Raw genomic sequence first — 57,671 nt, 5'->3', positions numbered from 1 at the left:
TCCTTCGCCAGAGGACGAAGGCCCACCGAGGCGCTCTCCGAGGCGAGAATCAGGTTGGGCCCCACGTAGATGAAGTTCGACATGAAGCCGCTCTCCCCTTTCGGTTCGAAGGGGATGACGCGGCGGCCCCGCTGGGCGAAGTAGCCGTCAAAGGGCTCCCAGTGCGGCGCCACGCCCTGTGCGAACACCTGGATGGGCGTGTGGCGGAGAAAGGCCCGCGCCACCACCGCCCGCGGCCCAAGCACGTTGAAGGCAAGGTCCAGGTGGATGATGCCCAGGCTCTCCGGGATGCGGACGACGGCGGCCTCGCGGAAGCCCGAACGCCACGCCAGCTCCAGGAAGGACTGAAGCGCCCGCGCGTCACTGCGCAGCCCCACGTTGACCAGCAACCGCTCCGCGTCGAGCACGAACACGTCCCCGAACTCGATGCGCGCGGACGTCGCGGCCTCGTCGCTCGACAGCTCCGGCTGGAGCTGCGACAGCGCGCGGTGCGCCACGTCGAACTCCGCCAGCCGCACGGGAAAAGCCGCCGTGCCCGTCACCAACTGACGCCCGAGCACCGCCGCGGTATCGCGGACGAACACCCGGTTCACCGTGGTGTCGCTCACCGCGCGCTCGCGCTCTGGTAGCAACTCCCACAGGTCAATCGTCTGGCAACCGAGGCGCGTCAGCGTGTCCCGCAGCCGGCCAAAGGCGTCCTCCGCCTCGCTGCGCGTGACAGGCCGCATGAAGCCGACCGCCGCCGCCTCCTCCGCGCTGGTGACGTCCAGCGCCGCGGGCCGGAACACCGCCACGCAATCCAACTGGCCTGATTCGGACCAGCACTCGAACTCGCTGAACGCCATCTGCAAGCACCTGTCGTCACAGCGGTGAGTCAGCCCTGACTCCTGGCGCCAAGACTCCACCTGGAAAGCGCCAACCCCTGCCGGAGCGCTGGCACCAGAAATTTACCTCGGAACCCCGTCAAGACTAGTCGGATTCAAAACGTTTTCATAATAATCCAGATCTGCAGGATTACACTTTAGGTCCGTGATTTTCCATGAAGTCATTCTTCGGTGTCTCACAGGCCCCTGTGGATTCCCCTCTGGTCTCCGGTGTGTCCGGAGACCGCACGCGCGATGAAATCGCGGCGTGGCTTCGGGCCTACGTCGCCGAGTCCGCCGAGCTCACGCCCGAAGAAGTCGACCCCCAGGAACCCTTCGTTCGCTACGGGCTGACGTCGAAGGACGCGGTGTTCTTGTCGGGCGAGTTGGCGGACTGGCTGGGCCGCGACGTGTCGCCCACCATCCTGTGGGAGCACCCCACCATCGACGCGCTCAGCCAGGCGCTCGGCCGTGGCAATGAGCCCGTGGCGCATGCGCCCGCGACGCCCGTCACCGAGGCCGCGCAGGACGACGCCATCGCGGTGGTGTCGCTGGGGTGTCGCTTCCCGGGAGCCCCGACGCCAGAGGCACTCTGGGCGCTGCTCCAGCGCGGCGGAGATGCCATCACCGAAGTCCCCGCGGACCGTTGGGACGCGGCGAGCCTCTACGCTTCGGACGCGTCCACACCCGCGACGATGAACACGCGATGGGGCGGCTTCCTCGAAGACGTCGGCGCGTTCGACCCGCTCTTCTTCGGCATCTCGCCTCGCGAAGCCGTGCGGATGGATCCGCAGCAGCGTCTGCTCCTGGAAGTCGCGTGGGAGGCGCTGGAGCGCGCGGGACAGGCACCGCAGGGACTCCAGGGCAGTCGCACGGGCGTCTTCGTCGGCATCAGCACCAGCGACTACGCGCAGCGACAGTTCGGCGACCGAGCCTTGTTGGATGCGTACGCGGGCACTGGCAACGCGCACAGCATCGCGGCCAACCGGCTGTCGTACGTGTTGGGCTTGCGCGGTCCGAGCATGGCCGTGGACACAGCGTGCTCGTCGTCGCTCGTCGCGGTGCACCTGGCCTGTCAGAGCCTCCGCGGCCGCGAGTGCGACCTGGCGATGGCGGGCGGCGTCAACCTCATCCTGTCACCCGAGCTCACCATCGCCTTCTCGCAGGCGGGGATGATGGCGGCGGACGGACGCTGCAAGACGTTCGACGCGTCGGCCGATGGTTACGTGCGCTCCGAGGGCTGCGGCATCGTCGTCCTTCAGCGCCTGTCGGACGCGCTGGCCTCGGGCGCGCCCATCCTGGCCATCATCCGCGGCTCGGCCGTGAATCATGACGGGCTCAGCAACGGGCTCACCGCGCCCAGCGGCGCCGCGCAGCAGGACGTCATCCAGCAAGCCCTCCGTCAGGCCCGCCTGTCGCCAGAACAGATTGGCTACATCGAAGCCCACGGCACGGGGACGCCGCTGGGCGACCCGATTGAACTGGCGGCCCTGAGCGCCGTGCTGTCTCCGGGGAGGACGGCGGAGCAGCGCTGCTTCATCGGCTCAGTGAAGAGCAACATCGGCCACCTGGAAGCGGCGGCCGGCATCGCGGGGCTGATGAAGACGGTGCTGGCCCTGGGTCACGGCGAGATTCCGCCGCAGGTCCACCTGCGCGAACTCAACCCGCACATCACCTTGGATGCGACCCGATTTCCGATTCCCAAGCGCCCCGAGCCGTGGCCCCAAGCGTCCGGCGCGCGCATCGCGGGAGTCAGCGCCTTCGGCTTCGGTGGAACCAACGCCCACGTCATCCTGAGTGAGCCTCCGCCGCGCCCCGCGGATGCACCTCGCGTCCCCGAGCGTGACAGCCACGTCCTGACGCTTTCGGCTCGAAGCGATACGGCCCTGCGGAACATGGCCCGGCAGTACCAGGAGCACCTGCTACGGCCGAACGCCCCCACGCTGGCGGACGTCTGCTTCACCGCGAACACCGGCCGCAATGCGTGGCCGCATCGGCTCGCGCTCACCGCGAACTCCCATGCGGAGCTGGCGTCGCGGCTCGAGTCCTTCGCCCAAGGACACGCCGTGCCCGGGCTGCATCAGGGCGAGGTGCAGCGTGGCGCCACGCCTCGAATCGTCTTCCTGTATCCCGGCCAGGGCACCCAGTACCCCGGCATGGGACGGCAGTTGTTCGACAGCGCGCCCGTCTTCCGTGAGGCCCTGGAGCGCTGCGACGCGCTCCTCCGTCCGCACCTGGATGTCCCGCTGATATCAGTTCTGTTTCCGACGACGGACGCCACGGCGCAGCTCATCCACCAGACGCGCTACACCCAGCCAGCGTTGTTCGCGCTGGGCCATGCCCTGACGGAGTTGTGGCGTTCGTGGGGCGTAGTGCCCGACGCCGTCTTGGGCCACAGCGTGGGCGAATTCACGGCCGCGCACGCGGCGGGCGCGCTCGGGCTGGAGGAGGCGCTGGCCCTGCTGGCCACCCGCAGCCGGCTCATCCAGGCGCTGCCCCAGAACGGCGCCATGGCCGCGGTCCTGGCGGATGAAGTCACGGTGCGCACGGCGCTGGAGGGCGAGCCCCTGGTGGACGTCGCCGCCGTCAATGGGCCGAGGCACGTAGTCATCTCCGGTGAGCGTGAAGCGGTCCAGCGCATCACCGCGGCGCTACAGGCGCAAGGTGTCGATTCGCGACCGCTCACCGTCTCCCACGCGTTCCACTCGCCGCTACTGGAGCCGATGCTCGAGGGCTTCGAGCAGGTAGCTCGCGTCCTGCCCGCCCACGCGCCGCGGCTCCCGCTCATCTCGAACGTCACGGGCGAGCGCTTGTCCCAGGCCCCAGACGCCGCCTACTGGCGACGGCACGCGCGCGCTCCCGTCCAGTTCTTCAAGGGCCTCCAGACGCTGACGCAGGCGGGCCCCGCGCTGTTCATCGAGATGGGCCCGCACGACACGCTGCTCGGCATGGCGAAGCGCTGCGTTCCCGAGAGCGCGAGCCTGTGGCTCCCCAGCCTGCGGCGCCAGCAGGCTGCCTGGCAGACGCTGCTCGACAGCCTCGGTGCGCTGTACACGCGCGGCGTCGCCGTCGCATGGAGCGCAGTGGACGCGAACCACCCGCGACGGCGTGTCCCGCTGCCCACCTATCCCTTCGAGCGCCAGAGGTACTTGCTGGACTCCGCGCGCCCCTCCCCTTCCCCCAGCCCGACGATGATGACCCAGACCACTGCCGCAGCGCCCGTCGTGTCACGCAAGGAGCGCATCCTCACGGAGCTCCGCGCGGTCGTCGCCTTGCTGCTCCAGGCCCCTCCCGAGAAGCTCGACCCGCGCATGTCCTTCCTGGAGATGGGCGCCGACTCCCTCGTGTTGCTGGACGCCATCCGCAACGTGGAGAAGCGCTTCGGCGTGAAGCTGGCCATCCGTCAGCTCTTCGAGGAACTGACGACGTTGGATGCACTGGCGAGCCACCTCGACCAGACGCTGCCCGCGAGCTTCGCCCTGACCTCCGCGCCAGCCGCGACGAGCGCTCCCGCGCCGCTCCCCATGAGCGCGCCTCCCGCCGCCGCGAACATGCCCTCCGCGCCGCCGGGAAGCGCCGTCGAGCAGCTCATCCAACAGCAGTTGCAGCTCATGGCGCAGCAGCTCGCGCTCCTGGGCGGACGTCCCGCAGCGCCGCTGCAGCTTCCCGTCGCGGCGCAGGAAGCCCCTGCCCCCAAGGCCGTGCCCGCGAACACCGCGAAGGCGGGAGGCGCGTCACCCTTTGGCGCGGGGCCCAAGTCCGGCACGCCCGAGCGTGAGCTCCCCGCGGTACAGCAGCGTCACCTGGACGCGCTCATCGCGAAGTACACCGCGCGCACGAAGCGCTCGAAGGAGGCAGCCGTCCGCTACCGCTCGAAGTGGAGCGACGTGCGGTGGCTGATGAACTTCCGCGCCGAGCTGAAGGAGGTGTGCTACCCCATCGTCAGCGTGCGGTCGAAGGGCTCGAGGGTCTGGGACGCGGACGGCAACGAGTACATCGACTTCTCCATGGGCTTCGGGGTGCACCTGTTCGGTCACAACCCGCCCTTCATCCTGGAGGCGCTGCAACAGCGCCTGGCGGAGGGCATGGAGTTGGGCCCCCAGTCGGACCTGGGCGGGCAAGCCGCGGAGCTGCTCTGCGAGCTGACCGGGATGAAGCGCGTCACCTTCTGCAACTCCGGCACGGAGGCGGTGATGACGGCGCTCCGGCTGGCGCGCGCCGCGACGGGCCGCACGAAAATCGTGATGTTCACCGGCTCCTACCACGGCCACTCCGACGGCACGTTGGTGGTGGGGCGCATGGTCAACGGCGAGCCGCAGTCGCTGCCCATGGCGGCGGGCGTGTCTCCCAAGGTCGTCGAAGACGTCCTCGTGCTGCCCTACGGCGAGGACCGCACGCTGGAGCTCATCCGCGAGCACCTTCACGAGCTGGCGGGCGTCCTCGTCGAACCCGTGCAAAGCCGCCGTCCCAATCTCCAGCCACGGGCCTTCCTCCAGGCGTTGCGGACGATGACGCGTGAAGCAGGCGTGCCCCTCATCTTCGACGAGGTCATCACCGGCTTCCGGCTCCATCCGGGTGGCGCCCAGGCGTGGTACGGCATCGAGGCGGACCTGGTCACCTACGGCAAGGTGCTCGGTGGCGGCATGGCCATTGGCGCCGTCGCGGACCGCGGCGGCTTCGTGGACCGCATCGACGGAGGCGACTGGAACTACGGTGACGCGTCCTACCCCGCTGTCGAGACGACCTTCTCCGCGGGCACGTTCTGCAAGCACCCGCTGACCATGGCGACCACGGTGGCCACGCTGAGCCACCTCAAGGCCCAGGGACCGGCGCTCCAGGAGAATCTGAGCCGCCGCGCCGCGGGGCTGGTCGCTCGTCTCAATGACATCTTCCAGCGCGAGCAGGCGCCCATCGAGGCGGTCCACGGCGGCTCGGTGCTGCGCTTCTCCGCCGCAGGCAACACCAGCTACCTGTACCAGTCGCTGGAGATGGACCTGTTCTTCTGCCACCTCATCCAGCGCGGCATCTACATCTGGGAGGGGCGCACGTGCATGCTCTCCACCGCGCACTCGGATGAGGACCTCGACACCATCGTTCGCGCCGTCACGGAGACGGTGGCGGACATGCGCGCGGGCGGATTCTGGCCACGCACCACACCGCCCGAGCCCACCCGCGTGGAAGCGCGCACGCTGCCGATGACCGAGGCGCAGCGGCAACTGTGGGTGCTCGCCCAGATGAACGCTGGCGGCTCCATCTCCTACAACCTGTCGATGAGCCTGCGGCTCGAAGGCGTGCTCCAGCCCGAGGTGCTCCAACGCGCCATCCAGCACGTCGTCGACCGGCATGAAGCCCTGCGCATCCACGTCCACGAGTCCGGCGAGCAGCAGACCGCGGCCGCTTCACTGGCGCTTTCCCTGACGTTGCACGACCTCTCCACCCTGCCCGCGCCGGAGCAGGCCGAGCGCCTCTCCGCCTGGTACGAGCAGGAGAGCAACGCGCCGTTCGACTTGCACCGCGGCGCGCCCTTCCGCGTCAACCTGCTGAAGCTGGGCGCGCGGGAGCACGTCTTGGTCCTCACCGCGCACCACGTCGCGGTGGACGGCTGGTCGCTGGGTGTCATCGTCCGCGAGATTGCCGCGCGCTACACCGAGCTCCGGGGAGGCAAGAGCACTCCGCCTCCACCCTCGATGCAGTGGGGCGAGTACGTGCAGTGGCTCCAGCAGCAGGCCGGAACCAAGGAGCAGATGGCCCACGAGCGCTTCTGGCTGAGCCGGCGCGTGGAGACGCTGCCCGCGCTGGAGTTGCCCATCGACCATGGCCGCCCCGCGCACCGCAGCTATCGGGGCGCCCGGCAGACGCTGCGACTGGACCGCGCCACCACCCAGGCCCTGCGGGAGGCGGCGGCGCAGCAGCAGTCCACGCTCTTCATGCTGCTGCTCTCCGTCTACACCACCTTCCTCCACCGCCTGACGGGCCAGGATGACGTCCTGGTGGGCATCCCCACCGCGGGCCGGGGAATGGAGGGCAGCGAGGGGCTGGTGGGCTACTGCTCGCACCTGCTGCCCATCGCCAGCCACGTTCAGGGCGAGCAGACGTTCTCCGAATACGCCCAGGGCCTCAAGCAAGTGCTCTGGGAGGCATATGAGCACCAGGACTATCCCTTCGCCCTGCTCATCCAGCGCCTGGGGCTGCCGCGCAGCACGAGCCACACCCCGCTCGTCAGCGTCACGTTCAACCTGGAGCGCCCCCTGGGGAACCTCCAGATGGACGGCCTTCGGACGCACTTCGTCCCGCAGCCCGTGCGCTACGCCGCCTTCGACCTGAGCCTGAACGTCATCGACGCCGAGGACGGACTCGTCCTCGACTTCGACTACAACACCGACCTGTTCGAAGCGGCGACGCTGGCCCGCTGGGCTCAGGGCTTCCGCACGCTGTTGTCAGGCACGCTCGAGCAGCCGGAAGCGCGCGTCGCCGACCTGCCGATGCTCACCCCAGCCGAGCGCCGCAAGGTCCTGGTGGCGTGGAACCAGAACCAGGTGGGCTACCGTGAGGACCTCCTCACCCACCAGTTCATCGAACAGCAGGCCGCCGCGAGGCCCGGCGTGCACGCGGTGGAGCTGGACGGCCAGTGCATCAGCTACGCCGACTTCAACCGGCGCGCGAACCAGCTCGCGCACCACCTGCGCGGCCTGGGTGTCGGCCCCGGCGTGCTGGTGGGTGCCTTCATCGACCGCTCGCCGGAGATGCTGGTGACGTTGCTGGCCATCCTCAAGGCCGGTGGCGCCTACGTGCCGCTGGACCCCGCGCACCCGGTGGAGCGGCTGCGCTTCCTGCTGGACGACGCGCGCGCGGCCGTGCTGGTGACGAAGCAGTCCCTCGCGGAGCGGCTGCCCGCACACACCGCCAAGGTCGTCCACCTGGACACCGACGCCGCCACGCTGGCAGCGCGTCCCACGGAGAACCCGCTCAACACCGCGACGGCCACGTCCCCCGCCTACATCATCTACACGTCCGGCTCCACGGGTGAGCCCAAGGGCGTCGTCATCAGCCATGGCCAGATGGCGGTGCACTTCCAGGACATGCAGCTCCACTTCGAGCTGACCGAGCGCGACCGCGTGTTGCAATTCGCCTCGTTCAACTTCGACGCGTCCCTGGAGCAGATTCTCCCGACGTTCATGACGGGCGCCACGCTGGTCCTGCGCGGCAACCAGGTCTGGACGCCCGAGGAGCTGGCCCGCCGCGTCGTCGAACAGCGGCTGTCGGTGATGAACTTCCCCACGGCGTACTGGCAGCAGCTCACGCAGAGCTGGGCCGAATCGCCGCCAACCATCGGTGCCCATGACTTGCGGCTGGTCATCATCGGCGGCGACACCGTGCTGCCCAAGGTGCTGGAGCTGTGGCAGCACGGCCCGCTTGGCAACGTGCGCACGCTCAATGCCTATGGCCCCACTGAGACGCTCATCACCGCGACCACCTTCGACATCCCCAAGGGCTGGAGCGCCACGCGCGTCCCCATCGGCCGGCCGCTGTCGAACCGCCCCTGCTACGTGCTGGATCGGCATGGCGCGCCCGTGCCCATCGGCGTGGCGGGCGAGCTGCACATCGGCGGACCACTGGTCGCGGCGGGTTACCTCAACCGTCCAGAGCTCACCGCGCAGCGCTTCGTGCCGGACCCGTTCAGCGACGACCCGGCGGCGCGCCTCTACCGAACCGGAGACCTGGTCCGCTACCGGCCTGACGGCACGCTCGAGTTCCTGGGTCGCAGCGACCACCAGGTGAAGGTGCGCGGCTTCCGAATCGAGCTGGGAGAAATCGAGTCCGCGCTGAGCGCGCACGAGCACGTCCAGGAAGTGGTCGTCACGGTCCGCGAGGAGCCGGGCGCGCTGGCCGGACATGACAAGCGACTGGTGGCCTACGTGGTGCCGTCCGCGCAGGGAAGCGTGACACCCGCCACGCTCCGCCAGTTCCTGCTGGAGAAGCTGCCGGACTACATGGTCCCCGCCTTCTTCGTCCTCATGGAGGCCATGCCTCTGACGGCCAGCGGGAAGCTGGACCGCAAGGCGCTGCCCGCGCCGGACCCGGAGGCCAGCGCGCCCACGCGTCCCTTCGTCGCACCGCGCACGCCCACCGAGCAGACGCTGGCGGAGGTATGGATGAAGGCCCTGCGTCTGCCTCGCGTGGGCATCCACGACGACTTCTTCGAGCTGGGCGGTGACTCGCTGCTGGCCACGCAGGTGGCCTCTCGACTGCGGGATGCGCTCAAGGTGGAGCTGCCCCTGGAGCGGCTCTTCAAGCAGACGACCATCGCCGGGCTCGCGGAGCACGTGGACACCGTCCTGTGGGCGGCGCGTGCGGCCGAGGACACCAGCGTCAGCGGCGCGAGCCGTGAAGAGGGGGAGCTGTGAACACGATCGACGGACTGTTGACCCGGCTGCGCCAACACGACGTGCGGCTGTGGATGGAAGGCGAGCGCCTGCGCTTCAACGCGCCTCCGGGCGTGATGACACCCGACCTGCTCGGAGAGATGAAGTCCCGCAAGGAGGAGCTGGTCTCCTTCCTCCAACAGGTGGGCCAGTCACTCCAGGGCGCCGCGGACCTCATCCCCGCTGGCCCTCGCGATGGAGCGCTGCCGCTGTCATCCGGCCAGCAGCGCCTGTGGTTCCTGGAGCAGTTCCAGGGGCCCAGCGGCGCGTACAACATGCCCGCGGCGCTGCGACTCGAAGGCGCCCTGGACATCGCCGCGCTTCAGCGGAGCCTGGATGAAATCGTCCGCCGTCACGAGGTGCTGCGCACGAGCTACGGGCAGCACCAGGGCCAGCCCTTCCAGCGCGTCTTGCCGCCCGCGTCCGTGACGATGCCCGAAGTGGACCTCCAGCCCCTCCCCGCCGAAGCACGACAGGCCGAGGTCCGGCGGCGTGCGACGGAGGAGGCGGGGCGCCCCTTCGACCTGTCGCGAGACCTGCCACTGCGGCTGTCCCTGCTGCGGTTGGACCCACGCGAGCACGTGCTGCTGCTCACGCTCCATCACGTCGCCTGCGACGGCTGGTCCCTGGGCGTCCTCATCCGCGAACTGGCGGCGCTCTACCGCGCGTTCAGCACGGGCGAACCCTCTCCGCTTCCCGAACCCACGCTTCAGTACGGTGACTTCGCGCGCTGGCAGCAGGAGCGAGCCACCCGTGGCGACCTCCAGCCACACCTCTCCTGGTGGCGCGACCACCTGGCCGGCGCCCCTGCGCTGCTGGAGCTGCCCACCGACCGGCCGCGCCCCGCGACTCAGCGCTTCCACGGTGCGACCCATCGCTTCACCGTGCCAGCGGAGCTGACTGCCCGGCTCAAGCAGCGGAGCCGCGAGTCAGAGGCCACGCTGTTCATGACGCTGCTGTCCGCGTTCGGCGTGCTCCTGTCCCGAAGCAGCCGGCAGGAGGACCTCGTCATCGGCACGCCCATCGCCAACAGGGTGCCCCAGACGGAGCCCCTCATCGGCCTCTTCGTCAACTCACTGCCGCTGCGGCTCCAGGTGGACGGCGCGCGTCCGTTCTCCGAGCTGCTGGCCCGCGTGCGCCAGGACACGCTGAGCGCCTACGCGCATCAGAAGCTGCCCTTCGAGCAGTTGGTCGAGGCACTCCAGCCCGCGCGCGACCCGAGTTACTCCCCGCTGTTCCAGGTGCTGTTCACGCTCCAGAACACGCCGTCCGAGGTCCTCTCGCTGTCCAGCCTCACGCTGGAGCAGTTGGAGTTCGAGAGCGGCACCACGCAGTTCGACCTCTCCCTGTCGATGGCGGAGACGGCGCAGGGGCTGGCGAGCGAACTGAACTACAACACCGACCTGTTCGATGCGGCCACCGTCGAGCGGATGTCCGGCCACCTCCTCACGCTGCTCGCGGCCATCGCGGAGAACCCCACCCGGTCCGTGAACGACCTGCCCCTGCTGACCGGGCCCGAGCGCCTGCGACTGCTGCGGGAGTGGAACGACACCGCGCTCGACCTGCCCCTGCCCAACAGCCTCCACGGCCTCTTCGAACGGCAGGCCGCGCGCCGTCCGGACGCCACCGCCGTGCGCTTCGAGTCGCGCGCCCTGACCTACCGGGAGCTGGATGAGCAGGCGAACCGGCTGGCGAATCACCTGCGCCAGCTCGGCGTGGAGCCGGGGCACCGCGTGGGCATCTTCCTGGAGCGCTCGGTGGAGCTGCTCGTGGGTTTGCTCGGCATCCTGAAGGCGGGCGCGGCGTATGTGCCGCTGGACCCGCTGTATCCGCCGGACCGGCTGGCGCACATCCTGGATGACAGCGGCGTCTCACTGCTGCTGACGGAGCCGGAGCTGGCCGCGCAGGTCCCCACCTATCCCGGCAAGCGCATGGTGCTTGCCGAGGCCTCCTGCGCCCCCACGACGCCGCCCCAGGTGACGCTCGCGGGCACGGACCTGGCCTACGTGCTCTACACGTCCGGCTCCACGGGCCGCCCGAAGGGCGTGGCAGTGCCGCACGCCGCGGTCGTCAACTTCATGGCGTCCATGCAACGGGCGCCTGGGATGACCGACCAGGACACGCTGTTCGCCGTGACGACGGTGGCCTTCGACATCTCCGTGCTGGAGCTCTTCCTGCCCCTGAGCGTGGGCGGCAACGTCGTCATCGCCAGTAGCGAGACGGCCGTGGATGGCACCCGCCTGATGCGGGCCTTGGTGGACAGTGGCGCCACGGTGATGCAGGCAACCCCGTCCACGTGGCGGATGCTGCTGACGCTGGGGTGGAAAGGCAGCCCCACGCTGAAGCTCCTCTGCGGCGGAGAGGCGATTCCCTCCGAACTCGTCGAGCCACTGTGCTCGCGCGGCGCGTCCCTGTGGAACATGTACGGCCCCACGGAGACGACCATCTGGTCCACCACCACGCGCCTGGAGCCGGGATGCCGCATCACCCTGGGCCGTCCCATTGGCAACACGCAGGTGTACGTGCTGGACGCCGCCATGCAGCCGGTACCCATGGGCGTGACGGGCGCGCTGTTCATCGGCGGACACGGCGTGGCGCAGGGCTACCTCCACCGTCCGGACCTGACGGCGGAGCGCTTCGTACCGGATCCCTTCGGACAGATGCCGGGCGGCCGGCTCTACGCCACGGGTGACCTGGTGCGCGCGCTGCCAGATGGCACGCTGGAGTACCTGGGTCGCGGCGATGGACAGGTGAAGCTGCGCGGCTATCGCATCGAGCTGGGAGAGATTGAAGCCCGGCTGGCCCAGGTGCCTGGCGTCCTGGAAGCCGCTGTGAAGCTGTGGGACGTGTCAGGCCACGCGGAGCTGGTCGCCTATGTGCGCTCCTGCGCCGAGCCCGCTCCCGATGCGCTGACGATCCGCCAGCACCTGGCCTCTCACCTGCCAGCGTACATGCTGCCGAGCCACTTCGTAACGATGGAGTCCTTCCCCCGGACGGCCAACGGCAAGCTGGACCGCAAAGCGCTTCCCGCGCCGTCGGCGAACCAGCGCGCCTCGGCGGCCTACGAGGCGCCGCGCACGCCCATGGAAGTCCAGCTCGCGGCCATCTGGCGCGACGTCCTCGCGGTGGAGCAGGTCGGCGCGCGCGACAACTTCTTCGACCTGGGCGGCCAGTCGATGAAGGCCGTCCAGGTGATGGCGCGCATCCAGGAGTCCTGCATGGTGGACGTGTCACTCCGCGTCCTCTTCGAGCACCCCACGCTCGGCGCCTTGGCGAAGCACCTGGAGACACTCCAGCAGCCCGGTGCGCCCGCCGCGCCTCCTCCCCTGGTGGCCCGGCCCCGACAGGCCCGCCGCGTCCAGGCCGCGACGCGCGCCGAGCTGAACCTCCCTGACTCGACTTCTTCGAAGAAGGAGTAGCGCCCCGGGTCCACGCCACAACTGGCGTGGCCCGCTCCGCTGCTGCCCCGTTCCTCGCCCTCAAATCTTCGCCAGCCGGTTCTCACCCAGACATGACCGCTGAATCCTTCGTCTTCCCCGTCTCCTTCGCGCAGCAGCGGCTGTGGTTCCTCCATCTGATGCAGCCGGAGAACCCGAGCTACCACATCGCTGGTGCGGTCCGGCTCGGCGGCACGCTCGACACGGCCGCGCTCCAGCGCGCCTTCGACGTCCTGGTGGAACGGCACGAATCGCTCCGCACCACCTTCGCGCAGGAAGAGGGCCAGCCAGTCCAGGTCGTCGCGCCCGAAGGCACCGCGTCCTTCGCCGTCACCGACCTGTCGTCACTGCCGCGGGACGGGCGCGAGGCGGAAGCACGGCGGCTCGCCACCGAGGAGATTCGCCGGCCCTTCGACCTGATGAAAGGCCCGCTGCTGCGCACCCGGTTGCTGCGGCTGGCGGACACTGACCACGTCCTGGTGTTGACGATGCACCACATCATCTCGGACGGGGCGTCGCTGGGTATCCTCATCCACGAGATGACGCAGCTCTACGGCGCGTTCATCGCCCAGCGAGAGCCGGAGCTGCCCGAGCTGCCCATCCAGTACGCGGACTACGCGGAGTGGCAACGCGAGTGGATGGCGACGGAAGGCGCGCTCGACGCGCATGTGGCGTACTGGAAGCAGCAGCTCGCGGGCGCGCCCGTGTTGCAGCTCCCCACGGACCGTCCGCGCCCCGCCGTCCAGACGCAGCGCGGGGACGCCCTGCCCCTGCACCTGCCGACCGCGCTGGTCCAGGCGCTCCAGCAGGTGGGCCAGCGTGAGAGCGCCACCCTCTTCATGACGGTGCTGGCCGCGTTCCAGGCCCTGCTGTCGCGCTACACGCACCAGACGGACATCCTGGTCGGCGCGCCGCAGAACAGCCGCAACCGCGTCCAGACGGAGAGCCTCATCGGTTTCTTCGTCAACACGCTGGTGCTGCGCGCGGACCTGTCCGGCAACCCGTCCTTCCGCGAGCTGCTCCAGCGCGTGCGGGAGGCGACGCTGGGCGCCTATGCGCACCAGGACATCCCGTTCGAGAAGCTGGTGGAGGCGGTGCAGCCCGCCCGCAACCTGGCCTACACGCCGCTGTTCCAGGCCGCGTTCAACTTCCAGGGCATGGCGGGCCAGGTGCTGGCCCTGCCCGGCGTCACCATCCAGCAGTTGGACCTGCAACCGGGGACGTCGAAGTTCGACGTGACGCTGGACCTCCAGGAGACCGCGGACGGCCTGCGCGGCTTCGTCGAGTACAACAGTGACCTCTTCGACCGCGCGACCATGGAGCGCTTCGCGGGGCACCTCCAGACGCTGCTCGCGGGCGTCGCGGCCAACGCGGAGCTGCGCCTGGACGCGCTGCCGTTGCTCACGTCGCCCGAGCGGCACCAGCTCCTCGATGTCTGGCCCGCACTGAAGTCCTTCCCGGGCACGGACACCCTGCATGGCCGCTTCGAGGCCCAGGTGCGCCAGCGCCCCGACGCCATCGCCGTGGTCGCCGATGGAGAGCGACTCACCTACGCGGAGCTGGACCAGCGGGCCAACCAGCTAGCCCATGCGCTGCTCGCGCGCGGCGTCCAGCCCGAGGGCCTGGTGGGCCTCCGCGTGGAGCGCTCCCTGGCCACGGTGGTGGGCATCCTCGGCATCCTCAAGGCGGGAGCCGCCTATGTGCCGCTCGACCCGACCTATCCCGCGGACCGTCTGGCCTTCATGGTGTCGGACAGTCGGATGTCGCTGGTGGTGACGCAGCGGCCTCTCATCGACCGCCTGCCTACCGAGGGCGCGGCGCTGCTCATCCTGGATGAAGCCACCAAGGAACTGGCGCGGCAGCCCACCCACGCGCCCGGACTCATGACGACGCGGGAGCAGCTTGCGTACGTCATCTACACCTCGGGCTCCACCGGCCTGCCCAAGGGCTCCCTGCTCCCGCACGGCAACGTGATGCGCCTGTTCGAGGCGACGGAGCACTGGTTCCACTTCAACGAGAACGACGCGTGGACGCTGTTCCACTCATACGCGTTCGACTTCTCCGTCTGGGAGCTCTGGGGCGCCCTGCTCTACGGCGGCCGGGTGGTGGTGGTTCCCTACCTCGTCTCGCGCTCGCCGGATGCCTTCTTCCGCTTGCTGAGCGATGAGCGCATCACAGTGCTGAACCAGACGCCCGCGGCATTCCGTCAGCTCATCCAGGCCGAGGAGCGCCTGGGCGCGGAAGCTCCGCCCCTGTCGCTGCGCTACGTCGTCTTCGGCGGCGAGGCCCTGGAGCCGGCCACGCTGGTGCCCTGGTTCCGCAAGCACGGAGACACCCAGCCGCGGCTCATCAACATGTACGGCATCACCGAGACGACGGTGCACGTCACCTACCGTCCCATGGATGCCGCCGAAGCGGAGCGCACGCAGCAGAGCCCCATTGGCGTCGCGATTCCCGACCTCCAGCTCTACGTGCTGGACGCGCGGCTGGAGCCAGCGCCCATTGGCGTGGCGGGTGAGATCTTCGTCGGTGGCGCGGGCCTCGCGCGTGGCTATCTGGGCCGGCCGCAGCTCACGGCGGAGCGCTTCGTCCCCCACCCATTCAGCCGCGAGCCCGGAGCCCGGCTCTATCGCACGGGCGACCTGGCTCGCTTCACCGCGGACGGGCAGCTCGAGTACCTGGGCCGCATCGACCACCAGGTGAAGATCCGCGGCTTCCGCATCGAGCTGGGCGAAATCCAGACGGTGCTCAGCCTGCACCCGGCGGTGCGTGAGGCACTGGTGCTCGTGCGTGAGAGCTCGCCCGGGAACAAGTCCCTGGTGGCCTATGTCGCGTCATCCGAACAGCCGCCGCCCAGCGTCAACGACCTGCGCCAGCATCTGCTCGGCAAGCTGCCGGACTACATGGTCCCCAGCGCCTTCGTGATGATGGAGCGCTTCCCGCTCACGGCGAACGGCAAGGTGGACCGCAAGGCCCTGCCGGAGCCCGAGGGCGCCCGCGCGGACCTGGCCGACCAGTACGTCGCGCCCCGGACGAAGGCTGAGGAAGCCCTCTGCGCCATCTGGGCGCAGGTGCTGGAAGTCCCGCGCGTGGGCATCCATGACAACTTCTTCGCGCTGGGAGGCGACTCCATCCTGAGCATTCAGGTGCTCACGCTGGCGCAGAAGCAGGACATCCGCTTCTCGTTGCAGCAGCTCTTCCAGCACCAGACGGTGGCGGAGCTGGCGGAGGCCGCCGGGAAGGCGGAGCCCGCGCGTGAGGTCTTCCCGCGCACCGAGCCCTTCAGCCTCATCTCCGCCGAGGACCGGGCGAAGGTGCCCGAAAGCGTGGAGGACGCCTACCCCCTGGCCCGCATCCAGGCCGGGATGCTCTTCCACATGGAGCTGGCGCCCACCTCGAACATCTACCACAACACCGACAGCTTCCATCTGCGCCTGAAGGCACCGTTCGATGCCGCGCGCTTCGTGGAAGCCGTGCAGGTGGTGACAGCACGACAGCCCGTGCTGCGCACGGCGTTCGACATGACGTCGTACAGCGAGCCGCTGCAACTGGTGCACCGCGAGGCCCAGCTCTCCGTCGAGGTCACCGACGTCCGCCACCTGTCCACCGAGGCGCAGGAAGCCGAGGTCCGCAAGCTGTTGGAGGACGAGAAGCAACAACACTTCGACCTCGCGTGCCCTCCGCTGCTGCGCTTCTTCATCCACATCCGTGGTGACCGGGACTTCCAGTTCACGCTCACGGAGTGCCACGCCATCATCGACGGCTGGAGCCTCCACTCCACGCTGGTGGAGATGTTCAACCACTACTACGCGCTGGTGAACCACCAGGAGCCGCCGCGCTTCGAGCCGCTGAGCATCACCTACCGCGACTTCGTGGCCATGGAGCGGCAGGCCCTCGCATCCGAGGAGCACCAACGCTACTGGCGCGAGCTGCTGGAGGACGGACAGGTCATGCGCGTGCCGCGCTGGCGCCGTCCACTGGCGGAGGGTGAGCCGCGCATCGCCACCGTGAAGGTCCCCATCTCTCCAGAGGTGGGCGAAGGGCTGAACGCCCTGACGCGGACCGCGGGCGTGCCCTTCAAGAGCATCCTGCTCGCGTCGCACCTCAAGGTGATGAGCGTGCTGAGCGGCCAGGAGGACGTCATCACCGGCACGGGCGTCAACAGCCGCCCCGAGGAAGGCGATGGCTCGAAGCTGCGCGGCATCTTCCTCAACACAGTGCCCTTCCGCCTGAAGCTGGCCCCGGGCAGTTGGCTGTCGCTGGTCCGCGCCGCCTTCGACGCGGAGCGCGCGCTCTACCCGTACCGCCGTTACCCCATGGCGGAGATTCAGCGGCAGTGGGGCCGCGAGACGCTCTACGAAGTCATGTTCAACTACATGCACTTCCACGTCCTCCACGACATCGCGGGCACGCTCGCGGAGCTGGAGGCGCTTAGCACCCTCCGCTCCGAGGGCACCAACGTCACCCTCGCCGTCCACTTCCAGACCGAGCCCCACACGCAGGAGCTCACGCTGGAGCTGGACTACAACGCCGTCGAGTTGGACCACGCCCAGGTGGAGCAGATTGGCGCGTGCTTCGCGCGCGTCCTCCACGCGCTGGCCTTCGAGTCCGAGGCCCCGCACCACACCTCCAGCCCGCTGCCCGCCGACGTGCAGCGCCGGATGCTGGTGGAGTGGAACGACACCGCCGCCGCGCTGCCCACGGAGCCCACGTTCCTCTCCCACTTCGAGGCTCGCACCGCCGCCTCGCCGGATGCGCTCGCCGTGGTCGATGGCGAACGGACGCTGACGTACCGGGAGCTGGACACGCGCGCCAACCAGCTCGCGCATCATCTGCTGTCGCTGGGCGCGGGCCCGGAGCGCGTGGTGGCGCTCGGCCTGGACCGCTCCGTCGAGCTGGTCACCAGCCTGCTGGCAACGCTCAAGGCCGGCGCGGCCTACCTGCCGCTGGACCCGAGCTACCCCGCCGAGCGCCTGGCCTACATGCTGTCCGATTCGCGCGCCGTGGTGCTGCTCACCACTAAGACGCAAGTGGCCACGTTCACGGGCGCCAGCGTTCCTCGGCTCCTGGTGGAGCAGGAAGCGGCCCGGCTGGCGACGTTGCCGACGGAGGCACCGGCTTCGACCGCCTCTGGGGACTCCCTGGCGTACGTCATCTACACGTCGGGCTCCACGGGTCTGCCCAAGGGCACGCTGCTCACACAGCGAGGGCTGCTCAACTACCTGACGTGGGCCCAGGACGCCTACGCGGTGAAGCCGGGCCAGGGCTCGCTGGTCCACACGTCCATCGCGTTCGACGCCACCATCACCAGCCTTCTCACGCCGCTGCTCGCGGGAGGAACCGTTCACCTGGTACCGTCGGGGCGGGAGGTGGAAGCGCTCGCGCTCGCGCTCCAGCAGCCGCGAGGGCATGACCTGGTCAAGCTCACCCCGGCGCACCTCCAGGTGCTGTCCGGGCTGATGACGCCGGAGGCACTGTCGAAGTTGACTGGCACCTTCGTCGTGGGCGGCGAGGCCTTGCCGCCCTCCACCGTCGCCTTCTGGCGGCAGCACGCGCCCCAGGTCCGGATCATCAATGAGTACGGCCCCACGGAGACGGTGGTCGGCTGCTCCACCCATGACGTCAGCACGGGTGAATTGCCCGACGGCATCGTCCCCATCGGCCGGCCCATCGCCAACACGGCGCTCTACGTGCTGGACGCGCGTATGCAGCCAGTGCCCGTGGGTGTCTCGGGCGAGCTCTACATCGGAGGCACCGGCGTGGCGCGCGGCTACCTGGGCCGCCCCGCCCTCACGGCCGAGCGCTTCGTGCCGGACCCGTTCGGTCAGAGTCCGGGACAGCGCCTCTACCGCACGGGGGACCAGGCCCGCTTCCTGCCGGACGGCACGCTGGAGTTCCTCGGGCGTCGCGATGGACAGGTGAAGCTGCGCGGCTATCGCATCGAGCTGGGCGAAATCGAAGCCACCCTCCGCCAGCACGCGTCCGTGCGGGACGCGGTGGTCATCGTGCGCGAAGACGTCCCTGGGGACCAGCGGCTGGCCGCCTACGTCATCCCGCACGCAGACACGGCAGCGGATACGGCCGGCGTGCGCACCTTCCTTCAGCAGCGGCTCCCCGAGCACATGGTGCCCGCCGCCCTGGTCACGCTGGAGGCCATGCCGCTCACGGCCAATGGCAAGGTGGACCGCAAGGCCCTGCCTGTACCCGACGGCATGCTCGCCTCCGAGTCCCGCGCGGCGCCGCGAAACGGCACCGAGGAGTTGATGGCCAGCATCTGGTCGGACGTGCTGCGCACGAACCATGCGGGCATCCACGACCACTTCTTCGACCTGGGCGGCCACTCGCTGCTGGCCACGCGCGTGGTGTCGCGGATTCGCGAGGCCTTCGGCGTGGAGCTACCCATCGCCGCGCTCTTCGAGGCGCCCACCATCGCCACGCTGTCGGAGCGCGTCCAGGTGCTCCAGGCCCAGCAGGCCGGTGAAACCCCGCCCCCGCCGCTCCAGCCCTCCTCCCGTGACGGCGAGCTGCCGCTGTCCTTCGCACAGCAGCGGCTCTGGTTCCTGTACCAGATGGAGCCGGACAGCCCCTTCTACAACATGCCCGCCGTCATCCGGCTGACGGGAGCGTTGGACCCCGACACCGTGCAGCGCTGCCTGGAGGCGCTCATCCGCCGCCACGAGTCGCTGCGCACGACGTTCCGGATGAATGGCCAGACGCCTGTCCAGGTCATCCACCCGCCCGCGGCACCGAAGGTGGAGACCGTCGACCTGCGTAGCCTCCCGGCCGAGCGCCGTGAAGTCGAAGCGCGCCGCCTGTCCGACGAAGAGGCCCGCCGACCCTTCGACCTGACTCGTGGCCCGCTCTGCCGGATGGGGCTCATCCAGTTGGATGACCAGGAACACCTGCTGCTGCTGACCCTGCACCACATCATCGCCGACGGCTGGTCGCTGTCCGTGCTCGTCCGCGAGGTCGCCGAGCTCTACGGCGCCCTGTCCGCGGGCCAGCCGCCGCCGCTGGCCGCCCTGCCGGTCCAGTATGCGGACTACGCGCGGTGGCAGCGGGAGTGGCTGTCGGGTCCGGTGCTGGAACGGCAGCTCGACTACTGGAAGCAGCGGCTCGCCGGGGCTCCGCCCAACCTGGACCTCCCCACGGACCGTCCACGGCCGCCCGTGCAGAGCTTCCGCGGCGCCACGCACCAGGGCGTGCTGCTGCCCGTGGACGCGGCCAAGGCATTGCTGGCGCTCTGCCGGAAGGAGAGCGTCACCCCGTTCATGGCGGTGATGGCGGCCTTCCAGGCGCTGATGCACCGGTACACAGGCGAGACGGACATCGTCGTCGGCACGGACATCGCCAACCGCAACCGCTCCGGTACCGAAGGGCTCATCGGCTTCTTCGTCAACCAGCTCGTCATGCGCGGCGACCTGAGCGGGGACCCCAGCTTCCGAACCCTGCTGGCGCAGACGCGGCGGGTGGCGCTCGATGCCTACGCCCACCAGGACCTCCCCTTCGAGGAACTGGTGAAGGCGATCAACCCGGAGCGCGACCTCAGTTACTCGCCGCTGTTCCAGGTGAAGCTCATCCTCCAGAACGCACCCTCCTCCGACCTCCACCTGGATGGGCTGACGCTGCGCGAGGAGACCAGCACCACCGGCGCCGCCAAGTTTGACATGACGTGGGTGGCCACGGAGACCGAGCAGGGCCTGGAGTGTCTGTGCGAGTACAGCACAGACCTGTTCGACGCGGCCACCATCGACCGGATGATGGGCAACCTGCGAGAGCTGCTCCTGGGCGCCCTGGCCGTGCCAGACAAGCGCGTCTCCCGCCTCCCGCTGCTGTCCCAGGCGGAGCGGCAGCAATCGCTGCTGGCGTGGAACGACACCGCCACGCCCCGAAGCCCGGGCCTCTGCGCGCATCACCTCTTCGAGCAACAAGCGGCGCGGACGCCAGACGCGGTGGCGGTGTCCTTCGAGGGACAGCAACTCACCTACCGCGAACTGGACGCGCGCGCGAACCAGCTCGCCTGGCATTTGAAGCTGTCCGGCGTGGGCCCCGAGGTCCGCGTGGGCCTGTGCGTGGACCGCTCGCTGGAGCTGGTGGTGGGCATCCTGGGCATCCTCAAGGCCGGCGGCGCGTGGCTGCCGCTGGACCCGTCGTATCCGGTGGAGCGGCTGACGCTGATGATGCGCGACGCGGCCATCCCGGTGCTCGTCACGCAGGAGCACCTGGCGGATGAGCTTCCCGCGCTCGGGCTGCTGGTCTGCCTGGACACGGACTGGCCGCTCATCGCCAGCCAGCCGCAGACGCCGCCCTCGCTGGAGATGTCCGAGGACAACCTCGCGTACATCATCTTCACGTCGGGCTCGACGGGCCGGCCCAAGGGCACGCTGCTGACACACCGGGGCCTGTGCAACACGGCGCTCGCCGCAATCCAGGCCCACCGCGTCCACGAGAAGAGCCGGGTGCTTCAGTTCGCCGCCTTCGGTTTCGACGCGTCGGTGTGCGAAGTGTTCTCCACGCTGCTCGCGGGCGCGCAACTCTGCCTCGCTCCCCGGGACGCCATCATGCCCGGCGTGCCGCTCCAGGGCCTGCTCGCCGCGCAGGAGATAACAGGCGTCACGCTGACGCCGTCGGTGCTGGCGCAGTTGGAGCCGGAGATGTTGCCGAAGCTGGAGTCCGTCGTCTCCGCGGGCGAGGCCTGCCCGCCGGAGCTGGCGCGCCGGTGGCTGAAGTCCCGCCGCTTCATCAACGCGTACGGCCCCACCGAGGCGACCATCTGCGCATCGGTGGACGAGGCCGTGGACCCCGATCGGCTGGGCATCGGCCGTGCGTGGGCCAACGTCCGGCTCTACGTGCTGGATGGCCAGATGCAGCCGGTGCCCGTGGGCGTTCCGGGTGAGCTGTTCATCGGTGGCGCGGGCGTCGCCCGCGGATACCTGGGCCGGCCGGACCTGAGCGCCGAGCGCTTCGTGCCGGACCCGTTCGCGGTGGAGCCCGGAGGACGGCTGTACCGGACGGGAGACCGGGTGCGCTGGCTGGCCGAAGGGCGACTGGAGTTCCTGGGCCGCCTGGACCACCAGGTGAAGCTGCGTGGCTTCCGCATCGAGCTGGGCGAAATCGAAGCGGCGCTGGCCGAGCACCCAGAGGTGCAGGACGCGGCGGTGCTGGTGCGGGAGGAGGCACCGGGCCGCAAGCAACTGGTGGCCTACGTCGTCGCTGACGATGTGGAGCAGCCGCCCGAACAGGACGCCCTGCGCCGGGCCCTGGAGTCACGCCTGCCCGAGTACATGGTGCCGTCCGCCTTCATCCTGCTGAAGGCCATGCCGCTGACGCCCAGCGGCAAGGTGGACCGCAAGGCCCTGCCCTCGCTGGCGCAGGAGCAGGTGAAGCGCGAGCACGTCCACGTCGCGCCCCGCAACCCGGTGGAGCAGACGCTGGCGGACATCTGGGCGACGGTGCTGTCCCGCGAGCGCGTCAGCATCCACGACAACTTCTTCGAGCTGGGTGGCGACTCCATCATCAGCATCCAGGTCATCGCGCGGGCGCTGGAGGCCGGGCTTCACATCAGCCCCCGTCAGTTCTTCCAGTACCAGACCATCGCCGCCTTGGCCCCGCACGTGGGTCAGGCCCAGGTCGTGGAGAGCGAGCAGGGACCGGTGACGGGCCCCGTCCCACTCACGCCCATCCAGCACTGGTTCTTCGAGTGGCAGCTCCCGCACCTCCATCACTACAACCAGTCGCTGCTACTGGGGCTGCGTCAGCCCGTCGCCTCGTCCGTTCTCCAGGACGCGCTGCGGGCCCTGGTCGCGCACCATGACGCGCTCCGCCTGCGCTTCGAACGGACCATCGACGGCTGGCGTCAGGAGAGCCTGGGGCTCGACAGCACCGTGACGCTGCGGGAGGTGGACCTGTCCGGACTGGACGAGGCCGCGCAGCGCGCCGCATTGGAGGAAGAAGGCCTGCGTGCCCAGGCGGGCTTCCTGCTGGAGGAGGCTCCGCTGGTGGCGGCCGTGCGCTTCCACCTGGGTCCGCAGCGAGGTGACCGGTTGCTGCTCGGCATCCACCACCTCGCGGTGGATGCCGTGTCCTGGCGCGTCCTGCTCATGGACCTGGAGACGGCGTGCCAGCAACTCAGCCAGGGGCAGCCGGTGGCGCTGCCTCCGAAGACGACGTCCTTCCAGGCCTGGGCTCGCCGCTTGGAGTCCTTCGCGGCCAGCACGGAGCTGGAGCACGAGGCCGACTACTGGCTGAGCCAGGGTGAAGACACGGCACCGCTCCCCGTGGACACCCCGGACGGCGACAACACCCTGGCGTCCGCAAGCACGTTGACGGTGGCGTTGGACGCCGAGGAGACCCGGCTCCTGCTTCAGGAGGTGCCGACGGCCTGGCGTGCCCGCATCGACGAGGTGCTGCTGACGGCGCTCGCGCAGGCGCTCTCCACCTGGACTGGACAGCGCCGTCTGCGCGTCCAACTGGAAGGCCACGGCCGCGAGGACCTGTTCGACGGCGTGGACCTGAGCCGTACCGTGGGCTGGTTCACCAGCGCCTACCCGGTGACGCTGGAGCTGCCCCGGGACGGCAGCGTGGGTGACGAACTCCGCGCCGTGCGTGATTCCCTGCGGCAGGTGCCACGCAAGGGCCTGGGCTACGGACTAGTGCGTTACCTGCGCCAGGACGAGCGAGGCACCCGGCTCCGTGCGCAGCCGGAAGCGCCGGTGGCCTTCAACTACCTGGGCCAGCTCGACTCCGCCCTGCCCACCTCGTCGCTGCTGGCGCCCGCGGACGAGCCCTTCGGCGCGCAGCAGGGGGCGCTCGGCCAGCGGCGGCAGGTGCTGGAGGTGAATGCACACGTCCTGGGCGGCAGGCTGGAGGTGTCCTTCACCTACAGCGAGGCGCTGCACCAGCGCACCACCGTGGGCGCACTGGCGCAGGGCTACGTCCACGCACTCCGGGCCCTGGTGGACCAGCGGCGCGGCGAGGACGCGGCGCGGTTCTCCCCCGTGGATTTCCCGCTGGCGAAGGTGACGCAGGCCACGCTGAACGGCCTGATGCAGTCACACCCGCAGATGGAGGACCTCTACCCGCTGTCGCCCATGCAGCAGGGCATGCTCTTCCACGCCATGCTCGACCCGGACTCGGGGATGTACTTCGAGCGCGCGGCGTGGACGCTGGACGCGGACCTCCACCGCGAGGCGCTGCGCGAGGCCTGGCAGCAGGTGATGGCGCGCTACCCCATCCTCCGCACCAGCTTCGTGGGTGAGGAACTGGAAGCGCCGCTCCAACTCGTGAACCGCAAGTCCGTGCTGCCGTGGGACGAGCAGGACTGGAGCCACCTGTCCGAGCCGGAGCAGCAGACCCGGCTGTCGGCCTGGATGGACGCGGACCGGGCGCGAGGCTTCAACTTGAAGCAGGCGCCGCTGATGCGCGTGGGCGTCCTGCGCCTGGGTGTTCGGACGTGGCGCGTGGTGTGGAGCTTCCACCACTTGCTGCTCGATGGTTGGAGCGTGGGCCGCGTCCTCAACGAGATGCTGGCCATCTACGACGCGCAGCTCCGTCAGCAGCCGGTGCGTCTGGAACAGCCGCCGGTGTTCCGCGACTACATCTCCTGGCTCCAGAGCCGGGAGATTTCGCAGGCGGAGGCATGGTGGAAGCAGGCCCTGCGAGGCTTCGGCGAGCCCACTCCTCTCCCCGGCGAAACGGGAGGCCAGGCGCGCGCCGCCGCGCAGGTCATGGGCGAGCGCAAGGTCCACCTGTCCGCAGAGGTGACGGAGCAGCTCCGCGCCTTCTCGCGGCGGCACCAGGTGACGCTCAGCACGCTGGTCCAGGCGGCCTGGGCCCTGGTGCTCGGACGTCACGCGGGCCAGGACGACGTCGTCTTTGGTGTCACCGTCGCGGGCCGACCGCCGGAGCTGCCGGGCGTGGAACAGATGGTGGGCCTGTTCATCAACACGCTGCCGGCCCGCGTGTCGCTGCCGGCCCAGAGCAAGGTGGTGGACTGGCTGAAGACGCTCCAGGCGTGGCAGGTGGAGCGGGCTCCGTTCGAGTACGCGCCGCTGGTGAAGGTCCAGGGCTGGAGCCCCGTGCCGCGTGGCACCCCGCTCTTCGAGAGCCTCGTCGTCTTCGAGAACTACCCCGTGGAGGACTCGGTGCGGCAGGGCGCGGGCGCGCTGGAGGTGCGCGACGTCACCGCCCAGGAGCGCACCAACTATCCGCTGACGCTCTCCGCGCATGCGGACAAGCAGCTGATGCTGAACCTGGACTTCGAGTCTCCTCGCCTCGGCGTGGACGCCATGGAGCGGCTGCTGGAGCAGCTCCAGACGGTCCTGGTGGGCATCCTCGACGCGGAGGACAAGCACCTGTGGGAGCTGTCGCTGCTCACGCAGGAGGACCGTCGCGAGGTGCTGTTCGACTGGAACGACACGCACGTGCCTGGACTGGGCGCGTGCCTCCACGAGCTCTTCGAGGCACAGGCCCAGCGGACGCCGGATGCGGTCGCCGTGGTCGCGCCGGAGGCGGGCTCGCTCACGTACGGGCAGCTCGACGCGAAGGCGAATCAGCTCGCGCACCACCTGCGCGCCCGGGGCATTGGCCCCGAGGTGTTGGTGGGCGTGTGCCTGGAGCGGACGCCGGAGCTGCTGGTGGCGCTGCTGGGCATCCTCAAGGCGGGCGGCGCCTACGTCCCGCTCGATCCCACCTACCCGGCCGAGCGACTGGCGCGCATGGCCTCCGAGGCCCGGCTCTCCCTGCTGCTCACCCAGCAGTCCCTGGTGGAGACCTTCGCCAACCCGGAGGTGTCGCTCTACCTGCTGGACACGGAGGCACCAGCCCGCGCCGCGCTGTCCACCCAGGCCCCCACGCGGCTCACCACGCTGGACGGTCTGGCGTACGTCGTCTTCACCTCCGGCTCCACGGGCACACCCAAGGGCGTGATGATCTCCCACCGGAGCTGGACCAACGCGTACCTCGGCTGGGAGCGGAGCTACGGGCTACGGGAGCACTGCCGCAGCCACCTGCAGATGGCCAGCTTCTCCTTCGACGTGTTCGCGGGAGACCTGTCCCGAGCGCTGTGCTCGGGCGGCAAGCTGGTGCTCTGCCCGCGTGAGTGGCTGCTCGAACCGCCCCGCCTGCTCGCGCTGATGAAGGAGCAGGCCGTGGACTGCGCCGAGTTCGTCCCCGCCGTACTGCGCGGGCTGCTCCAGCACCTGGAGGAGACGGGACAGACACTGGACTTCATGCGCGTGCTCGTGGCCGGCTCCGACGCCTGGTACGTGAACGAGTACCACCGGCTCCAGGCCGTCATCGGCGACGACACGCGGCTCATCAACTCGTATGGCGTCAGCGAGGCGACCATCGACAGCACGTGGTTCGAAAGCGGCGACCTGGGCCCCGGCGACACGCAGCTGCTCCCCATTGGCCGTCCCTTCGCCAACAACCGCCTCTACGTGCTGGATGCACACCAGCAGCCGGTGCCCGCCGGCATCGCGGGCGAGCTCTTCATCGGCGGTGAGGGCGTGGCGCGCGGCTACTGCCACCGCCCCGACCTGACCGCGGAGCGCTTCGTCCCCGACCCGTTCGCCACCGAGCCGGGGGCGCGGCTCTACCGAACGGGAGACCGGGCGCGGTACCTGCTAGGAGGCGACCTGGAGTTCCTCGGCCGGGCCGACACGCAGGTGAAGCTGCGCGGCTTCCGCGTCGAGCTGGGCGAAATCGAGTCCGCGCTCGGCAAGCACCCGTCCGTCCAGGGCGCGGTGGTGCTGCTGCGCGAGGACCCGGGGGCACCCCGCCGCCTCGTCGCCTACGTGGTGGGCTCGGACATCCGCGACACGGCGGTGCTCCGCGACCACCTGAGGGAGAGACTTCCCGACTACATGGTGCCTGCGGTCTTCGTGCGCCTGGAGTCCATCCCCCTGAGTCCGAACGGCAAGGTGGACCGCAAGGCCTTCCCTGCCCCGGACGCAACTCAGCGCATGGGCGAGCAGCAGCTCGTCGAACCGCGCTCGGAGACGGAGGCGAGCCTGCTCACGCTCTGGAAGGACGTGCTGGGCCAGACGTCGCTGGGCGTCACGGACGACTTCTTCGACGTGGGCGGGCACTCGCTGCTGGCCACGCAGATCATCTCGCGCGCCAACGCGATGTTCCAGGTGACGCTGCCCCTGCGCGCCCTCTTCGAGCACCCCACCATCGGGGGGATGGCTGAGCAGGTGGTGCTCGCGCAGTTGGAAGGCGTGGACGAAGCCGCGCTGGCCTCCGCCATGGAGGAAGTCGGCGACCTTTCGGACGCGGACCTTGAGAAGCTCCTGGAGGGGACGAATGAGTGACCTGCTCAAGAAGCTCGCGGGCCTCTCCCCCGAGAAGCGCGAGGCGGTGCTCAAGAAGCTGCGACAGCAGAACGTGGTCGCCGCGCCGAAGGAAGAGGCACGTACGCCCGGCATCCCGCGCGTCTCACGGGAGCAACCGCTGCCGCTCTCCTTCCCGCAGCGCCGGCTCTGGTTCCTGGACCAGTTCGAGCCCGGGACGCCCGCGTACAACATCCCAGAGTTCGTGCGCCTCACCGGGCCGCTCCACGTCCCCTCCCTCGAGCGTGCGCTGAACGAGGTCATCCGGCGCCACGAGGTGCTGCGCACGACCTTCGTCGCGAAGGATGGCGAACCCCACCAGCGCATCCTCCCGGAGCTGACGCTGTCGCTGGGCGTGCTGGACCTGAGCTACCTGCCAGGCACCCAGCGCGATCGCCTGTGCGAAGAGCTGGCGCTTCAGCTCGCGGGCACGTCCTTCGACCTCGCGGCGGGGCCGCTGCTCCACGCGAGGCTGGTGCGCATGGGCGACGAGGACCACGTCCTCCTGCTCGTCGTGCACCACATCGTGTCGGACGGCTGGTCCACCGGCATCTTCGTCCAGGAGCTGACGGCGCTTTATGCCGCCTTCTCCCAGGACAAGCCGTCACCGCTGCCGGAGCTCCCTCTCCAGTACGCGGACTTCGCGGCGTGGCAGCAGCAATGGATGCAGGGCGACGTGCTGGCGTCGCAGCTCGACTACTGGCGCCAACAGCTCGAAGGGAGCGAGAGCGCGCTCAAGCTGCCCACCGACAGACCGCGCCCGCGCGTGCGCACCTACGCGGGTGGCAAGCGGAGCTTCCAGGTCGCCCCGGCCGTAGCCCAGCAGCTGAAGACGCTGGGGACTCAGGAGAAGGCGTCGCTCTACATGGTGCTGCTGGCGGCGCTCCAGACGCTGCTCCACCGCTACACGCGCGAGCCGCGCATCAGCGTCGGCACGTACATCGCGAACCGGAACCGGACGGAAGTGGAGCCGCTCATCGGCTTCTTCCTCAACACGCTCGTCATGCGCACGGGGCTCGAAGGCAATCCCACCTTCCGGGAGCTGCTGCGGCGCGTGGTGGACGTGACGCTGGGGGCTTACGGGCACCAGGACATCCCCTTCGAGAAGCTGCTGGAGGAGCTGGCGCCGTCGCGCGACACCAGCCACTCTCCCTTCTTCCAGGTGATGCTGGTGCTCCAGAACACCCCCACGCCTCCAGCCGAGCTGGGTGCGCTGCGGATGGAGTCCTTCAGCGTCTCGGGTGAAGCCTTCGCGCAGTTCGACCTGACGCTGTGGTTCTCCGAGGAGGCCGGTGGCCTGCAAGGCATCTGGGAGTACAACCGGGACCTCTTCGACGCCTCCACCGTCGAACGGATGGTCGCCCACTTCCAGACGCTGCTCGCGGGCATCGCCGCGAACCCGGCACAGCGGCTCATCGAGCTTCCGGTGCTTCCGGCGAATGAGCGTCAGCGCATCCTGCATGACTGGAACCAGGCCCGGCTCGACGTGCCGCCGGGCACGTGCATCCATCACTTCATCGAGGCGCACGCGGCGCGCACACCCGACGCCATCGCCGTCACCGACCCCGAACGCCGGCTCACCTACGCACAGCTGAACACGAAGGCCAACCAACTGGCGCACCACTTGCGCTCCGTGGGCGTGGGGCCCGAGCGAATCACCGGCGTCTTCCTGGACCGCTCCGTGGACATGGTGGTCGCGGTGCTCGCCGTGCTCAAGGCGGGCGGCGCCTACGTGCCGCTGGACCCGTCGTATCCACCGGAGCGCACGGCGCTGATGCTCGCGGACAGCCGGCCCGCGGTGCTCGTCACCCGCCAGGGGCTCGCGTCCCTCCTTTCCGCGCCACTGCCCCCCGTGGTGGCCATCGACACGGACGCGGACGCCATCGCCGCGATGCCCACGACGACGCCCGAGGGCGGCGCGAGCCCGGAGCACCTCGCCTACGTCGTCTACACGTCAGGCTCCACGGGCCGCCCCAAGGGGGTGATGATCTCGCACCGGAGCTTCGCCAACGCATACCTCGCCTGGGAACGGGACTACCGGCTGTCCGAGTCGCGCGCCCACCTCCAGATGGCGAGCTTCTCCTTCGACGTGTTCTCCGGCGACCTCGCCCGTGCGCTCGGTGCGGGGAAGACGCTGGTGCTTTGCCCGCGTGAATGGCTGCTCGAGCCCGAAAAGCTCTACGGCTTGATGCAGCGAGAGCAGGTGGACAGCGGCGAGTTCGTCCCCGCCGTGGTCCGACTGCTGATGGGGTACCTCCAGGAGCACAATCTCAGGCTGGACTTCATGCGCCTGCTCATCGTCGGCTCGGACACCTGGGACATGCGCGAGTATCACCAGCTCCGTGGCCTGTGCGGGCCGGACACGCGGCTGGTGAGCTCCTACGGCCTGAGTGAAGCCACCATCGACAGCACGTACTTCGAACAGCCCGAGCCCACGCCCAGCGAGCAGATCGTCCCCATTGGCCGGCCCTTCGCCAACACGCAGATGTACCTGCTGGACAGCGCGATGCAGCCGGTGCCCATCGGCATCTCGGGAGAACTCTTCGTGGGCGGTGACGGGCTCGCGCGTGGCTACTGGGGCCAGTCGAACCTGACCGCCGAGCGCTTCGTGCCCAACCCCTTCAGCGCCACACCGGGCGCCCGCCTGTACCGCACGGGCGACCTGGCCCGCTACACGGAGGATGGCACCCTCGCCTTCATCGGCCGCAACGACACGCAGGTGAAGATTCGCGGCCACCGCATCGAGCTGGATGAAATCAAGGCGAAGCTGCTGGAGCACTCCGCGGTCCAGGCCGTGGAGCTGCTCGTCCACGAGGACGTTGGCAACAAGCAGCTCGTCGCCTACCTCACGCTCACGGCGCCAGACGTGGCCACGGCCGATGACTTGCGGCAGCACCTCAAGAAGCACCTGCCGCCGTACATGGTGCCCGCGGCCTTCGTCATCCTGGCCGCCTTCCCGCTCACCCCCAACGGCAAGGTGGACCGCAAGGCCCTGCCCGCGCCAGAGAGCGTCCGCCGCGACGCGCAGGACGGCTTCGTCGCTCCGCGCGACGAGGTGGAGACCCGGCTCGCGGCCATCTGGGAGGAGCTGCTGGCAGTGCGCCCCATCGGCGTGCACGACAACTTCTTCGACCAGGGCGGCCATTCACTGTTGGCCGTCCGGCTGATGGTGCGAATCCGCGAGCAGTTCGGCCGCGCCCTTCCGCTGTCGGTCCTCTTCCAGAACCCGGCGCTGGAGCAGTTCGCCAAGGCGCTTCACGAAGAGACTTCGCCCGCGCCATGGTCGCCGCTGGTGACGCTCCAGCCGGGAGCCAGCCGCCCCGCCCTGTTCTGCGTCCCGGGCGCCGGTGGAAACGCCGTCTACCTTCGCGAGCTGGCCCAGGCCCTGGGCCCCACCCTGCCGGTGCATGCCTTCCAGGCACGCGGGCTGGATGGACGCGCGGAGCCGCACCGCTCCGTCGAGGAGATGGCCACGTGCTACGTCGAAGCGCTCAAGCAGGTGCAGCCGCAGGGGCCATACCACCTGCTGGGCCACTCCTTCGGTAGTTGGGTCGCCTTCGAGATGGCGCAGCAGCTCCGGAAGCAGGGCGAGTCGATTGCCTTCCTCGGCATCCTCAACACCACCGTCCCGGTGAACGAGGCCCCGCCGAGCGAGGCGCCCCCGTTCGACGACGCGGACTGGATGGCCTCTGTCGCGAGCACGGCGGGCCGCCTCTACGGCGTGGACCTGGGCATCTCCGCCGAGGCAATCCGGCCGCTGTCTGCCGAGGCGCGCCGAGAGTACCTGACCCGCAGGTTGGTCCAGGCGGGACTCCTCCCCGACGGCGCGGACAGCCAGCAGGTCCAAGGGTTCATCGACGTCTACAAGGCGGCGTACGAGATTGACTACGTCCCCCGGGACACGCGCCCCGTTCCCGTCGCCCTCTTCCGGGCGCAGGAACGCCACGAGGAAGACGGCATCGTCCCCGAGTCCTTCGCGGACGACCCGAGCTGGGGCTGGGGCCGCCACGCCTCCACGGCCGTCACGCCCGTGACGGTGCCGGGAGACCACATGACGATGCTGGCCGCGCCGCACGTCCAGGTGCTGGCGGAGCACGTGCGCCAGGGCCTCGTCCGGGCCGGAGCCATTCGATGACGGCGGCGCCGTCCTTCCCCATGAAGTCCGCCGTCGTCATCTGGCTGGGGCAGGTCCTGTCACTGCTGGGCTCGGGGCTGACGAGCTTCGCGCTCGGCGTCTGGACGTACAAGACGACGGGCGACGTGACGCAGTACGCGCTGGTCATGCTCTCCGCCACGCTGCCCGCCATCCTGCTCGGGCCGGTGGCTGGAGCGCTCGTGGACCGCTGGAACCGCCGCTGGGTGCTAGTGCTCAGCGACGCGGCCGCCGGCCTGTCGAGCCTTGTGCTGGCGCTGTTGCTGTTCAATGGCTTGCTCCAACCCTGGCACGCCTACGTCACGACCGCCGTGGTGTCGACGGCCAGCGCGTTCCAACAGCCGGCCTTCTCCGTGCTCGTCTCCACGGTGGTGCCGCAGCAGCATCTGGGTCGGGCCAACGGATTGGTGCAGGTCGGGCTCGCGTTCTCCCAGTTGGTAGCACCCATGTTGAGCGCCACCCTGATGGAGCTCATTGAACTCAAGGGCATCCTGCTCATCGACGCGACGACGCTCGTGCTCGGCGCGCTGCCCCTGCTCCTGGCGCGAATCCCCCGGGAGCACCTCGTGTCATCGTCCGGTGAGGAGCGGGTACCGCTACTCGAGGCGATTCGGGCTGGCGGTGCCTACCTGCGCGCCACCCCAGGACTCCTGGCGCTCATTGGCTTCCTCGCGGCCAGCAACTTCCTGACCGGCACGGTCGAGGTCCTCGTCACCCCGCTGGTCCTGTCCTTCGCGGACGTGCGCACCCTGGGCGCGCTCACCACCGCGGGTGGCGTGGGCATGTTGGCGGGCAGCCTGGTCATCAGCGCCTGGGGCGGCCCCAAGCGACTGGTGAATGGCTTGCTCGGGTTCCAGCTCACCTGTGGACTCGCGCTCATCTGCGTCGGGCTGGCCACCTCCGTTCCCGTGCTGGCCGGTGTCGCCTTCGCGTTCTTCTTCGGCCTCCCCATCATCAACGGCTCCAGCCAGACGCTCCTCCAGCGCATCGTGCCCCTGGCGCTGCGCGGCCGTGTCTTCGCTTTCACCAGCACCATCACCGGGGCCATGTTGCCGCTGGCGTACACCATCGCCGGGCCTCTGGCGGACCACGTTTTCGAACCCGCCATGGCGTCGGGAGGAAAGCTCGTCCCCCTGCTGGGTGCGTTCGTCGGCGAAGGCACGGGCCGAGGCATCGCCTTGATGTTCCTCATCGCGGGCGTGCTGGCGGTCCTCATGACGCTGCTGTCCACGCTCTACCGCCCGCTCCGTGAGCTGGAGGCGACGCCACAGGACGCGCCTTCCGCCGAACCCGCGGCGAGCCCCTGAACTCTTCCCACGACTTCCCAAGGAGACCCGCCGTGCCGAGTCCCAGCCGTTCCGTGCAGACCCTGACCGACCTGCTGCGCTGGCGCGCCTCGAACCAGACCGAGGCCCGCGCCTATACGTTCCTCCAGGATGGTGAAGGCCAGGAGACCACCTGGACCTATGGCGAGTTGGATCGCCAGGCCCGCGCCATTGCCGCGGCGCTGCAGGAGCACAAGGGCGCTGGGGAGCGAGCGCTGCTGCTGTATCCACCGGGGCTCGACTACATCGCGGCGTTCTTCGGCAGCCTGTACGCGGGCGTGGCCGCGGTGCCGGCCTATCCTCCCGCGCAGCTCCAGGCTGTCACGCGCATCCTCTCCATCCTCCAGGATGCGAAGCCGCGCTTCGCGCTCACGACGCGCGAAATCCTGGAGAGCGTGAACGCGCTGGCCGAGACGTACCCCGTCCTGAAGGACATCCGCTGGATTGCCACGGACGCGCTGGAGGAAGGGCTGGAGGACGGCTGGAAGCGCCCCGCCATCACCGGCGACACGCTGGCCTTCCTCCAGTACACGTCAGGCTCCACGTCGACGCCCAAGGGCGTGATGGTGCTGCACCGGAATCTGATGTCCAACGAGGAGATGATCCGGCAGGGCTTCAGCCACGACGACCCGCCGACGATATGCGGCTGGCTGCCGCTGTACCACGACATGGGGCTCATCGGCACGGTGCTCCAGCCAATGTACCTGGGCGCGCACTCCGTCGTGATGTCCCCGTGGTCCTTCCTGCAGCGCCCCATCCGCTGGTTGAACACCATCACGAAGTACCGTGCGACGACGAGCGGCGGGCCCAACTTCGCCTACGCGCTCTGCACGCGAAAGGTGAAGCCGGAGCAACTCGCTTCGCTGGACCTGAGTTCGTGGCGCGTCGCCTTCAATGGCGCGGAGCCCGTGCGGGCGGAGACGCTGGCGGAGTTCGCGGACACCTTCGCGCCCGCCGGCTTCCGCCGTGAGGCCTTCTATCCCTGCTATGGCCTCGCGGAGGCGACGCTCTTCGTGTCGGGAGGCATCACCTCCGAGCTGCCACGTCACCTCATCGTGGATTCGGCGGCGCTCGAACAGAACCGCGCCGTGGCCGCACCGCCGGGCCCGTCCGCGCGGACGCTCGTCAGCTCCGGGCGGAGTTGGGGTGACAGCCTCATCCGCATCGTGAATCCAGAGACGCTGGTGGCGTGCGCACCGGGCGAGGTGGGCGAAATCTGGACGGCCGGTCCCCACGTCACTCACGGCTACTGGGGACGCGAGGAGACGAACGCAGAGACCTTCCAGGCGCGCATCCAGGGCAGCGAGGAAGGTCCCTTCCTGCGTACCGGCGATTTGGGCTTCATGATTGACGGAGAGCTGTATGTCACCGGCCGCATCAAGGACCTCATCATCGTCGACGGCCGGAACCACTACCCGCAGGACCTCGAGCTGACGGCCGAGAGCCAGCACCCAGCGCTGCGCCCTGGCTGCTCGGTGGCGTTCTCCGTCGACCATCCTGAGGGCGAGCGGCTGGTGGTGCTGGTGGAGGTCAGCGCCCGCTTCGCGCCGTCCGAACAGGGCGACGGTACCCAGGCTCTGGACGTGAGCGGGCTCCAGAAGACCATCCGGCAGGCCGTGGCCGCCGCGCACTCGGTGGACGTCCACGAGGTTGTCCTGCTCCAGCAGGGTGAGGTCCTCAAGACGTCCAGTGGCAAGGTCCAGCGGCGCGCCTGCCGGGCGAAGTACGTGGAGGGCAGCCTCCAACGCTGGGCCGCGTAGTCTGTCCTGTGCGGCTTGATGAAGCAGTCCCTCGCTACCTGCGAGGGCCGAGCACGATGATGGCCATTCCCAGGATGGCGACGAGCGCGCCCACGAGGTCCCACGTCGTGGGCCGCTCCCCTTCCACGAGCCACAGCCAGACGAGCGCCACGGCGATGTACACCCCGCCGTAGGCCGCATAGGTGCGGGCCGCGCCTGTCGGGTGAAGCGTCAGCAGCCACGCGAAGACGGCGAGGCTCCCCGCGGCGGGGATGAGGAGCAGTGGCGACTTTCCCTGACGGAGCCAGAGGTAGGGCAGATAGCAGCCCACCACTTCGGCCACCGCGGTGACGACGAAGAGCCCGAAGGCGTACAGCAGATGCACGGTGAGGAACCTTTCGTGACGCGCGGCTCAGGCCTTCGCTGGCGCTGCCGTTCCGTGGAGGTTGCCGAGGTGTTGCCGCGTGTCCGAGTCCATGCGCCGAGCCTTCCACCAATCCCCCGCCCTTCCCAGTCCAGACCTCGCCCCTCTGGCATCGGCTCACCCGCGGACACTCCGGGAGCGAATCGGACTCGCGGGCCTGCTGGCGCCTTGTATGCGCGCGGCGGCTGAGGCATCCGGAGGGAGGCGGGAGACAACGCCCGCGCCTTCCGGGAACGGCCCGCGCCGCTCCCCCTGGACATCCCACCGGGTACCCGCGACATGACGCTCATCCCGCCGCCAGCGGTCCAGGACACAGTCCCTCGCAAGAAACGGTGGCCGCGCGCCGTCGCATGGACCTTGGGCGCACTCGTGGTGCTGGAAGTCTCCATCAACGTGGCGCTCAACCTGGGCGCCGTCCAGGCCATCATGCGCCGGTCCACCAACCGGACCGAGCTCGCCTGGAAGCGCGCGTGGTGGCTCTGGCCCTTCGGACAGCTCCACCTCCGCGACTTCACGCTGACCCAGCAGAATCAAAACCAGTGGTGGCAGGTGAACCTGGACGCGTTGGAGGCCAACGTGTCGCTGACCGCCCTGCTGAGCAAGCGCGTGGACGTGCAGCGCATCGACGGGCATGGCGCGCGCTTCCGGATTGAACCTTCATTCGGCATCGAGAAGGAACCGCCACCGGGCCCGGACTACCGCCCGTGGGTCATCCAACTGGCCGACGTAACGGTCCACGAGGTTCGCGAGTTGGACTTCGGCCGGGTCCGCTTCGTGGGGAACCTGGACGTGCAAGGCTCGCTGGACCTCAAGGGTCGGGAGCGCATCCACGTCGAGACGCCTTCGATTCGCGTGGTCTCCGGAGCCATGGAGCTCGACCGGAAACCTGTCACCCGGCTGGAGCGCCTGGAGGCCAAGGCACAGCTCGAAGTCCCCTTCACGGACAGCCAGGGCTGGGACCTCTCACGGGCGCTCAGCGCACAGGTGACGGGCCAGATGGAGCTGCTCCCACTGGACTGGCTGAACGAGCACCTGGGGTCGAACAACGCCGTCTCCCTGAAAGGGGGCGAAGGCAAGGTGGACCTGGAGCTCCGCATCAAAGACGGCGGGCTGGCCGATGACAGCCGCATTGACGTCCAGGGCCAGGAGTTGAACGTGCGGGCCGGTCCCATCCGAGCGCGTGCGCCCTGGGCACTCAAGGCCTCGCTGGCTTCGGAGAGCCAGGGCGCGAGGAAAGGGACGGCAACGCTTTCCTTCGCGCCCGTGCGAGTGTCCGGTCCCGAAGGAACGGGAGCAGAGGTCCCTGAAATCACCCTCACCGTCCTCGCGCGTCGCAGCGCGGAGCAGTCGGATTGGGAGCTGGAGCCGGACCTCCGCGTGGCCAGGAGCCGGCCGTTGGACTTGAGGATGCTCAACCCCTGGCTGGCGCGGACGATGGAAATCGACTCCGGGTTCATGACGGTGCAGAGCCGGGAGCGGTCGAAGTCCGCGAAGGTCCAGGACTCGCTGCGGCTGAGCGTGGACTCCGACCTCGTCTCCGGACGTATGGGCAGCGTCAAGGTCCTGTTGCGTGCCGAGGCGGACGTAGACGCCCGGAACATGTCGTGGGACACGAAGTCCCTGACACTGACGGGGACGACGCTCCGGCTGACGAACGTGTCCACGAATGGCCCCGTACCCATCCGCGCCTGGAGCGGCGTCTTCACCCTGCCCCAGGCCCGACTGTCCCTGTCTCCGACGGTGCTGTCGGCGCACTTCGCCAGCAAGCTCACGGACACACAGCCTGTCGCCGCGCTGCTCACGTCCGCGAAGAATCTGCCGCGCTTCCTGACGTCCCTGCTCAACATCCGGGACGTCACCGTGACGGGCCGGGTGCAGATTGACGAAGGCGGACTCCAACTGCGCGAGCTGAAGGCGGACGGTGACGGCTTCTCCCTGCGAGGACACCTGGACCTCGCAGGCGGAGAGCTGCAGGGCGCGCTCCTGGCGACCCTGGGCGCCCTCACCGGCGGAATCGAATTCAAACCCGGCGGACAGGACCTGCACCTGCTGAACGCGAAGCAGTGGTTCGCGAAACAGCCCGAGCCACCGTTCCGGTAGGAGCACTTCGAGCTGTCCCTGTCACAGTTCGTCTTCCAAGACGGCCAGGATGCAGCGCGTGATGCCCAATCCCGCCACGCACATCTGGTGGAGGGTGCGTTGATTGTTGCTGGAGCCCCCCCGACTATGGCGACCGCGCGCCACGCATGCCGCGCCTCAATCGACCCCAAAGTCACCTCGCATTTCCTGTGGGTTCGAGGCGCCCTGTCAGGAAGAAAACCCATTTCCACGTCTGGCGAGCGAAGCGCTCGGGACCGAGGTCTGGCCCCGCGAAGGTTGGCCGTGTCGTTCCCGTTGCCCTCCGCCCGTCATGTGGTATAGAGCCGCCCCGAAGCGCGAAGTACCCACCCCGTTACCAAAGCTGTTGCACGGACAGCGGGCGAGCAGGTAGGAAGGCAGTGGAAGTTCCGCAGTAAAAGCCGTAGGTTGCATCCCACTTACGGCCAGGTAGCTCACCTGGTTAGAGCGGCGGTCTCATAATCCGCAGGTAGTCAGTTCAAGTCTGACCCTGGCCACAGAGAAGCCCTCGGAATCGTTAAGGTTCCGGGGGTTTTCTATTATCCAGGGTCATCCACCGGTGGCCACGAGAGTGGGTACAAGGTGGGTACCAGCAAGGCGCGCGTAGCTGGGGGGCGCTGAAGCGCCATCGCGCCCGGCCACTCCCCTTCCCCAACTCGGGGGAGATGCCCCCTAGGTGGCTCGCAGCCTCTGCGCTGGTCGGGTGCGCGGCCATGGCGTTCAGCTTGCCGGTGCAGTCGGTGATCGCCGGCAGCCTGCTGTTGTTGTTCGGCGCCGCCACGCTCATCCTGCGGAGGTGGTTCGTCCGTAGAGGTCGCCAAGGCTGAGGCTGCCTTGGTGGGAGTCATCCACCATCGGTGGGCGGCCCAGACCAGATTCCGCTGCATCGTCGGCCGTCCATCAGCTACCCGAGCGGGAGTTGGGCATGAAGGGGCGTATCGACTGGAGCCGCGCCGCGTTTGACTCGGGCAGTGTCCGGGCGAAAAGGGGGGCCCGAAACGGGAAAGAACCCCACGGACAGAGGATCGAGTCGAGCGAGCGGCTGGGCCGCTACCGTTGGGTGGTGGAGCGCACCCTGGCCTGGCTCCACAGTTTCAAGCGGCTGCGCGTCCGCGAGGAGCGGCGCGCCGATCTCCACCTCGCGCTGCTTCAGTTCGGCTGCTGCATCGTGCTCCTGCGCCGAGTGGGACGGAGGTTGTGAAACGAGTTCTTAGGTCTCACCCCGTGCGGCGCCTGGGCGAGCTTCGCCTCACGCGACGCCAGGCGGACGGTAGATGCACTTGGCCACCTGGGAGAGCGCCTGGAAGCCGAGGCGCTCGAGGATGGGCCGGCTCATGTCGCCCGCCTCGACATAGAGGTGCGCGATGTCGCGTTGACGCGCCACCTCGGCCCGCGCCGCCACCATGGCGCGGTAGAAGCCCCTGCCCCGGAAGTCCGGGAGGACCGAGCCGCCCCAAAGACTGGCGAAGCGCGCCCCCTCCTCGATGCGAATCCAACTGGAGCACACGGGCCGTCCTTCCGACCACCCCACGAAGATGCTCAGCGTGTCCGGCTGCGTCCGCAGCTCCTCCTTCAATGCGTCGTGCAACCATTGGCAGTCCTGACTCCAGACGACCTCTTGCACCTTCATGGCCGCCGCGAGCCCGGTGGCGTCGTCCACGCGCCGGATTTCGACGCCCGGAGGAAGCGCGGTCGCGGGCTGCGAGCGGGCCGTGTCGAGCACGACCAGCGTCACGTGCGCCTGAACCTCGAACCCTGCTCGGAGTAGACGCGTCTCCAAATCACTGGGGCTGTCCTGGGTGTAGACCTTCCACATGAAGGCGCGCCCCAATGAGCGGAAATACGCCATCTGTGCCGCGATGACCGCCTCCACGTTCTCTTCATCCGTGTGGGCCCAACACAGGGAATTGTCAAAAGGGGATGGCGAAGGCCCGAGGGCCCGGAGGAAGCCCTCCCCGCTCTCCATGCGCCACGCGGGGTCGGAGGACACCGCGCGCCGCCGGACGAGTTTCTCGAACCGCGCCAGGATGTCTGAAGAACTGGAGGCACTCATACGACACCGTTTCCTTCCGCCCTCGTGAGGTCCGCGGATCCAATCCGCGCGAGCAGCAACCATGCCGTCGAAACCCCGGCGAACAGCAGCCCGAAGAAGCGCATGCTGACGCGCAGCTCGACATAGTGGGTCAACATGCCCATGACGATGCCCGCGGGAGGGACGACCGCGAACAGGATGTTGTGAAGGCCCAACAGCCGCCCCTGGAGGTCCTGGGGACACGTGAGCTGGATGAACCGTCAGGATGGCCGCGGCCAGCGCGGGCCCGACCAGGCGTCCCAAGAGCCCCGACATGCCCAGCATCGCGACCGCGTTCGAAAGCTGATGGCGCTCGACGAGCTCCGCGGACAGCGCCTGCTTCGCGGGCCGGTTGAAGGCATCCACCACACCGCCACGGCCAGCAGCGTGGCGAGCTCCGCGTGCACCATGATGGCGCTGACCACCGCGAGGACACACGCCAGGACCTCCGTCAGCAGGACCGTCCGCCGCTGGTCGTAGCGCGATCCGCCACCTGCCCCGCCCAGGCCATGCTCACCAGCACCGGAATGCTGGCGATGCTGATTAATGACGCGACCTGCGCCGCCGAATCCGCGAGCCGGGCCACCAGCCAACCGCCCGCAATCTCCATCATCCATCGGCCGGCGACGGAGATCTTCTCGACGAACCAGAACAGCCAGAAGGGCCGGCTCACGAAGCCGGCGGGCGGCCCCCCCGGGCAGGGCTGCCAATGCCAGGGCCGGGCCTCCCCGGCCGAGAGCCTCCCCGGCATGGGCGGGGGCGTCAGGAGAACTCACAGGCACCGCTGGACACTTTGACGGTCATGACAAGCCCTCGCATTGACAACCATTACACACCCACCTCAACGACAAAACAAACACTCCGCCTAGAGCCACGACAATAGAAGCCACCCCGACCTGAATCGCAAGACACCCCAGACCGCCCAGGAATTTCCTCTCAAGAATTCAACCCACACAGAGTTCTCCACGACACCCCATGTCCAATCCCATCATCGAAGCGCTCGACGCGGCCATGATTCCCTTCCGTCGAACCCATGCGGGTGAGGCGCTCGCGCGTGTGGAAGAAACCCTGCTCATCAACAAGGGGCGACAGCCCCTCCCACCGCTGCCGGCGCTGCAACGCCCGTCATTGTTCTACTTCCCGGGTCTGGGCACGCGCGGCTGGTACTCGGCCTCCGAGTCCCCCTCGCTCGAATCCCTGGCCCGCCTCCTGAAAGAAGCCACGCCGATGCTGCGCGAGGAATTCCTGACGCGCGCGCACCAGGGCGAACTGCTGGCCTACGAACGCGCATCGTTCCGCCCGACTGCCGGATCCGGGTAGACGGTGAGACGCGCGAATGGGTGGAGGGCGAGTCCCTGTTCTTCGACGACACCTTCCTGCACGAGGTGTGGAACAACAGCGACCGGCCTCGGGTCTGTCTGCTGCTCGACATCTGGCACCCCGGCCTCACCGCCATCGAGCGAGAGGCCATCACCGCGCTCGGCCGGGTGATGGGGCAGTTCATCAACCAGGGCTACACCCCTCCCTGGTCGACGAATGGCCGGATCTTCGAGCACTGAGGCCTGGCCGGAAGCCCCGCCCTCAGCCCGCCACGTCCAGCATCCACACGTGGCCGTCCGGGTCCTTGAACGTCGCCGAGTACCCCCAGGGCTGCTTCCCCGGTGGGGCCGGGACCTCCGCCCCCGCCTCCCGCGCCCGGGCAATGAGCGCGTCCACCTGGGCCTCCGTCTCCAGGAACAGGCTCAGGATGCACTCCGAAACGCCCTGCTCCGCGACCTTGTTGCCCCCCGCCACCCAGCCGAAGCCGCCGGTGGGGATGAGCATCAGGCTGACGCCCGCGTTGAGCGTGAAGTGGACGGGCTCGGGCATCGCGCCGTCCGCCGTCTCGACGACGAGGCGGAAGCCGAGGCCCTCTCTGTAGAAATGAAAGGCCCGCTTCAGGTCCCGCGTCGGCAGACTCACGACGACATGGGGACCGCGCGGTGCCAGGTCCTGCGGGGAAGCTTGCGATGCCACGATGACCTCCAGGGAATGGGCTCCTGCCAGTGAGACGCCCCACCGCCCCCAAAATCATCGCCTCCCCCCACGAAAAAAGGCCGGGGCTCGACGGCGCCCCGGCCCTGGAACAGCTTACTGGCAGTCGCTCAGCGGGAAGACGTAGTCACGGCGCGGCGTCTGGCCGGGGTCCTGGTTGATGGCCGCGACGCTCAGCTCGCTGTAGTTCACCGTCGTGCTGCTGCCGATGACCATCTGCGTCTTCTGCACGCGCGTGGTGGACAGCACCACCTTGCCAATGGTGCCGCTCGGCTCGATGCGGTAGCAGTTCATGATGCGCGGGTCCACCGTGGACCGGCGGCACTGGTTGTACTGCCCCAGGATCTCGCGCTTCGTGTACGTGCAGCGACAATCCCAGGGGTCGTACTCCTCGGAGACGTACGCGGCCTCGAAGCCGGTCGCCGTCTGGACGACCTCCAGGTGCGTGCCGCCCTGGAACTCGTCACAGCGCAGCACCACGTCGCCCACGGCGCCCTGCTTCACTTCCGCCGTCTCGGCAACCACCTCGGCCTCGGGCGGCGGGTCCTGCGGCTGGGCACCGTTGCAACCCGCGCCCATGAGGGCGCTCATCAGAATCATCGCGGAGAAACGAATGGGGGAACGCATTCCAGCTCCTGAAGAAAGGTCCGGGTCAACCCGGACCTCTCATATGGGAGCTTTTCCCGTGATGGAGCGCAATACACTTCTCCGTCACATCGGCACATTCACACTGCGTGTCCCAGCTGTCAGGACATCCGGAGCGCCGTCCACAACGACAGGGCACCGAAGATGAAGAAGAGGCTGGCGGCGGCCCACCGCACCCAGCTCATCTGCACCCGCCCGGCGAGCCGGTCTCCCAGGAACACGGCCAGGCCGTCCGACAGCATCATCCCGGCCGTGGTGCCCAAGGTCACCGTCAAGGGCGCCTGATAGCGCGCCGCCACCGCCATGGTGGCCAGCTGCGTCTTGTCCCCCATCTCCGCGAGGAAGAAGAGCACCACCGTGGTGAGGAAGGCGCCGAAGCGCGGCGGCTTGCCGCCATCTTCATCCAGCGTGTCCGGCTTGAGCGTCCACAAACCGAAGCCGATGAAGAGCACCGCCAGGAGCAGCGCCATCCACTTCGCCGGCACGTGCGTGGACACCCAACTGCCCACGCTGGACGCCAGCGCGTGATTGGCCACGGTGGCGACGAAGATGCCCGCCAGCACATGCCACGGCTTGCGAAACCGCGTGGCCAGGGAGAACGCGAGCAACTGCGTCTTGTCCCCCATCTCACTGGCGGCCACCAACACGAACGAACCCACGAGCGCTTCCAACATGACGACTCCCTCGCAATCACAGGGCCGGGGTTCAGGCTCGTGGGAGACGCCAGGGCAGCACGCGCGCACGACGGACCTCGGCCAGGAAGAAACGACAATCCCTGTCCGAAGGTCTCGTTCGTCTCGCGAACATCACGAGGTGGGGGCCCGGGCCGTTTCCAGCCAGTGTGTCGAGCTTCCCGCCGCCAGCGCCGCTGGCGTGAACTACTCCCCTAAGGCAAGCGGCGAAGTAGCAGCGAGGTACCGCCCTGTCAACGCGAGGTGCGGCACGGCTCGAGCCCCTGGCCCCCGGCGCATTTTTTGACGGCGTGCCCGTCCGCCCGCCTAATGCCGCGGACAGGCAGGTAGCGGCCTGTAGCAGCCACGCCCGGAGGAAGTCCGATGCAGGATGGAAGCGCCAGTCCCCTGAGCCCCGAGGCTCCGTCATCCCCGGCGGTCTCGGAAGTGTCTGTCGACGTCCGAGGCCCGGACGCCGACATCGTCTCCACCCACGTCCTGGTCCCCGAGGAGCAGGTCCAGAAGCTGCGCGAGCTGGCGCGGCGGACCCGCATCCACCAGAGCGAGTACCTGCGCGAGGCCGTGGAAGACCTGCTCGGCAAGTACGGCCGCGGCGCGCCCAAGGAGGAAGGCCAGTCATGAGGTCCGCCGCCGTCGCGCCTCGCGCATCCCTTCCTCGCACGCGTGAGCTGCTGCCCGCCTCAATGCTGCGCGACGCCGACGCGGCCCGCCTGCCTCGCACCCGCCTGGACTCCGAGCGGCCGGCCTCGATTCGCGAGGCCATCGTCCGCTGGTTGGATCAGGAACTCTGACACGATGCGTCCGGCCCCCGACTTGGAGGCCGGACGTGACGCCGGGGTATGCTCCGCGATTCCCTTTCGGAAGGAGCCCCACACCCCATGCGTCTCCCGATAGTCAGCGCCGCACTCGCGCTCGCCGCCGCCGGCTGTGCCACCTCCGGCTTCGACAAGCTCTACCCGGGCATGTCGTCCCACCAAGTCGTCGATGCCATGGGCTCGGGGCCCACGCGCGCGCAGGAGTTCCCGGACAGCTCCACCGCCTGGTACTACGGCGAGGACCGCTGCGTGCTGATGCGCGACGACAAGCTCGTCGCCAAGGCCACGTCCGAGGACTCCACCACCATCAACACCCCCGTCGTCTCCGTGCGCGACACCGCTAAGGCCCTGTGCGCGCCAGAGGGCTACGCCTCCGAGGAGAAGCGGGAGCAGGTCATCGACACGCCGTTCGGCACCCTCAAGGGCAACATCGACCCGAAGGCCGCCATGGAGAAGGTGAAGGGCGTGGTGACGGGCAAGAGCGGCGACACCGCCCCCGCGAAGACGGAGGCCGCTCCCGCGGAGGCGGGGCAGGCGTCGACGCCCACGCCGTAGGACGCCGCATCGACACGGCAACCGGGGCCGGGATGCGGCCCCGGTGTCAGGCGGAAGGTGCCGCCGCCTCCCCGTCCTTGTCGTCCAGCTTGCCGGCGATGTCCTTGAACGACAGGTGGCCCATGGACAGCAGGATGAGGCCCAGGCCCACCTGCTGCACCGTCTGGCTCAGCCACATGACGTTGGCGTAGGCCAGCCCGCTGGCATTCACCGCGGCGGCCGGCAGGAAGAGGCTCAGGCCCACCTTCGTGGCCGCCTGGAAGGTGCCCATCATCCCCGGCGCCGCTGGAATCATCAGCCCCACCACCAGCACGCCCAGCACGACGTAGGCCTGGAAGAGCGTCAGGTCCATGGGCTCGCAGACGGTGCCGGGCGCCGCGCCCGAGCAGTCGAAGGCGTTGGCCAGCAGGGACATCCCCGCGCCATTCACGCCCCAGTACAGCGCAGTGTAGAGGAAGAAGAGCGCGACCTGCCGCCCCTTCGGCAGCTGCCGCATGGCGCCCACGAAGGTGTCGACGATGTCCGCGACCTTGTCCGCCACCTGCGGCGCCAGCCGGCCCACCGTGGCGCGCACCAGATTCACCGTGCGCTGCTGCTGCCAGAGGCCGAAGAGGAGGAACGCCAGACCGCCGCCGAACACCGCGAACATCAGCCACGAGCCCAGCTTGACGTAGCGAATCTCCGGCGTCTCCGTGGGCACGAAGAAGAGCAGCGCTCGCAGCATCGCCGCCACGAAGAGGCCGTCCACGATGCGCTCCAGCACCACGGACGTCATGGCCGCGCTGCGGCGGATGCCACTGCGCTGCGCGATGAGGAAGGGCCGCGCGAACTCGCCCAGGCGGAAGGGCAGCACCAGCAGCATCATGAAGCCGATGCCGGACGCCTCGTTCAGCTTCCGGAACGGGACCTGCTCCAGGCCCGACAGAAGGCAGCCCCAACGCAGGGTGCGGAAGACGTGGATGGCCAACAGGCAGCCGAAGTACGGCACCAACCACGCGTAGTTGGCCGACTTCAGGCTGGCCAGCTGCGTCGCCCAGTCCGTGTCCCGGAAGGCCCACCACATGAAGAGGAAGGTGACCAGGAGGCTGGCCAGGAGTTTGACGGCACGTTTCACAGCGGCCGGGTATACCGTCAGTCCGGGTCGGACTCCAGTGACTCCCCGGCCAACAAAATCGCGGGATTGTCCCTCATGAGACGGGCGAAGCTCGCCTCCCCTGCCCTGCTCCGCAGCTCCGCCAGTGAGCGCCCCACCCAGTCCCGGGCCCCCACGGGCCCATGCAGGTCCGTGGCGCCCACCGCATAGAGCCCGTCATCCAGGAAGGCGCGGGACAGCTTCTTCGCCGTGCCGCCATAGCGGCCGATGAGCGCACCGATATCCAGTTGCAACAATGCCCCAGCTCGCACGGCCTCGGCGGCGCGGCCCTTCCGCTCGAACTCCAGGCAGCGCTCGGGATGCGCCAACAACGGCACCACGCCCTTGGTGCGGATGCGGAAGAGGATGTCCGGCAGCGCGGGGACGGGCGCGGTGTAGGGCAACTCCACGAGCACATAGCGGCCAGGGCCCAACTTTCGGGCCTGGGGCGTGCTGAGGCCTCGCAGGAAGGCATCGTCGAGCACGTTCTCCGCGTTGCGCCCCAATGTCAGCGGGATGCGCTCGCGCTCCAGGGCCTCCGCCAGCTCCGCGCGGCGCACGTCCACCACCTCCACGGGGGCGTACTCGGGGCGCGCGTGCGGACTGGGGGCGACGGTGGAGAAGCCGAGGTCGACCAGCGCACGCGCCATCTCCAGCGCGTCTTCCAGCGTGCGTGCTCCGTCATCCACGCCGGGCAGCAGATGGCAGTGCAGGTCGACGAAGCCGCTCATGCGTCGCCGTGCTGGCGTGCCGGGTGGCTGTCGGCGGGCAGCTCGTCTTCCTGCTCATCCGCCTGCCGGTCGGGGACGCGGTACTCCTCGCCGAGCCACCGGCCGAGGTCCACGGCGCGGCAGCGCTTGGAACAGAAGGGAAAAGCAGCGTTCTCCCCGCGCGGGGGAACGGGCTTCTGGCAGATGGGACACGTCAGGGTGCTCATGATGGACGGTGTTCTAGATAAGCGTTGACGCTCTCGCGAGCCAGGATGTTTCGTTCCCACCATTCCAAGGGAGGCGCCTGCCATGAAGGTCCTTCGCATCACCCGCCCAGGAGGCCCCGAGGTCCTCGCCGAGGAAGAACGCCCCGAGCCGGTCCCAGGCCCAGGGGAGATTCTGGTCCGGGTGCGAGCGTCCGCGCTCAACCGAGCGGACCTTCTGCAGCTTCGTGGTCACTACCCCGCCCCGCCTGACGTGGCACCGGACATTCCCGGCCTGGAGTACGCGGGCGAGGTGGTGGCTGTGGGCCCGCGCGCACGCCGCTTCCAGCCCGGCGACCGCGTCATGGGGCTGGTGGGCGGGGGCGCCTGGTCGGAGCTGCTCGTCACCCATGAGCGAGAGGCGATGCCCATCCCCGACGGGATGGACTTCACCGACGCGGCGGCCATTCCGGAGGCGTACCTGACCGCGTTCGACGCGCTGGTGCTCCAGGGCGAGCTCAAGCCCGGCGAGACGGTGCTCGTCCACGCGGTGGCCAGTGGCGTGGGCTCGGCGGCGGCGCTCATCTGCCAGGCCATGGGCGCGCGCGTGGTGGGCACCGGCCGCAACGCGGCGAAGCTGACCCGCGCGGCCGAGTGGGGTGTGGCTCGCACGGTGCTGTGTGACGCCAAGCCGCCGCGCTTCGCGGACGCGGTGCGCGAGGAGACAGGCGGCCGGGGCGCGGACCTGTGCCTGGACCTGGTGGGCGGCAGCTACGTGCCGGAGACGCTGAACGCCCTGGCGCCCCGGGGGCGGCTGATGCTGGTGGGGCTGGTGGCGGGCGCGGCCACCGAGGTGAACCTGGGCACGGTGCTGACGAAGCGGCTGCGTGTCACCGGCACCGTGCTGCGCAGCCGTCCGCTGGAAGAGAAGATCGCGCTGGCGCAGAGCGCGGAGCGGCATCTGCTGCCGCTGTTCCGCACAGGGGCGCTGCGGCCCATGATAGACGCGGCGGTGCCGCGCGCGGACATCCGGCAGGCGCTGGAGCGCATGGCCGGCAATGACTCGGTGGGCAAGCTGGTGGTGCGGTGGGCGTGAGCCGCATCGCGCACTGAAGGAACGGATTCGATGACGGAGCAGCAGCGGGAGCTCGAAAAGCTCATCCAGCAGATTGACGACCTCCACTACATCCAGACCTATCACCGGGTCGAAATGCCGGAGGCTGAATATCGGCAGAGCCTGGCCAAGGCGGAGCGCAAGAACGCCGAGGTGGTGGCTCAACTCCGGGCACTGCTGGCCGGCGGCGTCAGCCTGGACTTCGAGACCATCAACGGGCACTCGCCGATGATGCTCGCCGTCCCCCAGAACAACGTCGAAGTCATCCAGTTGCTCATGGAGTACGGCGCCGACATCCGGGCGGGCTCGAACTACGAGTTCCCGATTCACCGGGCCGCGGAGTTCGGCGCTGACCGCGTCGTGCGGTTCTTCATCGAGCAGGGCATCGACCCTCGGCTGAAGACGGAGGGGGGCAGGTCGGTGCTCTCCGTCGCCCGCGCCTCGCGGCACAGCAAGAACGTGGGCCCCCTGCTCGTGGAGCTCCTGAAGAAGACCAAGGACCAGCGAGGCCCTCCGCCCAAGAAGGCGAAGGAGCTCTCCGAGGAGCGCGTCACCCAATACCTGTCAGGGGACGCTCCCGCGGGGGTCGCCCCCAAGACGTGGGAGCAGCTCCGCGCGTTCATGGAGAGTGTCTTCGTCGAGGAGTACTCGGTCACCGTCGACCAGCTCTACGCGGGCATCGCAGAGCACGGCAACACGAACGCCCCGCTCGTCTTCGCCACCATCGACCTCATCCGGCAGGTCTCCACGCGGGCCCCCGCGAGCAAGACGCTCAAGAAGGTGGCCAAGAACCCCTTCGTCCACCACGGAGACCTGGTGGTGGAGGGCCCCCTGAAGGTGCTGTCGCTCCTGGTGACGGGGAACCTGACGGTGAACGGCAAGGCCTCCAACTTCGAAGGGTGCCAGCTCTTCGTGGGCGGTGACTTCGAATGCGACACCTTCCAGACCGAGGGCCCCGTCATCATTGGAGGGAGCCTCAAGGCCTCGACCGTGGACGCCCTCTACAACGACTACAGCCTGGACGTCCGGGGCGTGCTGACGGCGGACCGGCTGGTGATTGAGAAACATCAGGTGCTGGCCGGGCGTTTTGACGTCAAGGAACGCATCGAGAAGTAACAGACCATTGCGCCCCGACACCGGGCCTTTATCCTGCGCCGCCATGGCTACCCACTTCGACCCCAGCGCCGCCGCCCAGCCGGACTCCGGCGTGTTCGGCCTCCCCCACTCCCCGGAAGAGGCGCACGTCGTCCTCATCCCCGTCCCGTTCGAGGCCACCACCAGTTACGGCGGTGGCACGTCCGAGGGGCCGACCGCCGTCCTGGAGGCCAGCCGGCAGGTCGACCTCTTCGACGTGGAGACGGGTCGTCCCTACGAGCGTGGCATCGCCATGCTCCCCGAGCCCCAGGAGCTGCGCGACTGGAACACCCGCGCCAAGGAGCGCGCCCAGGTCGTCATCGAGGCCGGTGGCATCCACTCCGGCGAGGCCGCGCTGATTCAGGCCGCGCAGGACGTGAATGTCCTCTGCGACCAGATGAACGAGCACGTCTACCGCACCACCAAGCACTGGTTGGACCAGGGCAAGCGCGTGGCCGCGGTGGGCGGTGACCACTCCATCTCCTACGGCATCATCCGCGCGCACGCGGAGAAGTACCCCGGCATGGGCGTGCTGCACCTGGACGCGCACGCCGACCTGCGCGTGGCCTACGAGGGCTTCACCTGGTCCCACGCGTCCATCATGTACAACGTCGCGGAGCGCATCCCTGGCGTGAAGACGCTGGTCCAGGTGGGCCTGCGTGACATGAGCGCGGAGGAGTACCAGTACATCGCGGACTCCAACGGCCGCGTGCACGGCTTCTTCGACGCCACCCTCCAGAACAAGCGCTTCGACGGCGTGCCCTGGAACCGGCAGGTGGATGAGATGGTCGCCCTGCTCCCGAAGCAGGTCTACCTGTCCTTCGACATCGACGGGCTGGACCCCGTGCTCTGCCCCCACACGGGCACCCCGGTGCCCGGCGGACTGTCCTTCGCCGAGGCCGTGGCCCTCATCGCCGGCGTGGTCCGCTCCGGGCGCACCATCGTGGGCTTCGACCTCACCGAGGTGGCCCCCGACCCCGACGGCGGCGAGTGGGACGGCAACGTCGGCGCCCGGCTCCTGTACAAGATGATTGGCTGGATGCTGAAGTCGCAGCAGGCCTGACGTCTCGTCACGCGAAGCGCCCCTGGAGAACAGCCCTCTCGCGTCAAGTGCTCCGCGGCAGCATCAGGCTGAACGTGGAGCCCTCGCCGGGTCGTGACTGGACGGACAACGAGCCCCCTTGCAGGCGCACCAGCTCCGAGGCCACGTACAGCTCCGGTCCGCAGACGCCCTTCGCATTCATCTGGAAGGGCGTGAAGAGGTGGGCCAGCGCCTCCGCGGCCAGCCCCGGCCCCGCGTCCTTCACGCGCACCGTGAGCTGCGTCTGGGAGACTTCGAGCGCCACCTCCGCGTCCCCCTGCCGGACCGCGTTCGCCAGCAGCACGTCGAAGACCTGCCGGATGCGCGGCGGGTCCACCTGCGCGTGGACTGGCTCCTCGGGTGCATCCAACGTGACGTGTGCGCCATGTGCCGCCACCGCGTCGCGCAGGTGCTGGCCCACGTCCGCGTCGATTCGCTTCAGCGTCGCCTCGCCCGAGGACAGCCACGCCAGCTCGCGCAGGTGACGGCCCACGGCTTCCATGGACTGGAGCTGCGCCGCCAGCGTGTCCAGCGCCGCGCGGTCCACGGAGGGCGTGCATTCCAGCCGGCGAAGCTGCTCGCGGGCCGTTTCGAGCGGGCCCTGGAGCGTCTGCGCCACCCACTGCCCCAGCGCGCCCAGGGGGGACGCCGCGTGCTCCCCCCGGGGCTCCGGCGAGGCGGCCAGCGATTTGTGGATGACCGATTCGAAGTCGGTGATTTCAAAGGGCTTGTGAAGAAACGCGAACGCCTCCGGCGCGCCCTGGGGCAGCACCGCGCTGAGGAGGATGACGGGCACGTCCTTGAGCTGTGCCTCCTGCTTCATCCGGCGGCAGAGCTCCACGCCGCTCAGCCGCGGCATCATGTGGTCCGTCACCACCAGTTGAGGATGCCGAGCACGCGCCAGACCGAGCGCCTCCTCGCCATCCCGCGCCCTCAAGACGTCATGGCCCAGGTCCTCCACGACTTGACTGAGAACCTCCAACACCGCTGGCTCATCGTCCGCGACCAGGACGAGACTCATGCTTCCACTCCCTCGCCTCGGCACGCCGCGACTGCTTGCGTGCCGCCAGGATAACAATCCACTCCCACGGTGTACCGACACCCCGAGAGGACGTGCATCCCAGAGATGCAATCGTTCATGGATGACCGGAGTGGTTTATGAAGAGCGAGACACCGCATCCAGGGAGCCCGGGGAGGCTGCGGCCTTCCCAACAGTCAGAATGTCCTTCGCTCGACAATCCCTGGCGGTGCACGGAGGGTTGGAATGAAGCACGCAGTCATGAGGTGGAGCCTGCTGGTGGTGGCCCTGCTGACCTCGGGCACGGCGAACGCGGACATGGCGCGGCGGCGTGACGCCATCGTCGAGGTCGTGCAAAAGGTCTCCCCCGCCGTCGTCTACATCGGCACCGAGCAGGAGGTGGAGTCACGCTTCCGTGGACGCCGTTCTCCCCTGGAGGAGTTCTTCGGTGGCATGGGCGCGGAGCCGGAGCGTCAGAGAATCTCCGGCCTGGGCAGCGGCGCCATCATCGACCCCAGCGGCATCATCGTCACCAATGACCACGTCATCCGGGGCGCGTCCGCCATCCACGTCATCCTGGCGGATGGCCGCTCGTACGAAGCGGAGGTCATTGGCAGCGACGCGGCAAACGACCTGGCGGTGCTCAAGGTCAACGCCAAGGAGCCCCTGCCCATCGCCAAGCTGGGCACCAGCTCCGACCTGATGATTGGCGAGACGGTGGTCGCCATCGGCAGCCCGTTCGGCCTGAGCAAGACGGTGACGGCGGGCGTCGTCTCCGCGGTGGGCCGCACCTTCCGCGCCGACAACCGCGTCTACAACGACTTCGTGCAGACGGACGCCGCCATCAACCCGGGCAACTCGGGCGGCCCGCTGCTCAACGTGGATGGGGAGATCATCGGCATCAACACCGCCATCTTCGGCGGCGGCGCGCAGGGCATCGGCTTCGCGATTCCGGCCGACAAGGTGCGCCGCATCGTCGACGAGCTGACCCGCTTCGGGAAGGTGCGCCCGGCGTGGGTGGGCATCGATACGGCCGACCTGCCTGTCCGGGTCGCCCGGCAGCTCGGGTGGGACCGGGCCTATGGCGCGCTGGTGACGGCGGTGGAGCCGGGGAGTCCGGCCGCGGAGGCTGGCGTGAAGCGCGGGGACGTGGTGGCGGAGCTGGGCGGCTCGCGCATCCAGGACGCCGAAGACTTCGACACCCGCGTTCGCGGCTACCCCGCCCGCTCCGCCTTCCCGGTGGTGCTCTTCCGCGAAGGCGGCCTGCGCACCGTCCAGGTGACGCCGGTGGAGTTCCCCGCTCGCATGGTCGAGGGGCTGGCGTGGGAGCGGCTGGGACTCCGTGTGAAGGAGATTCGCGGCGGCCTGGCGGTGTCCGGCGTGCGCCAGGGCTCGGCGGCGGCGGACATCGGGCTGGAGCCCGGAGACATCATCCTCCGTGTGAACAACCAGCCCGTGACGACGAACGACGCCTTCCGGGAGGCCCTGCTCACCGCGCGACGGGGACGTAGCGTGCTGTTGCTCGTGCGGCGGGGGCGCTACGGCTACCACGTGACGCTGCCCTTCGAGCGGGAAGCAGGCTACCGGCTGTAGCTGTCGGGAAAGGACAACGGGCTCCCCGTATTTCAGGACCCGCGTGACTCGCACTAACATGCGGTGTCATGAGTTCCGTCCGTTACCAATCCCTTGGTCCCCTGCTGGCCGGGGAAGGCTCACGTGCCTTCCTCGGACTCGCCCTGGAGGACGGCGCGTCTCCCCGTCCCGTGGTGCTCATCTGGGCACCGCAAGATGTCGTGCAGAACCCCGAGCTGACGGCGACCCTGCGTCGCGAGACAGCGCGCGCGCTCGTCTTCGAGCATCCGCACATCCTCCGTGTCCACGCCCTGGCCGAGCAGGATGGCGGGCTGGCCCGTGTCACCGAGTTCGCCGACGGCGAGCCCCTGCGTCGCCTGCTGGAAGCCCACCCCCGCCTGCCGCCGCACTTCGCGGCGCTCGTCGTGGCGGATGCCGCCGTGGGCCTGCACTACGCGCACGTCGCGGGCAATGACGACGGCACGCCCTTCGTGCACGGTGACGTCCGGCCCGAGACGTTGATGATCTCCTTCGGCGGTCTGACGAAGGTGACGGGCTATGGCGCGCTCGGCGTGGCTCCGCGTGAGCGCGGTGGCAAGCGCGTGAAGAACCGGCGCTTGTACAGCGCGCCCGAACAGCTCCTCGGTGGACGCGAGGCGGTCAACGTCCAGTCGGACGTGTTCCTTCTGGGGCTCGTGCTGCACGAGTGCCTCTCCGGGAAGATTCCCTTCAAGGATGCGGCGGACCCGGACAAGGCGGTGCTCACGCGCTCGCTGCCGCCCATGGCGCAGGACGTGCCGCTGAAGTTGGACGCGGTGCTGCGCCGGGCGACGGCGAAGCGAGCCAAGGAGCGGTATCCGACGGCTCTCGCGTTCCGGGAGGCCGTGGTCGAGGCCGTCGGCTCGCTGCCCACGCATGCGGAGTTCTCGGAGTTCCTGTCGAAGTACTTCCCGCCCGAGAGCGAGGCTCGCGCGACGCGGCGGCGGGTGATTGAAGCGGGCATCGCCGAGGTGATGCAGAAGGCTGGCATCTCTCCGCCCGCCGTGGCTGAGTTCCTCGCGCGCGGCGCCCTGCCCCCGGGCTTGATGCCCGCGAAGTGGCCGGAGTTGCCGGGACAGTTGCATGCCTCGGGCTCGGCCGATGGTTCGGGTGCGCAGGCTGGGAGTGGCTCGGCGGCCAGTGGCAACGCGCAGGGGGCATCGGCTGAGGGCAGCACGGGGCAGTCCGGCACTGGTTCGGTGGGGGGCCAGGCGCAGGCCGGTGCACAGGCTCAGTCCGGCGCGGGCGCACAGACGCAGTCCAGTGCAGGTGACCAGTCACAAGCGGGCGCAAGCGCACAGGCCCACTCCGGCGCGGGCGCGCAGCATCCGTCCGGCGCAGGCACTCAGGCCCATTCAGGCTCAGGCGCACAGGCTCAGTCCGGCGCGGGCGTTCCTGCGCAGTCTGGTGCAGGCGCACAGGCGCAGTCCGGCGCGGGCGCACAGGCGCAGTCCGGCGCAGGCACTCAGGCGCATCCCGACGCCACGGGGACTGGGTCATCAGCAGGAACCGCTGTGCCCACCAGCCCGATGGGCACGGGCGTACACACGGCCGCCACGACGCCTCCTGCCGCGCCGAAGCAGTCGCGCAGTTGGATGGCCTTCGTGGGCGTCGGTCTGGCGCTCACGGTGGGCGCGGGGGCCGTCGTGCTCAGCCGGCTGCCCTCCAACATCGAGTCCGAGCTCGAGGACGCGGGCGTCACCGACGCCCTGCCCGTCGACGCCGGCGTGACGCTGGATGCGGGCCCCGTGGACGCCGGCATTCCCATGGGCACGCTGGACGTCACCGTGGACCCGCGTGTGGAGGTCTCGATTCCTGGCCAGTACCTGGGCCGCACGCCGGTCTCCGCGGCCGTACCCGCGGGCCGTCACGTGCTGACGCTCAGCAACCCGGTGCTCGGCATCCAGACGACGCGGGTCATCACCGTGCCGGCGGGCGGCCGTTCCTCGCAGCAAATCTTCCTCAACAAGGGATTCGCGAACGTACGCGCCCCGGAGGGCGCCATCGTGACCGTGGATGGCCGGCTCATCGGTGCCGCGCCCATCGAGGAACTGGACCTGTACGAAGGCACGCACCAGCTCCTGGTCATCGTGAACAACGCCCGGTGGCAGAAGACGTTCAAGGTGGAGCCGGGCCAGCGCGTCACCTTCGACGTCAACTTCGAGAAGCCCGAAGAGGAATGACCGGGGTAGCAATCTCCGCGGCGTGAACACTCGTTTCACGCCGCGGTTGCGGTGGCTTCGGGGCGCGACCAGACTCCCGCGCCCATGAACACCTCCGCCACGGAGTTCGACATCATCGCCTGGGGCGCCACCGGCTTCACCGGGCGACTGGTCGCCGAATATCTCGCCAGGACCCAGGACAGCCACCGCGCACGATGGGCCCTTGCGGGACGCGACCTCGGCAAGCTGGAGAAGGTCCGGCAGGAGCTGGCGGTGATTGCGCCCTCCTTCGCGGAGCTGCCGCTGCTCGTCGCGGATGCACGCGACGCCGCGTCGCTGGATGCCCTGGTCCCTCGCACCCGCGTGGTCTGCACCACGGTGGGCCCCTACGCACGTTACGGCAGCGAGCTCGTCGCGGCGTGTGTTCGGGCCGGCGTCAGCTACTGCGACCTGACGGGTGAAGTGCAGTGGATGCGGCGGATGATTGACGCCCACCACGAGCAGGCGCGGCAGAGCGGCGCGCGCATCGTCCACACCTGTGGCTTCGACTCGATTCCGTCGGACCTGGGCGTGTTGATGATGCAGGAGCACATGCGGGAGCGCCACGGCGGCCACCTGGATGCCGTCCGCCTCTACATGGGCCCTATGCGCGGAGGCGCCAGCGGTGGCACGGCCGCGAGCATGGTGCAGGCGATGGAAGAAGCAGCAACGGACCGCTCGGTTCGGAAGCTCATGGCCCACCCGCATGCGCTGGACCCCGTCCCAGGCCGCTGGCGGCCCGAATCCAAGGACGAGTTGGGCGTCCGCTACAGCCAGGAGCTGGGCCAGTGGACCGGCCCGTTCTTCATGGCGGCCGTGAACACGCGCGTCGTCCGGCGCAGCAACGCGCTGCTCGGTCACCCGTGGGGAGAGAGCTTCCGGTACGCGGAGGTCGCCAGCTACGGCGCCGGGCCCAAGGGCCTGCTGCGCGCCACGGGCGTCACCGCGGGCCTGGGAGGCGTCGTCGCAGCGATGCAGGTGAAGCCCCTGCGCACGCTGCTGGAGAAGAAGGTCCTGCCCGCGCCGGGTGAAGGCCCATCTCCGGAGGCCCGGGAGAAGGGCTTCTTCGTCGCGCAGCTTCGCGGCGAAGGCACCTCACTCCGCACGGGCAATCAGGTGCGGCTGAAGGGCAAGGTGGCGGCGCAGGGAGACCCGGGCTACGCGGCCACGTCGCGGATGCTCGCCGAGTCCGCGCTGTGCCTCGCCTTCGACGACAATCCGACCACGGGCGGCGTACTCACGCCGGCCTCCGCCATGGGCATGCGGCTGGTGGAGCGGCTGCGCCGCGCGGGCATGACGTTCCAGGTGGAGGAGCTGTCCACCTGAAGCCATTCCGCCTCGAGCGCGCGGCGTCCTACGCGCTCTTGCGGCGCCGCATCATCGCCTCGTACGAGCGGCCCACGCTCTGCGAGAGGATGAGCAGCTCGCCCACGTCGGGCGGAGTGAGCTGGTCCGGGCCGTTGTCCACGTAGAGCAGGTGCACCACCTTGCCGCGCACCAGCAACGGGAGGATGACGGCCGTCTTCGGGAACCCGTCCCCCAGCAGCTTGTAGAACACGCCCATGGCCGCATCGCGGCGGACGGGCCCGATGTAGTGAGAGCGCGTGTCCCGCACGAGCCGGAAGGTGCTCTGCTCCCGCAGAGGCACGCCGATGCGGCGCACCACCGCGTCGCGAACCCCCACCCCCATGCCGTGCCAGCCCGTCACGAGGCTGCCCTGCACCGACAGCAGCAGGTTCCGCTTCCACTTGCCCAGCGCGAAGCGCAGCACCGTGTGCGCCACGTCCTCGCGGTCCGAGCTGCGCGCCAGCTCCGCCTGCGCTTCCGCGAAGGTCAGCGGCGTCGGCGGCGGCTCCGGTGCGCGCGGCACCTGCACAGGCGGTGGCGTGCCGCCCAGCGCGGGCGCCGGGGGTGGCACGGGCGACTGAACCCTCTGCGGTGGGACAGCGATGGCCTGAGGGGGCGGCGGCGGAGCCACGGGCCCCTGTGGCCGGACAGTCGCGGGCGGCGGCTCGGACGCGGCCTCCAGCACCTCCACGCCGGTGATGATCTCCTCCTCGCCGGTGTCCCCGTCGTAGTCGGCGCCACCGCGCAGGGCGGAGGCGTAGACGGACTGGAACTCCTCCTCGCTCATCAAGTCTGGCGGCGTCTCCGCGGCCTTGGCCAGCTCGGCCTGCGAGCCCGCCGAGGGACGCGGCCGCACCGCGTTCATGTCGATGGCGCGCAGCGGCCGGAACGCCTTGCAGTAGCGGCGCAGCAGTTGGTTCATCCGGAACTCGGGGATGACCACCGGCACCACGCGCTTGCCCGTCTTGAAGGCAATCGCGTCCAGCGTCGCGAAGTCGTGCGGGTTCACGACGGCGATGCTCAGCCGCGTCGCGTCCACCCGCATGGGCAGGTACTCCTTGTCGTCCGCATGGTTCGAGGAGACCAGCTCCATCGCCTTCGGGTCCGGAACCATCTCCCCGGATGCGAACGCGCTGTTGTGGACCTTGCCCAGCGACTTCGCCAGGTCCACCTCCGACAGCAGGCCCAGCTCCACCAGGTTCGTTCCCAGCCGCCCGCCATGCACCACCTGGGCCTCAAGCGCTTCTTCGAGTCCCTCGGCGGTGACGAGACCATCCTTCAGGAGCTGCTCACCCAGGCGCATGGGGCCGCTTGTAGCCGTGCCCCGTCCCGCTCCGCAAGCACACCCGCACCCGTGGGACGGTGCGTCTAGTCCTCCGGGTGATGACTGAGCGCCACGCGGTTGCCTTCGGGGTCCCGGACGTACACCGACCACCGCGTCTCGTGCTCCAGCGGCACACCCGCGCGGGTGAAGGCGTCGACCACACTCGCCCGAGCGGACTTCGGAATCCGGAACGCCAGCATCAGGAGGCCCGGCGCCTCGTGGCGGAACGGCGTGGAGACGGGCTCGCCGCCCGCCGCCTCGATGGCCAGGAAGCCGCCCCCAGGCACGCCCACCCAGATGCTCCGCAAGGAGCCGTCCGGGCGGAGATGACGGGTCAACTCCGGAAAGCCCAGCAGGTCTCTGTAGAAGCCGGTGACACGCTCGATGTCCCGCGCCTGGATGGCCACGTGGTGGAAGCCCTGAACGTCCATGACGCGGATGCTATGGTCTGCGCGCCCATGGCGCGACTGCTCATCGTCGAAGACAACCACGAGCTGGCCTCCCTCATCGTCGCCCTGGCACAAAGCCGGGGACACGACGCGAAAGCCGCGGCCACCGGAGAGGCCGCGCTGGAGTCGCTCGGCCCCGGACAACACTGGGACGCGGCCCTGGTGGACCTGCTGCTCCCGGACATCCGGGGCAGCGAGGTGCTGGCCGCGCTGCGCGCCCATGGCATCCCCGCCATCGCCGTCAGCGGTGTGTACAAAGGGGACCGTTTCGCCCAGGAGGCCGTGCAGGTCCACGGCGCCCGGAGCTTCTTCGAGAAGCCGTTCGAGCTCATCACCGTCATGGAGGCCCTGGAGCAGGCCGGTGGCGTTGCACCTCAACCCCGCGCTCCCCCGCCCATCGCGGAGAGCGTGCTGCTGGACGAGCTGCTCGATACCGAGGACCTCATCGTGCTGGAAGAGCTCCCCCCTGAGCCCAGCGACGCCGCCGAGCTCCTGCAGGTCGTCCCCAGTACCGACCCGTTACCTGAGCCCGCGGACACGGAGCACGCCCTCCCCCTGCCCTTCGGCAAGCGCGAGCAGGTCTGGAGCGAAAGCACCGCGCCTTCGACTCCGCCGCCGCCCAAGCGCGCGCTGCCCGACTGGTCCCTCGGCGGCGTCCTGGGGGACGCCACTGTCGCGCGGCTGCTCAACGCCTACTACGAGGCCCGCCACCACGGCGAG

33 protein-coding genes, 1 tRNA gene and 1 pseudogene (2 of these 35 cut by a window edge) are annotated in these 57,671 nt (G+C 69.2%); 21 read left to right on the top strand and 14 right to left on the bottom strand.

Features of this window, described 5'->3' with window-relative positions:
• Positions 1-845, bottom strand: the 5' portion of a protein-coding gene (locus HNV26_RS03175) for an arginine deiminase family protein (RefSeq protein WP_171439827.1). The gene continues 100 nt to the left of window position 1, outside the view; 845 of the gene's 945 nt are visible here — the first part of the coding sequence; its start codon is at positions 843-845; its stop codon lies beyond the left edge, outside the window.
• Between the two features lie 194 nt (positions 846-1,039).
• Between HNV26_RS03175 and HNV26_RS03170 the strand changes: the two genes are divergently transcribed.
• The 6 genes from HNV26_RS03170 (at position 1,040) to HNV26_RS03145 (ending at position 34,294) form a co-directional block, all read left to right on the top strand.
• A complete protein-coding gene (locus HNV26_RS03170) occupies positions 1,040-9,268 on the top strand; it encodes a non-ribosomal peptide synthetase/type I polyketide synthase (protein WP_171439828.1) in 8,229 nt (2,742 codons plus the stop codon).
• Positions 9,265-12,705: a non-ribosomal peptide synthetase gene (locus HNV26_RS03165; protein WP_171439829.1), complete on the top strand. Its 3,441-nt coding sequence runs from the start codon at positions 9,265-9,267 to the stop codon at positions 12,703-12,705. The genes HNV26_RS03170 and HNV26_RS03165 overlap by 4 nt, the downstream gene beginning before the upstream one ends.
• Before the next feature lie 92 nt (positions 12,706-12,797).
• Complete coding sequence (locus tag HNV26_RS03160; RefSeq protein WP_171439830.1) at positions 12,798-27,038, top strand: non-ribosomal peptide synthetase; 14,241 nt, start codon at positions 12,798-12,800, stop codon at positions 27,036-27,038.
• Complete coding sequence (locus HNV26_RS03155) at positions 27,031-31,191, top strand: non-ribosomal peptide synthetase (RefSeq protein ID WP_171439831.1); 4,161 nt, start codon at positions 27,031-27,033, stop codon at positions 31,189-31,191. The genes HNV26_RS03160 and HNV26_RS03155 overlap by 8 nt, the downstream gene beginning before the upstream one ends.
• Complete coding sequence (locus tag HNV26_RS03150) at positions 31,188-32,516, top strand: MFS transporter (RefSeq protein WP_171439832.1); 1,329 nt, start codon at positions 31,188-31,190, stop codon at positions 32,514-32,516. Before HNV26_RS03155 ends, HNV26_RS03150 begins: the two co-directional genes overlap by 4 nt.
• Positions 32,517-32,548: 32 nt before the next feature.
• The gene (locus HNV26_RS03145) at positions 32,549-34,294 is read left to right on the top strand and encodes a fatty acyl-AMP ligase (protein ID WP_171439833.1); all 1,746 of its coding nucleotides are present in this window, start codon (positions 32,549-32,551) and stop codon (positions 34,292-34,294) included.
• A 34-nt stretch (positions 34,295-34,328) separates the two neighbouring features.
• Here HNV26_RS03145 and HNV26_RS03140 read toward each other — a convergent pair whose 3' ends face one another.
• Positions 34,329-34,658: a YnfA family protein gene (locus HNV26_RS03140; RefSeq protein ID WP_171439834.1), complete on the bottom strand. Its 330-nt coding sequence runs from the start codon at positions 34,656-34,658 to the stop codon at positions 34,329-34,331.
• A gap of 396 nt (positions 34,659-35,054) precedes the next feature.
• Between HNV26_RS03140 and HNV26_RS03135 the strand changes: the two genes are divergently transcribed.
• From HNV26_RS03135 to HNV26_RS03125, 3 genes and pseudogenes are all read left to right on the top strand, one after another.
• Positions 35,055-36,797: an AsmA family protein gene (locus HNV26_RS03135; protein WP_253816170.1), complete on the top strand. Its 1,743-nt coding sequence runs from the start codon at positions 35,055-35,057 to the stop codon at positions 36,795-36,797.
• Between the two features lie 441 nt (positions 36,798-37,238).
• Positions 37,239-37,312: transfer RNA gene (locus tag HNV26_RS03130), tRNA-Ile, on the top strand.
• Positions 37,313-37,857: 545 nt separating this feature from the next.
• Positions 37,858-38,016, top strand: a pseudogene (locus HNV26_RS03125) (transposase); the annotation flags it as partial.
• Positions 38,017-38,064: 48 nt separating this feature from the next.
• Here the strand turns inward: HNV26_RS03125 and HNV26_RS03120 are convergent.
• The 3 genes from HNV26_RS03120 to HNV26_RS03110 all read right to left on the bottom strand — a co-directional run bounded on the left by HNV26_RS03120 (position 38,065) and on the right by HNV26_RS03110 (position 39,637).
• Positions 38,065-38,868, bottom strand: a complete 804-nt coding sequence (locus HNV26_RS03120; protein ID WP_171439835.1) for a GNAT family N-acetyltransferase — start codon at positions 38,866-38,868, stop codon at positions 38,065-38,067.
• Positions 38,865-39,062 (bottom strand): hypothetical protein, encoded by a 198-nt coding sequence (locus HNV26_RS03115; protein ID WP_225889041.1) that lies wholly within the window; start codon positions 39,060-39,062, stop codon positions 38,865-38,867. The genes HNV26_RS03120 and HNV26_RS03115 overlap by 4 nt, the downstream gene beginning before the upstream one ends.
• Before the next feature lie 275 nt (positions 39,063-39,337).
• Positions 39,338-39,637, bottom strand: a complete 300-nt coding sequence (locus HNV26_RS03110) for an MFS transporter (protein ID WP_253816169.1) — start codon at positions 39,635-39,637, stop codon at positions 39,338-39,340.
• Positions 39,638-39,861: 224 nt separating this feature from the next.
• Here HNV26_RS03110 and HNV26_RS38125 point away from each other — a divergent pair, with 224 nt between their 5' ends.
• Both HNV26_RS38125 and HNV26_RS38120 read left to right on the top strand, forming a co-directional pair.
• On the top strand, positions 39,862-40,206 hold the full coding sequence (locus HNV26_RS38125) for a hypothetical protein (protein WP_253816168.1): 345 nt from the start codon (positions 39,862-39,864) through the stop codon (positions 40,204-40,206).
• A gap of 20 nt (positions 40,207-40,226) precedes the next feature.
• Positions 40,227-40,445, top strand: coding sequence for an aspartyl/asparaginyl beta-hydroxylase domain-containing protein (locus HNV26_RS38120; protein ID WP_366816740.1), 219 nt, complete (start codon positions 40,227-40,229; stop codon positions 40,443-40,445).
• A gap of 22 nt (positions 40,446-40,467) precedes the next feature.
• On the opposite strand, the gene HNV26_RS03100 is transcribed toward HNV26_RS38120, so the two are convergent.
• The 3 genes from HNV26_RS03100 to HNV26_RS03090 all read right to left on the bottom strand — a co-directional run bounded on the left by HNV26_RS03100 (position 40,468) and on the right by HNV26_RS03090 (position 42,239).
• Positions 40,468-40,902, bottom strand: coding sequence for a VOC family protein (locus HNV26_RS03100; RefSeq protein ID WP_366816739.1), 435 nt, complete (start codon positions 40,900-40,902; stop codon positions 40,468-40,470).
• A gap of 114 nt (positions 40,903-41,016) precedes the next feature.
• The gene (locus tag HNV26_RS03095; RefSeq protein WP_090490823.1) at positions 41,017-41,547 is read right to left on the bottom strand and encodes a hypothetical protein; all 531 of its coding nucleotides are present in this window, start codon (positions 41,545-41,547) and stop codon (positions 41,017-41,019) included.
• Between the two features lie 119 nt (positions 41,548-41,666).
• Positions 41,667-42,239, bottom strand: coding sequence for a TMEM165/GDT1 family protein (locus tag HNV26_RS03090; RefSeq protein WP_140793004.1), 573 nt, complete (start codon positions 42,237-42,239; stop codon positions 41,667-41,669).
• A gap of 381 nt (positions 42,240-42,620) precedes the next feature.
• Here HNV26_RS03090 and HNV26_RS03085 point away from each other — a divergent pair, with 381 nt between their 5' ends.
• The 3 genes from HNV26_RS03085 to HNV26_RS03075 all read left to right on the top strand — a co-directional run bounded on the left by HNV26_RS03085 (position 42,621) and on the right by HNV26_RS03075 (position 43,627).
• Positions 42,621-42,878, top strand: coding sequence for a ribbon-helix-helix domain-containing protein (locus HNV26_RS03085; RefSeq protein ID WP_140863921.1), 258 nt, complete (start codon positions 42,621-42,623; stop codon positions 42,876-42,878).
• Entirely contained in the window at positions 42,875-43,048 is a 174-nt protein-coding gene (locus HNV26_RS03080) for a hypothetical protein (protein WP_171439836.1), read from the top strand. Before HNV26_RS03085 ends, HNV26_RS03080 begins: the two co-directional genes overlap by 4 nt.
• Before the next feature lie 87 nt (positions 43,049-43,135).
• Entirely contained in the window at positions 43,136-43,627 is a 492-nt protein-coding gene (locus HNV26_RS03075) for a hypothetical protein (protein WP_171439837.1), read from the top strand.
• Positions 43,628-43,673: 46 nt separating this feature from the next.
• On the opposite strand, the gene HNV26_RS03070 is transcribed toward HNV26_RS03075, so the two are convergent.
• Genes HNV26_RS03070 through HNV26_RS03060 form a run of 3 tightly spaced genes read right to left on the bottom strand, consistent with a single transcriptional unit; the run spans position 43,674 to position 45,696 of the window.
• Complete coding sequence (locus HNV26_RS03070; protein ID WP_171439838.1) at positions 43,674-44,741, bottom strand: lysylphosphatidylglycerol synthase transmembrane domain-containing protein; 1,068 nt, start codon at positions 44,739-44,741, stop codon at positions 43,674-43,676.
• A gap of 17 nt (positions 44,742-44,758) precedes the next feature.
• On the bottom strand, positions 44,759-45,490 hold the full coding sequence (locus HNV26_RS03065; RefSeq protein ID WP_171439839.1) for a tyrosine-protein phosphatase: 732 nt from the start codon (positions 45,488-45,490) through the stop codon (positions 44,759-44,761).
• Entirely contained in the window at positions 45,487-45,696 is a 210-nt protein-coding gene (locus HNV26_RS03060; RefSeq protein WP_020478355.1) for a DNA gyrase inhibitor YacG, read from the bottom strand. Before HNV26_RS03060 ends, HNV26_RS03065 begins: the two co-directional genes overlap by 4 nt.
• A gap of 82 nt (positions 45,697-45,778) precedes the next feature.
• Between HNV26_RS03060 and HNV26_RS03055 the strand changes: the two genes are divergently transcribed.
• The 3 genes from HNV26_RS03055 to HNV26_RS03045 are packed head-to-tail and all read left to right on the top strand — an operon-like array spanning position 45,779 to position 48,983.
• Positions 45,779-46,768, top strand: coding sequence for an NAD(P)H-quinone oxidoreductase (locus HNV26_RS03055; protein WP_171439840.1), 990 nt, complete (start codon positions 45,779-45,781; stop codon positions 46,766-46,768).
• Positions 46,769-46,798: 30 nt separating this feature from the next.
• The gene (locus HNV26_RS03050) at positions 46,799-47,902 is read left to right on the top strand and encodes an ankyrin repeat domain-containing protein (RefSeq protein ID WP_171439841.1); all 1,104 of its coding nucleotides are present in this window, start codon (positions 46,799-46,801) and stop codon (positions 47,900-47,902) included.
• A gap of 43 nt (positions 47,903-47,945) precedes the next feature.
• Positions 47,946-48,983: an agmatinase family protein gene (locus tag HNV26_RS03045; RefSeq protein ID WP_090490831.1), complete on the top strand. Its 1,038-nt coding sequence runs from the start codon at positions 47,946-47,948 to the stop codon at positions 48,981-48,983.
• 43 nt (positions 48,984-49,026) lie between these two features.
• On the opposite strand, the gene HNV26_RS03040 is transcribed toward HNV26_RS03045, so the two are convergent.
• Positions 49,027-50,022 carry an ATP-binding response regulator gene (locus tag HNV26_RS03040; RefSeq protein WP_171439842.1) on the bottom strand — a complete coding sequence of 332 codons (996 nt, stop codon included), beginning with the start codon at positions 50,020-50,022 and terminating at the stop codon, positions 49,027-49,029.
• Positions 50,023-50,265: 243 nt separating this feature from the next.
• Between HNV26_RS03040 and HNV26_RS03035 the strand changes: the two genes are divergently transcribed.
• The 3 genes from HNV26_RS03035 (at position 50,266) to HNV26_RS03025 (ending at position 55,157) form a co-directional block, all read left to right on the top strand.
• The gene (locus HNV26_RS03035; protein WP_171439843.1) at positions 50,266-51,612 is read left to right on the top strand and encodes a trypsin-like peptidase domain-containing protein; all 1,347 of its coding nucleotides are present in this window, start codon (positions 50,266-50,268) and stop codon (positions 51,610-51,612) included.
• Positions 51,613-51,680: 68 nt separating this feature from the next.
• The gene (locus HNV26_RS03030) at positions 51,681-53,813 is read left to right on the top strand and encodes a protein kinase domain-containing protein (RefSeq protein WP_171439844.1); all 2,133 of its coding nucleotides are present in this window, start codon (positions 51,681-51,683) and stop codon (positions 53,811-53,813) included.
• A gap of 84 nt (positions 53,814-53,897) precedes the next feature.
• Positions 53,898-55,157 carry a saccharopine dehydrogenase family protein gene (locus HNV26_RS03025; RefSeq protein ID WP_171439845.1) on the top strand — a complete coding sequence of 420 codons (1,260 nt, stop codon included), beginning with the start codon at positions 53,898-53,900 and terminating at the stop codon, positions 55,155-55,157.
• Between the two features lie 28 nt (positions 55,158-55,185).
• Here the strand turns inward: HNV26_RS03025 and HNV26_RS03020 are convergent, their stop codons facing one another.
• Both HNV26_RS03020 and HNV26_RS03015 read right to left on the bottom strand, forming a co-directional pair.
• A complete protein-coding gene (locus HNV26_RS03020; protein ID WP_171439846.1) occupies positions 55,186-56,481 on the bottom strand; it encodes a GspE/PulE/PilB domain-containing protein in 1,296 nt (431 codons plus the stop codon).
• Between the two features lie 65 nt (positions 56,482-56,546).
• Entirely contained in the window at positions 56,547-56,933 is a 387-nt protein-coding gene (locus HNV26_RS03015; RefSeq protein WP_171439847.1) for a VOC family protein, read from the bottom strand.
• A 12-nt stretch (positions 56,934-56,945) separates the two neighbouring features.
• Between HNV26_RS03015 and HNV26_RS03010 the strand changes: the two genes are divergently transcribed.
• Positions 56,946-57,671, top strand: the 5' portion of a protein-coding gene (locus HNV26_RS03010; protein ID WP_171439877.1) for a DUF4388 domain-containing protein. Its footprint extends 663 nt past the window's final position; the window shows 726 of its 1,389 coding nt (coding positions 1-726); its start codon is at positions 56,946-56,948; its stop codon lies beyond the right edge, outside the window.

It is taken from the genome of Myxococcus xanthus, assembly GCF_013116825.1.
GTDB lineage: Bacteria > Myxococcota > Myxococcia > Myxococcales > Myxococcaceae > Myxococcus > Myxococcus xanthus_B.
Note: the sequence above shows the minus strand (reverse complement) of the source record. Positions and strands in the feature narration are given on the sequence as shown.

Excerpts from the sequence above, each read along its gene's own strand:
- HNV26_RS03170 (WP_171439828.1), top strand. The coding sequence starts at position 1,040 with ATGAAGTCATTCTTCGGTGTCTCACAGGCCCCTGTGGATTCCCCTCTG.
- HNV26_RS03160 (WP_171439830.1), top strand. The coding sequence starts at position 12,798 with ATGACCGCTGAATCCTTCGTCTTCCCCGTCTCCTTCGCGCAGCAGCGG.
- HNV26_RS03155 (WP_171439831.1), top strand. The coding sequence starts at position 27,031 with ATGAGTGACCTGCTCAAGAAGCTCGCGGGCCTCTCCCCCGAGAAGCGC.
- HNV26_RS03150 (WP_171439832.1), top strand. The coding sequence starts at position 31,188 with ATGACGGCGGCGCCGTCCTTCCCCATGAAGTCCGCCGTCGTCATCTGG.
- HNV26_RS03120 (WP_171439835.1), bottom strand. The coding sequence starts at position 38,868 with ATGAGTGCCTCCAGTTCTTCAGACATCCTGGCGCGGTTCGAGAAACTC.
- HNV26_RS03110 (WP_253816169.1), bottom strand. The coding sequence starts at position 39,637 with ATGCCGGGGAGGCTCTCGGCCGGGGAGGCCCGGCCCTGGCATTGGCAG.
- HNV26_RS38125 (WP_253816168.1), top strand. The coding sequence starts at position 39,862 with ATGTCCAATCCCATCATCGAAGCGCTCGACGCGGCCATGATTCCCTTC.
- HNV26_RS03095 (WP_090490823.1), bottom strand. The coding sequence starts at position 41,547 with ATGCGTTCCCCCATTCGTTTCTCCGCGATGATTCTGATGAGCGCCCTC.
- HNV26_RS03090 (WP_140793004.1), bottom strand. The coding sequence starts at position 42,239 with ATGTTGGAAGCGCTCGTGGGTTCGTTCGTGTTGGTGGCCGCCAGTGAG.
- HNV26_RS03085 (WP_140863921.1), top strand. The coding sequence starts at position 42,621 with ATGCAGGATGGAAGCGCCAGTCCCCTGAGCCCCGAGGCTCCGTCATCC.
- HNV26_RS03080 (WP_171439836.1), top strand. The coding sequence starts at position 42,875 with ATGAGGTCCGCCGCCGTCGCGCCTCGCGCATCCCTTCCTCGCACGCGT.
- HNV26_RS03075 (WP_171439837.1), top strand. The coding sequence starts at position 43,136 with ATGCGTCTCCCGATAGTCAGCGCCGCACTCGCGCTCGCCGCCGCCGGC.
- HNV26_RS03065 (WP_171439839.1), bottom strand. The coding sequence starts at position 45,490 with ATGAGCGGCTTCGTCGACCTGCACTGCCATCTGCTGCCCGGCGTGGAT.
- HNV26_RS03060 (WP_020478355.1), bottom strand. The coding sequence starts at position 45,696 with ATGAGCACCCTGACGTGTCCCATCTGCCAGAAGCCCGTTCCCCCGCGC.
- HNV26_RS03055 (WP_171439840.1), top strand. The coding sequence starts at position 45,779 with ATGAAGGTCCTTCGCATCACCCGCCCAGGAGGCCCCGAGGTCCTCGCC.
- HNV26_RS03050 (WP_171439841.1), top strand. The coding sequence starts at position 46,799 with ATGACGGAGCAGCAGCGGGAGCTCGAAAAGCTCATCCAGCAGATTGAC.
- HNV26_RS03045 (WP_090490831.1), top strand. The coding sequence starts at position 47,946 with ATGGCTACCCACTTCGACCCCAGCGCCGCCGCCCAGCCGGACTCCGGC.
- HNV26_RS03040 (WP_171439842.1), bottom strand. The coding sequence starts at position 50,022 with ATGAGTCTCGTCCTGGTCGCGGACGATGAGCCAGCGGTGTTGGAGGTT.
- HNV26_RS03035 (WP_171439843.1), top strand. The coding sequence starts at position 50,266 with ATGAAGCACGCAGTCATGAGGTGGAGCCTGCTGGTGGTGGCCCTGCTG.
- HNV26_RS03030 (WP_171439844.1), top strand. The coding sequence starts at position 51,681 with ATGAGTTCCGTCCGTTACCAATCCCTTGGTCCCCTGCTGGCCGGGGAA.
- HNV26_RS03025 (WP_171439845.1), top strand. The coding sequence starts at position 53,898 with ATGAACACCTCCGCCACGGAGTTCGACATCATCGCCTGGGGCGCCACC.
- HNV26_RS03020 (WP_171439846.1), bottom strand. The coding sequence starts at position 56,481 with ATGCGCCTGGGTGAGCAGCTCCTGAAGGATGGTCTCGTCACCGCCGAG.
- HNV26_RS03015 (WP_171439847.1), bottom strand. The coding sequence starts at position 56,933 with ATGGACGTTCAGGGCTTCCACCACGTGGCCATCCAGGCGCGGGACATC.